The following is a 56,891-nucleotide window of genomic DNA, read 5'->3' on the forward strand; positions in this document are numbered from 1 at the left end:
GGATGACGCAAGCCGGCAAAGCCGACTTGCTGTGGTGAGACAAACTCTGCGAGTTTGCTCACTCGCGATAAACCCAAAGGGTTTACGCTGGTAACGCGGGGTGGAGCAGCCCGGTAGCTCGTCAGGCTCATAACCTGAAGGCCGCAGGTTCAAATCCTGCCCCCGCAACCAAACCTTTCCCCTCCAAGACCACTATCGCTGGCGCGAAGACTTCATCTTCGCTGGCAATGGTAGCGCGTCGTCCGGAGGACCAGAACCTCAAGGCCGCAGGTTCAAATCCTGCCCCCGCAACCAAACATTCCAAAAAAAACAAGCCACGATAAACAATAGCCCCCTCGTGGGGCTTTTGGCGTTTCGGGGTAGCCCTATTACACCGGGGAAATAAGGAATGCGTTAGAAAGCATTGCCGTAAACGTCTGCAAATTTTAAGGTGTAGACGAGGTAACGGAGTATCTGAATGAAGTATTAATTAAGATATATGAGCGCAGAGCAATTAAGATACTTTATTTTTACTGCTCATCAACAATATTGAAAACCAAAACATGCAGATTCCGTACTGATAATGACCAAATCTCCGAAATTTATGTTTGATGATTAATTAACATTGTTTGGTTACTTTTAGCATTGAGTATTGGCGGAGGATCCGGGCATGGCATTGATTCAGCATAAGATTATCGTTGCAAGTGTGGCGATTTTCGCTTTGGCCGGGGGCGCCACGGGCGTCGGGCTGTGGTCGGCGGCAACCTTGGCGCAGAACAATGCCGAAGTCGCCCGCTCGTCACAGGTGCTTCGCAACCACATGCAAGCGGACATGATGCACGACGCGCTTCGCGCAGACGTGCTGGCATCGCTGCTGGCGACCAATCCGGCGGCGGGAATAGGCGCCGATGCGGTGAAGGCGGATCTGGCGGAACATGAGACGTCATTCCGCGACATGATTGCCGCGAACAAAAAACTGGCAACCGATAAGACCACGCAGGATGTCCTGGCAAAGATCGAAGCGCCGCTTCTTACCTATATCGATAGCGCCACGAAGATGGTCGATCTCGCGGCGAAGGATCAGACGGCCGCGCTGAAGTCGCTGCCCGACTTCATGAGCCAGTTTTCCGCTCTTGAAACGGCGATGGAACAGGCTGGAGAGCAAATAGGATCGGTGTCGGAAGCAACCGCTAAACATAGTGCGGATACGCAAGCACTTGTCGATATGCTTATGAAGGCTCTTCTGGCCTTGGCCGCGCTATTTTCTTTCAGCCTCTATTGGCTTACGCGCAAGACCGTCACCAGGCCGATCCTTATGCTGTCCAATGACATGCAGGCACTGGCCGATGGCAACACCGATATCGCCTGTACGGCTATCGGTCGCTCGGATGAGATTGGCACCATGGGATCGGCCGTCGAAGTCTTCCGGCAGGCGGCAATCGCCAACAGGAAACTCGAGCAGGACGCAGAGGCAGCTAGAACGCAAGCCGAAGCCGACCGCATCGCCGCCAGAAGGCAGGCAGACGAAGAGGCAGCGGAGCGACTTCGCGCCGCGACGTCTGGTCTCGCAGCCGGGTTGAAGCGGCTTGCTGATGGCGACCTAGCATTCCAGCTCACAGAACCGTTCTCACCGGACTTTGAAGCGCTTCGGCAGGACTTTAATAGTTCGGTCAAGCAGCTTGGAGACGCGCTTGGTGCAATCTCGACCGGTATCGCGGCGATCGATGATGGCACGCGGGAGATTTCCTCAGCGGCCAACGATCTTTCCAAGCGCACCGAACAGCAGGCAGCTTCGCTTGAGGAAACAGCGGCGGCCCTTGACCAGATCACCGCCAATGTGTCGAACTCGAGCAGCCGCACCGAGGAAGCCCGCACTGCGGCGACGCAAGCCAATCGCAGCGCCGCAAAGTCCGCCGAAGTCGTATCGCATGCCGAGGAAGCGATGCGGCCTATCGAGGCGTCTTCGCAGCAGATTTCCAGCGTCATCGGGGTGATCGATGAGATTGCTTTCCAGACCAATCTTCTGGCGCTGAATGCCGGGGTCGAGGCCGCGCGTGCTGGGGAAGCAGGCAAGGGTTTCGCAGTGGTCGCTCAGGAAGTGCGTGAGCTGGCGCAGCGTTCGGCGCAGGCGGCCAAGGAGATCAAGGGGCTGATTAAGAAGTCATCTTCGGAAGTTGAAAGCGGCGTCAAGCTCGTGCTGGATACCGGCATGTCGCTGAAGACGATCGGCGAGCAGATCGCAGAGATCAACCAGCATATGAACGCGATCGCGACATCCGCAAAGGAACAGTCCACCGGGCTTGCCGAAGTCAATACGGCTGTCAATTCGATGGACCAAACGACGCAGCAGAACGCGGCCATGGTCGAACAATCGACCGCAGCGTCAGCGAGCCTCGCCATGGAAGCCGTCAAGCTTCGCGATCTGGTGTCCCAGTTCAAACTGCAGGCGATGGCCTCCGCACAATCCACAGCACTTCGGCAGACGGCACGGGCCATGGCTGCACCAGCCTGGCAGAGCAGCGGTATCTCCGCGCCTCGACCAAGGCGGGCTGCCGTGACAGGGAACGGCGCATCGGCCGTCGCCAATGCCCAAAACGAATGGGAAGAGTTTTGAGAATGACGGGCCAAAGTAGCAGACGATAATCCCAGCCTCCGCCGCCTCGCGAGCAAAGGAGACGTCGCCTTGTCATGAGGCTGCCGCCTAGGCCCTGATCGTCAGCCTGCTACCCGTCCTTGACTATCGTCCTTTGTATTCCGGCAATCCGGCGCACAAGTCTGAGCCGTCTATCGCTCCGGAGCCAGAACGCAGCATTGCTCCGGCATCGGTACGAGCATCGCCGTACTTCCCGCGGCCATAGGCTCCGACAAAGCCCCGTTGGCGACGATATCGCCGGCTGGCGTCGTGCACTGATATTGATAGGCGCGGCCGAGATAGGTTCTTGTTCCCAGAACCGCGGGAAGGCCCGCGCCATCGCGGCGAACCGCAAGGCCGTCGGCGCGGCAGGCGAGGATGAAGGTGTCAGGGATTGGACCGAAATCGTCCTGCGAGAGCGTGATCCTGGCGCCGCCCTTGGCTTCTGCGGTCACCGATGCGCCGCTGCGTTCGACCACCCGCATCGTCAGCAGGTTCTCAAAGCCGACGAAGCGGGCGACGAAAGCGTTGGCCGGCTTCTGATAGAGAACTTCCGGCGTGTCGAGCTGCATGATGCGGCCGGCATTCATGATGGCGACACGATCAGAGATCGAAAAGGCTTCTTCCTGGTCATGGGTGACGTAAAGCGATGTCGTGCCGTTGGCGCGCTGCAGCTGGCGGATCTCGACGCGCATGTCGATCCTGAGCTTGGCGTCGAGATTGGAGAGCGGTTCGTCGAACATCAACAGTGGCGGCTCGATGACAAGGGCGCGGGCAAGCGCCACGCGCTGCTTCTGGCCGCCGGAAAGGGCAGAGGGAAGGCGATCGCCAAAGCCGGAGAGCCCGACACGTTCCAGCATTTCCCCCGCTTTCTTCGAACGCGCCGCAGCGGCGATGCCTCGCTGCTTCAGGCCGAAGGCGACGTTGTCAAGCACGGTCAGATGCGGGAAGAGGGCGTAGTTCTGGAACACCAGGCCAATATTGCGGGCGTGGGCCGGAAGCCGCGTCAGGTCCTGATCGCCAAGGCGGATCGTGCCGCTCGTCGGCTGCAGGAAACCGGCGACCAGGCGTAGCGTCGTCGTCTTGCCGCAGCCGCTGGAGCCGAGCAGCGAGACGAGTTCGCCGGCGGCGATCGACAGTGACAGGTCCTGCAGCACGGCGGTGCTGCCGTAATGGGCGGTAATGGTTTCGATGGAAAGCGATACGGTCACGAGCGGCTACTTTGTCAGGAAGGTGAGGCCCAGCGTCGCTTCGACGATCGCCATGACGCCGACGGTGACGAGCATGAGAAGCACGGACACCGAGGCGATCGTTGGATCGAAGAACTGCTCCATATGGGCAAGGATCTGGATGGGAAGGGTTGATATGCCCGGTCCGGTCAGGAAGACCGAGACGGAGACATCGTTGATCGAGGTGATGAAGGCAAGGATGAAGGCGGCGATGACGCCAGCGCGGATATTCGGCAGCACGACCGTCATGAATGTCTTCACCGGCGGGCAGCCGAGGCTGATTGCCGCTTCCTCGATGGAGAAATCGAAGCTGGCGAGGCTGGCGCTTACCACCCGCACGGAATAGGGCAGGACGAGTAGCGCGTGGCCGATCAACAGGCTGGCGAAAATCGGCAGATCGAGACTGATGGTGATCGACTTCATCAGCGAGAAGCCGAAGACGATCTCGGGCACCAGGATCGGCAGGATGAACAGCGTCGAAAGCCAGCTCGGCAGCTCCAGCCGGTAGCGGCTGATGGCATAGGCGGCCGGAATGCCCATCAGCAGCGACAGACCCGTGCCCAGGAAAGCCAGTTCGAAGCTGGTGATCGCCGTCGTGCGGAATGCCTCGATCTCGAAGATGTTCCAGAACCAGCGCAGCGTCAGGCCCTGCGGCGGGAAGGTCAGGTAGCTGGTGTCGCTGAAGGCGGAGCCGATGATGATGACGAGCGGCGCCAGCAGAAAGAAGAAGACGCAGACGGTAAAGGTGATCAGCAGGGGGTGGACGCGCTGTATCATGGTCATACCGCTATCGGGTTGAGACGCCGGGCGATGCGGCTCATGATCAGGACGATACCGATGGTCACCACGACCATGATTGCGGCGATGGTGGAGGCACCCACCCAGTCGAAGGTTACCATGGCGCGCTGATAAAGGAATGTGCCCATCATCATCTGCTTTTCGCCGCCGAGAAGCTGCGGCGTGGCATAGGAGGTAAAGCTTCCGGTGAAGACCAGCACGGCGCCGACGATAAGGCCGGGGGTGGCGAGCGGCAGAATGACCTGGCGGAAGGTTGCCGCCGGCGTCGCGCCGAGCGACGTCGACGCCTGGATCAGGTCCTGCGGGATGCCTTCGAGCACGCCGACGAGGGTCAGGATCATCAGCGGCACGAAAAGATAGACCATGGCGACGATGACCGAACCTTCGCTATAGAGCATCGAAAGCGGTTCGCTGATGACGCCGACCGATAGCAGCATGGTGTTGAGGATGCCGTTCTTGCCAAGGATGATCAGCCAGGCGAAGGAGCGCACGACCACGCCGGTCAGGAGCGGAAAGACGGCGGCGATGATCATCACGCTCTTCGCCCGGCCCGGCATCTGGGCAATGACATAGGCGGCGATGAAACCGACGAACAGGGAAATCACCGTGGTAATGAGAGCGATCTCGATCGTCCGATAAAGCACGGTGCGGCGAAAGCCACTGTTGAAGAAAGCGATGTAGGGCGAGAAGACGCCCTTGGGCTCCATGAAGGTCGCGGCGATCGTGATGACCACCGGGACGACCAGGAAAAGCACGACGGCGACCATCGCCGGCGCCGCCAAACCCCATTTTGCAAGATGCTTCATTCGTCAAATTCCGCTGGGCAGGCCATCACATGCCGAAGATTTCATTCCAGCGATCGATCCAGTCCGCCTGCGCGGCGTTCAGCTTGGCATAGTCGATGCGGCCGAGCTTGGCGATCATGTCGGCCCCATAAGTCCAGAGCTTTGCCTGCTCTGGCGTCAGCACGACCTTGGTGGACACCGGCGCATCGACGCCCTGCTCGGCTTCCGCCTGCTGGACATCTTTCGACAGGATGAAGTTGATGAACTGATGGGCCAGTTCAACATTTTCCGAGCCCTTGGGAATGTTGACGGTGTTCAGCGTGGCCATATCGCCTTCCTTGAGGCTGGCCCAGGTCATGGTCGGAACGGCAGCCTGCATCGAGGCGAGCGTGAAGTCCTGCGCCAGCGCGACCTTGGCCTCGCCGGTGGAAATCAGGTTCACCAGTTCCGAGCCGGTATTGTAGTTCTTGACGACGTTCGGCTTCAGCGCGGTGATTGCCTCGAAGGCCTTGTCGGTATCCTCAAAGGCATCGGCGCCGACATGCTTGCCGGCTTCCAGAACAGTCAGCGGACCGGCAGTGGTGGTGATGCCCGGCAGCGTGACGGCCAATTTCAGATCGTCGCGCCAGAGATCGCTCCAGGAGGTGATCGGCGGATTGACCTTCGCCTTGTCGTAGACGATGCCGACGCGGCCGATCGTATAGGCCGGGCCGTAATTGCCCTGCGGCGCCTTGGCGAGATCGTAGAGATCGGCGATGTTCGGAAGCTTGGCGCGGTCGAGCTCCTGAAAGAGCCCCTGCTGGATACCGATCTGCGAATAGCTGTCGGTGAGGTAAATGACGTCGACACCCTTGCCGCCGCGAAGCTTCAGCTTGTTGAGACGGTCGGCATTGTTGCCGGTTTCGAAGACCACATCGCAGCCGCAGATCTTCTTGAAGGGCTCGATGATGTTGGCCTTCATCTTCTCGCCATTATAACCCCACCAGGAGATGGTCAGCGTCGTCGCCTGGGCGTAAGCCGGCAGTGCGGCGGTGGTCGCCGCGAGAATGGCAAGGCCCGCGACGCGGGACAAAGTGAGGCCTTTCATGATCGAAATCCTTATCGTCAGTGAAATCGGAGCTGGGCGTCTGAATGGTGGGATACTATTTTTCGAGCATAGGGTTTACAAGCCTAACAATTGAGCAAAGCGTCGCTTTTGATAAATCTTTGTCGCAAGCCGAGCGAACGGTAAGATCTCGTCTGCGCTCATTTGCAAATCGCTGAGATGATTTAGCTTTTGCGCAATTTTTGCCATGCGCTTTACACATTCTGTCGTCGGTTCTACGGTCGCGCCACCGAATTTCTCGCAGGCATTCTTCCGATGGCGCCCTTGTCCACAAATCTTCCCGACGATCTGCTCATCAATGCGGCCGACGAGGTGCTTATCCGTCAGGACCTGACGCTCACCGCGCTCGGTCGGCGGCCCGCAGACAGATTGTTGCGTGTCGGTCGGTTTCTGGATGTCCATAGCCGCACCTGGCTTGAAGACCAGGAGATCGTGATCAAGGGACGACGTGTCGCCTATGTTGGTCCCGCCGGCAGTTACACGGGAGAGGTCACCGAGCGTGTATGGGAGCCGCATCTTGCCGCCGTTCCGGGCTTCGGCGAGGCGCACAAGCATATTGAGAGCTCGCATCTGACGCCGGAATGGGAGGCAGCGCTGGTCATGCCGCATGGCGTCACCTGGACCTGCGAGGCAAGCCACGAGTTTTCCAACGTCAATGGGCCGCGTAATCTGGAGTTCTGGCTGGAGGCACGCAGGCGCGGATCGCCGATGAAGATCTTCCCTCTGCCCGGCTCCGCCGTGCCGCCGACCGCCTATGAATGGGGCGGCGGCCATTTCGGCTATGACGAGCAGAAGGCGTTTCTGTCCGAGAGCCTGATGGTTGCCGGGCTCGACGAGGTGATGGACTGGCCCTCGGTCAGCAATCCGGAGAATCCGGCTTACGATCGCCTTTGGGGCATGATCCGCGCCACGTTCGAGCAGCGTGGCGTTGTCGAGGGACATGGTGCCGGCTTGCGTGATCTGCCGTCGATAAATGCCTTTGCAGGCGCCGGCCTTGCATCGGATCATGAAGGCTGGTTCCTGGACGAAATCTGGGAGAAGCTGACCCACGGGCTTTTCATCGAGCTTCGGCCGCATTCGTTGCCGGAGGTGATCAAGGGGCTGATCGAGAAGGGCCTCTCCGACTGGTCGCAGATCGCCTTCGTGACGGATGATCGCAGCGCCTCGGACACGCTGAAGATCGGCGCGACGGATTATAATGTCCGGCTTGCCATTGAAAACGGGCTGGCACCGGAGATCGCCATTCAATGCGTGACGATCAATCCGGCGCGGCATATGCGGCTGACGCCCTGGGTCGGCTCGATCGCGCCCGGTCGCTTTGCCGATATCGTGCTTTTGGACAATGTCGAGACGCTGTCGATCGCCAAGGTCTGGGCGGATGGAAAGCCGGCTTCGGACGGCAAGAGTTTTGTCGGCGTCCTCCCCGAAATCGCCTGGCCGGAATGGGCGACGAAGACGGTGAAGATCGACAGGATCGTCACGTCTGAGGATTTCCGGATCGCGGCACCTTCGGATGCACCGATGGCAAAAGCGGCACTCCTGCGCCCCTTCCACTGGGCCGACGATTTCATCACCATGGACTTGCCGGTCGCGGACGGTGCGGTCCAGCGAGATCATGACCGCAACGTCACCAAGTTTGCGATCGTCGACCGCTTTTCCGGCGAGGCCAAGGTCGCGCGCATGTTCTGGCTCGGCACCGGGCCGCGCACCGCCGATACGGCGCTTGGCGCCACGCTCGGGCATGACAAGCATAATATCTGGGTCGTCGGTTCCTCCGACGAGGCGATGGCAATGGTCGCCAATGCGCTCGCCGAACAGCAGGGCGGCTGGGTGCTGGTCTCCGGCGGCAAGGTTGTCGCTCGTGTTCACTATGAGGTCGGCGGCCTGATGACGGCGCGTTCGGCTGAGGAGCTGGATGCGGAAATGCAGGCGCTTTATACGGCCGGCGCGGAGATCGACTGGATGTACGAACCGACCTTCTCGCCGCGCTGGTGGCCGGGTTTTCCGGAACGTCTCTCCTTCGCGACGCTCACATGCGCGCCTTGGCGCTGGGTTCTGGTGGCGCCGTCCGAAAGGGCGCCCGAGGGCTTCGTCAATGTCGCGACCGGAGAGACGCATCCGATCGTCTGGTGAGGGATATCCTATTTCTTGCAATGGAATATCCCTTCGACGCTTGGTCCGATGATGGCTGCTTTCGTTGTCATTGCCGCTGATGGGTTGACGCCCAGGGACTATCCCGCAATTATCCATTTGGTTACTAACGCCGCGCCCTGAGTCGGCATGTCTACAAGAACCGAAGCGCGCCGATCGACGCACGCATGGCCTTGTCCGTGTCGTAGCCCCTATCGAGAAACCAAGCGGAGGAGGCTTTGGTGACCCACGACGACACCAGAACCCAGAGGATGACGCTGGCATTTTCCACACTGGGATGCGCGGAGCTTGAACTGGATGTGGCCCTTGCCCTGGCGGCACGCCATGGCCTCGACGCGATCGAGATTCGCGCGCTTGGCGGCACGATCGATCTGCCGGCCTATTTCACCGAACGGTTCGGTACGCCGGCGAGTCTGGCCCAGGCACTCGATCGCTCTCCCGTCGCCGTTTGCGCTCTTAACACGTCGCTACGTCTTGTCGGTGCCACACCGGAGGCGAAGGAGGCGTTCCTGCGCTATCTTCCCTGGGCGGAAGCTGTGGGCATCACATCCCTGCGCGTTTTCGACGGCGGCGTCACCGGCGATGCTGGAGAACTTGCCGAGGCCCTGTCGACGCTGGACTGGTGGCGCGAAACAGCCCGCCGCGAGGGTTTTACGGCGGATATGGTGGTGGAGACGCACGATGTCCTGGTGCGCCCTGAGACTATCGGCCGTTTTCTGGAGGCGGCACCCGATTGCGCCCTGATTTGGGATACCCATCATACATGGCGCAAGGGCGGGCAGGATCCGGTCGAAACCTGGAAGCAGGTGCGCCACAACACGCGCCACCTTCACGTCAAGGATAGCATCTCGAAGCCGAGCGAGAAATTGCCCTACAGTTATGCCCTTCCGGGCACTGGCGAATTTCCGATGGCGGCGCTGCTCTCCGTGCTTGCCGCCGATCATTATGCTGGTGTCATGAGCCTCGAATGGGAACGCCTATGGCACGCCCAGCTTCCACCGCTGGATCTGGCGCTTCAGCAGGCACGGAAGACAGGTTGGTGGCCCTGGTTCGATCCAGACGACCGGATTTCAGGTGATTCCGTGCGGTAGATTCGCCGGCGTCGGCGTGCCCTTGCTTGTGCTGATACCTAGTTTGCCTTCTCTAAACGCATGGATAGAGCTGTAATAGCCCATTTTAATAGCAATTGAATCAATAATGAAGAAAACCCGCTATAATTGAATGTTTGCAAGAACTGCTTCATTAGTGTATTAGCATAAAGTAACTCTAAATATTAAAGACGTTATCCGTCTTGGGTTGATTATCGTTTTCAGTGCAATATTTCCGGCTCGGTGCAGGGGAGCCCCATAGGGGTTGGAGGGTGTCTGGGAAATGAAAAAGACGGATTTTGAGTGTCACGAATCCCATGCTCCGCACCCATTTGCGCCGTTTTCAGACGCGAGGCTTTCCCATCGAATTTCCGCTCGCCGCCGATCCTTCAATTATCGGAGGCTTGATGCCCGCTAGGAAAAAGCAGACGGAGAATGACCATAGCGCCCTGATTTTAGAGGCGATTGCTGGTGGTGGACTGAGCTTTGCCGTGCAGCAGATCCATAAGATCGAGAACATCGCGGATATTCTTTATGCGGAGAGCCTGGCACGCGTGACGGATGCCGATGGCGTCGTTCACACCGGGGGCAGCTTCGTGCCGCAGTTGGACGACTGGTTCGATCTCGACCTGAGGATCCTGGACATGGTCCTATCCGCTCTCGCGGCGGATGCAACGCTCACACTTGGCTGTAATCTGACCGCGGCCAATCTGTCGGCACCGGATCGATTCGCCGATATCTTCAGCCGAATCACCCGTCATCCCGATCTTGCCCGGCGGCTTGTGGTTGAAATCACCGAAACACATCCACTCATTGGCGCCGCCGTAGAGCGGTTGAAGATGATCCGCGCGCTCGGCTGCCGTATCGCGATCGACGATTTCGGCGTCGGCTTTGCGACACCGGCGAACCTGCTGCGGGTCTCGGCCGATATCGTCAAGATCGATGCGTCCTTCGTCCGCGACAACAGGCCCGGCCGCGATGGACGCGACAGCCTGTATCACATGGTCGGTTTTGCCTCCTGCATTGCGCCGGTGGTGGTCGTCGAGGGTATCGAGACAGAGGCGCAGTTCGAGGCGGCGCGCGCGGCGGGCGCGACGCATGCGCAGGGCTTCCTGCTGTCAAGGCCGGCCTGGTTGCCGCAGCTTCGGCAGGAAAGAGGCAAATTCGGCTTGAGGGGAGTTGAATGATGAAGCGCCTTTCCTTCGCGCGGGATTATGGTTTCTCCGCCGCCGTGACGGCGCGCGACGTCCAGGCGCAGGCGCGTCTCGACATGTTGTTCGAGGAGTTGCGGGACTTGTTTTCCGGTGTCGGCAACACCCTGCCGGTTGCGCTTGCGAGCGGGGACGATCCGCATATCATTATTCGCGCTGGATCGGGCAATATCTCCGCGCGGGTGACGATCGACGCCGAAAACGGCCTCTATGTCTTCTGCGAGCTTGACCGCGCCGCCGGCATCGTTCTGGCGACGGCGAGCGAAGAGCGGCTGATCGATGAGATTGTCGCGCATCTTTCGGCCGGCGACGACGACCTTGTGCCGCGCACGATCGACAGTGCTGTCGGCATTCTCGTCGGCCAGACCATGGAAGATGTCGAGCGCAAGCTCATCCTCCAGACGCTCCGTCACTGCAGCGGCAACCTCACCCACGCGGCCTTCATGCTTGGCATCTCTCTCACGGCGCTCTGCCACAAGCTGGCCATCTATTTTCCTGACACCGCAAAGGATCTTTCCAAAGGCGTAGCCGGTATGGCGCGCCAGACGGAAGGGAATCAGCGATGAGCGTGGGCATTCTCAATACGGCCGGCAATCCTGGCATGCAGACGAAAGATTGGTGATGACATGACGCAATCAAACGAGGCGAAGCACGCCGGACCAATTGAAATTCGGGAAACGATCATGGACGCTTTCAGTAACAAAAAAGACCCGGCGCAAACCCAGACGAATATTCTGTTCGATGGTTGCGTCAAGATTGTTTCGGCCTATGTCAGCCACAACACCGTCCCCATCGGCAATCTTCCCAAGTTGATTACAGATGTCCAAGAGGCGCTGCAGGCCCTGGATGGGACTACACCGTCGGTGGAGCGGACGAAGCCGGTTCCGGCCGTCGATCTCAAGAAGTCGGTGACGAACGATTACATCATCTGCCTTGAGGACGGCAAACGCTTCAAGACGCTGAAGCGTCATCTGCGCGTCCATTACGGCATGACACCCGAGGAATATCGCCAGAAATGGGGTCTTGCTCCGACCTATCCGATGGTGGCGCAGAATTATGCCAACCGTCGGTCGGAACTCGCCAAACTCTCTGGCCTTGGCGCCAATGGCAACAAGAAAGAAGGCGTCCGCTAGAGCATTCCCAGGAAAAGCGTGCCGCGTTTTTTCGTCCGGATGCGTATAAAAACAAAGAGATAGAGCGATTTCTCGCTTCCGTGAAGCGACAAGGATAGTGGCGCCCCTCCGCAGGGCGCCATTATTTTTTTGGTACTATTTCACGGCCCAAACCGCCACGATCGGGTGGCGGCCGATCAGAACACCTGGCGGAGCACGAGGAAGAGCGTGAAGGCAAGCGCGATCGAGGCGGGTAGCGTCAGGATCCAGGCCATCAGCATGTTGCGGACGGTTGACCATTGCAGTCCGGAACCGTTGGCGGCCATGGTGCCGGCGACGCCCGAGGACAGGACATGCGTGGTGGACACCGGCAGGCCAAGATGGTCGGCGGCACCGATCGTCAGCATGGCGACGACTTCGGCGGCGGCACCCTGGCCATAGGTCAGATGTGTCTTGCCGATCTTCTCGCCGACGGTGACGACGATGCGCTTCCAGCCGACCATCGTGCCGAGGCCGAGCGCCAGCGCCACGGCGACCTTCACCCAGAGCGGGATGAACTTCGTCGCGTTGTCGACTGCGGCGTGATATTGCGTCACTACCTTCAGGTCATCCGCACCCATCGGCAGCAGCTTGCGCTTGTCGATCAGCTTCAGTGCTTCGCCGATCAGGTAGATGTCGTTGCGGACGTTGCCGACGAGGCCGTTCGGTAGCTTTTCGACCGAAGGATAGGACGCGATTTCGATGCCGGTGGCGTGGATATAGGCCTGCAGCGCCGGCGTCGTGGTGTCGGTCCAGGTCTTGTTCTTCACCGCGTCGCTGACGGCAGCCTTCGGATCGGCGAGTGCTGCGACGCCTGGCTTCACATATTTGCCAAGCACGGCCTCGACCTGCGTGGAGGCGGCCTTGTAGGCTTCAAGATAATTGATGTCGGGCGTGCGGTTGAGTGCAAATGCCGTCGGCACCAGGCCGATGAGGATGAGCATGATCAGGCCCATGCCCTTCTGGCCGTCATTGGAGCCATGGGCGAAGCTGACACCGGTGCAGGTGAAGATCAGCAATGCGCGAATCCACGTTGGTGGCGGAGCGTTGCCCTTCGGTGCCTCATAGAGTGCCTTGTTGCGGATCAGCGCCTTGGAGACCAGAAGCAGCAAGGCCGCCAGACCGAATCCGATCAGCGGCGACAGCAGCAGCGACAGACCGACACTGCTCGCCTGCGACCAGTCGACGCCGCTGGTGGCGGAGCCGGCGGGGGCAAGGAACTGATTGGCAAGGCCGACGCCGATGATCGAGCCGACGAGCGTATGAGAACTCGATGCCGGTAGACCAAGATACCAGGTGCCGAGGTTCCAGACGATTGCGGCGATCAACAGCGCGAAGACCATGGCAAGACCGGAGCCGGAGCCGACCTGCAGAATCAATTCGACCGGCAACAGCGCCAGAATGCCGAAGGCGACGGCCCCGGAAGAGGTCAAGACTCCGAGAAAGTTGAAGAATCCCGACCAGATGACCGCAAATTCGGCCGGCATCGAGCGGGTATAGATGACGGTGGCGACGGCGTTGGCCGTATCGTGGAAACCGTTGACGAATTCAAAGCCGAGCGCGATCAGCAGCGCCAGGCCGAGCAGGATCCACGGGACAGTCGCGGCTTCCGCCAGATCGTTTCCAAGAGCATAGCCGACATAGCCAAGGCCGCCGAGCACCACAACGCCGAAGAGCGGCAGAAACCATTTGGCGGAGCCGCCCGCGCCGTGAATAGGGTGATTGGCATTGCCACCCTCCGCATTGCTTGAAGCGACATCAACCATCTCACGCACTCCCCTATGGCGAATAACATTTCCCCTTTAAGCGCGGTTGATGAAGCTCTCGTGACGCATGCCGCGCTCTTCGCGCGCTGGCCGGCCGCCCCGCCAGTCGTCGAATACGTGTTGCGCGCTAGGCGTTAATGTCTGCGGAGGACGCCGCAACTTCGCATGCATCATCCTGATTTCGCCGCGAAAATGCCTTGTTCGGTTCAGCCGGCGTTCAGCTGTCAGGGCTTTAAATTGGCGTGTAAGGGACTTGGATAGGGGTCTATCAAGATGAGATTATCTATATTTGCCATCGCTGCCGTACTCGGTGGACTGGCTGTATCTTCGGCAGAAGCAATGCCTGTTTCCGCCACTGGGTCCATCCCCGCCGTCGTCAGGACAGCGGGCGAGACGCCGGTCGTCAAGGTCGATTATGCCTGCGGCCGCGGCTGGCGCCTGACGCGTTGGGGTGAATGCCGGCCGAGACGCTGGGGCCCGCCGCGCGGCTACGGTTACTACAGGCCGGCGCCGCCACCGCCGTGGGGCTACTATGGTCACCGTCCCCATCGCGATCGATGGGAACGCGACGGCTGGCGCGAACGCCGCCGGGATTGGTAAAAAACCAGATACCCCGCCGTCAAGTGACGGCGGGGTATCGTCTATTCCGTTGTAAGCGGTTTTATCCGCAGACCACGCGCGATCCACCACATGCCGGCCGCCACTGCCAGCAGCGCCAGCAGGATCGTCGTCAGGCTTTTGGCATGCGAGACGATGTCCGAAAGTCTTGGCCGGATGAGATCGGCCGTGTTGAAGCTTTCGCCGCTGAACCTACAAAGAATGAGCGACAGGTTGTTCCGCACGAGAACAGCGTCGATTTCGGAGACGAGATCGCCGGCGGCGACCATTTCGTCCTTCATGGTCCGCATTTGCAGCAGCACCGCCTTGGCGGCGGCGAGATAGGCATGCGAACATTCGTTAAACGGACTTTCTTCGTCGCTGACGCTTCCGGGCATCGCGCCCCAGAGGCAATAGCTGCGCTGGATCTGCGCGAAGTTCAGGACACGGCGAAAGGTCTCGTCAGTATCCGTTGCCGCGGCGGCAAGCGTGACGATGCGCCCATAATAGGTGTCGATCACAGCCATTTCGCCATGGGTCAGGCTTGGTATCGGAATGCCGGCATGGCTCCCGGACGAGCCGCCGCCATGGGCCGCAACCGATATTGGCCAGCCTAGCGCCATCAACCAGATCAGCCAAAGCAGTGCACGGCCGCCCATCAGGCGTTTCCCGCGCACAAAACCATGCGCGGGATGCGTTGAGCGTGCCATCTCAGGCCCGGCGCAGAGCCGTGCGACCGTAGCGAACCTTCGGCAGATCGCGTTCGGCCCATGCCCCGAAGCCAAGGCCGAGTGTCGCCCAGAGGATCGCATGCATCCCGAGCGAGGTGATCCGGAACTGCCAGAGAACGATGGCAGAGAACTGCTCCGGCACCTCGTTGATCGGCGGCAGCAGATACTGGATCAGCCCGATGAAGACGAAATAGCCGATGCCGGCTAGGATCACGCCGTTCCATGAGCCGTAACGCGCGACAAGCCGGCGTCCGAACCCGACTGCGACGATCATGCCGACGATGGAAGCCACGATCATGATGAAGAACAGTTCAGTCCTGGCGCCGATCGTGTCCGGATTGCCGACCGCTGGCGGGTTTACCGGATATTTGAGGTCGGGAACCAGCGAAATCGTCACGAAAGCCGCGATTGCGAGCAATGCGGCCGTACCACGCGCGCCGAGCGAGCTGATGCGGCCATAGACAAAAGCAAACACCAGCGCGAACAATCCGCCCACCGCCGTTGCGTAGATCATGATGCCGGTGAAGAGACCGAGGCCCGCCTGTGTGGCGCGGCTGACGATTTCCGGCTCGGATGCTTCCCCGGCGGCAAGCGCCGCCTTTTCCTCAAAGCCGATCGCCCAATCGACGAGCGGTTCGCCGAAGATGCGGGCGAAGATAAAAATAAGAATACCGGCGAGCGCTCCGACCAGCATGCCGCGGAGCAAAAGACGTCCAACCATATTCCTGATCCCTTAGTGGCAGGGGAAACCGAGCAGATGACGGCCGTCATGCACGAATTCGTGCACATAGGAGCCGGAGATCAGCGACGTCGCGCCTTCCTCTGCGCCGACGAAGTAGATCGCCAGCAGCATCAGAAGACCGGCGAAGATCGCCCAGGGCAGGATTTGGCCGAGCGGGATCGGCGTCGGGATCGCGGATGGTGCGAATGCGGTATCAGACATTTCATTCCCTCTTCAGAAAAGCGCGTTCCATTTGCGGAAGGGTTTTTTACGGGAAGGGTCTGGCTCTCTGGGGGCGGTATCCGCCCGTCGATTACAGTGGCGCGACCGCGCCGGGATTTCACCGGCTTCCACACCCGTAAGTCTGAGTTTATATCTGGCTGTGAAGACGATTGTCAATCAACGCGCCCGCTGCCCGCCAGGGTGGTTGCGGCGCATCCGGCTCGGGGAAATCCGATATCATGAGAGCGCATCTGAGCTGGGTTTGCCACGGGCCGACCGAGGCCAACCGCAACAGCCGTTTTCCGGCCGACGAACCGCTGGAGGCCAAGGCCGCGCAGCAGGCCAGGATCCTTGCCGAGCAACTCGGAACGGTGGACCGGGCCTGGTCCAGCCCGGCTCTCAGGGCTCGCCAGACGGCTGCTGCCCTTGGGCTTGATGGCGTCGCCGAACCTGCCTTTCGGGAGTGTGACTACGGTCGCTGGCAGGGGAAGAGCATCGCCGACCTCAATAACAGCGATCCGGAAGCCCTGGCGCTCTGGATGCTGGATCTGGATGCGGCACCGCATGGCGGCGAGGCGCTGTCCGCAGTCTTTGCGCGTGTCGGCGACTGGATGAAGAACCATATCGGCGATGGCGGCCATGCGGTCGCGGTCACACACGCGACCGTCATCCGCGCAGCCATCCTGCATGCGCTGCAGGCACAGCCTTCGGCCTTCTGGTCGATCGACGTCGAGCCGCTCGGCATCGTGGAGATGACCAGCGACGGGCGTCGCTGGCAGCTCCGCTTCCCGAGCGTAGTGAGATAACGATCAGCGGCCTGCTTTGGCCCGCTGCCGTTCGAAACGGATGAGATAGCCGGCAAGGCCGAGCGTTATCAGGGCAAGTCCATACCAGGTGATGGCATAGACCAGGTGACTGTTGTGGAAGGCGATCTGCGTCAGGCCGCCGACCGGCAGGTCGCCAGGATTTTTCGTATCGTCGGCATCGATGAAATAGGGCGCGACGTTTTGCAGGCCGCGCGCGTCCGCGATTGCCGAGACGTCGCGCGAATACCAGCGCTCTCCCGCCGGCACGTTGGAGCGCAGCAGCGTGCCCTTCGGCTCATTGATCCGCAGCAGGCCGGTGACGGTGGTCTCTCCGGCGAGCTCGCCGGCTGGCCGGGTGTCCGGATTGCGCTTGGCGGTCGGAACGAAGCCCCTGTTGATGACGACGACGGTTCCGTCAGCCTCTCTCATCGGTGTCAGCACCCAGTAGCCGGGTCCGAGCGCGGTCGAGGCATAGACTTGCGTTTCCTTGTCGTTGAGAAAAGTGCCGGTCGCCCGGACGCGCTTGTATTCATAGCCGCTAGCATTGATGGCGGACCATTCCGCCGGGCCGGGTGCTGCGACGGGTGGCGCATGCACGCGGGCGTCGACGCGGGCGATCAGGTCCAGCTTCCAGGACAGCCGCTTCATCTGCCAGGTGCCGAGCCCGATGAGCAGGGCGGTCAGGAGCAGCAGCAGGATCACCCAGATGGCGAGCGTCAGCGTCGAGCGCGGTTTTTCGGGAGAGTCGGTCGGGATATCGGTCAAGGCGCTAAACTCCATCGGAGGCGCAAAAGAACCGGCGGAAACATCACGCCGGAGAGAAGCGGGCATCCTTTGGGGACGCCCGCCGCTTTGTCGTTACGGCATGTTGCGCATCATCTCGGGCGACATGACCATCATGTTGGCGTTGAGATGGTGCATGACCCAGAGCGAGCCGGAGAGCGCGATAATCACCAGAACGATGGTGAAGATCAGCGCCATCATGTTCCAGCCGCCTTCCGACTTGGTGTTCATGTGCAGGAAGTAAATCATGTGCACGACGATCTGGATGGCGCCGAAGACCATGATCAGCACCGCGGTGACGACCGGATCGGCAAAGACCTTGCCCATCACCAGCCAGAAGGGGATGGCGGTCAGGATGACGGAGAGGACGAACCCCGTCATGTAGCTCTTAAACGTGCCGTGGCTGGCCTCGTGGCCGCCATGTCCATGGTCGTGACCGTGGGCGTCAGTGGAATGATGCGAATGGTTGGCGTTCGAGCTCATCCGAGAACTCCCATGAGATAGACGAAGGAAAACACGCCGATCCAGACGACGTCGAGGAAGTGCCAGAACATCGACAGGCACATCAGGCGACGTTTGTTCTCGGGGATCAGGCCGTGCTTGGTGGTCTGTACCATCAGCGTGATCAGCCAGACGATGCCGACGGTGACGTGCAGGCCGTGGGTGCCGACCAGCGTGAAGAAGGCCGACAAGAACGCACTGCGCTGCGGGCCGGCGCCCTCGAGGATCAGGTGATAGAACTCGTAGAGCTCGAAATAGATGAAGGCCGCGCCGAACAGGCCGGTGATCGCCAGCCACATCAGCGTTCCCGACTTGTTGTTCTTCTCCATCGCCAGCATGGCGAAACCATAGGTAATGGAGGAGAAGAGCAGCATCGCCGTGTTGAGCGCGACGAGCGGCAGTTCGAACAGGTCGGCCGGCGACGGACCGGCCGCATAGTTGTGGCCGAGCACCGCATAGGTCGCGAAGAGGACTGCGAAGATCAGGCAGTCGCTCATGATGTAGATCCAGAAGCCCAGCATGGTGCTGCCTTCGGGATGATGCTCCTCCGTCATGTAGAATGCGGGGGTCTCGCCGTCCTTGAGAGCGGGTGAGGTATGGGTCGTCATGGGTCTTATACCTGTCCTGCGAGCAGCTTCGTACGCTCGGCCTCGGTCTTCACGACCTCGTCGGCGGGAATATGGAAGTCGCGCTTATAGTTGAAGGTATGGCCGATCGTCACCACGATCATGGCGGTGAAGGTGATGGCGGCGAGCCACCAGATGTACCAGATCATGCCGAATGCGAAGGCGATGGAGAGAACGCCGAGGATGATGCCCGTGCCGGTGCTCTTCGGCATGTGGATCGGGATGAAGCCCTCGGTCGGACGTTTGTAGCCGCGGTTCTTCATGTCCCACCACGCATCGTGGTCGTAAACGATCGGCGTCAGCGCGAAATTATATTCCGGCGGCGGCGACGAGGTCGACCATTCCAGCGTGCGGCCATTCCACGGGTCGCCGGTGACATCGCGAAGCTCTTCGCGCTTGATGAAGCTGACGACGAGCTGGATGAGGAAGGAGGCGATGCCGATGGCGATCATCACGGCGCCGAGTGCGGCGATGATGAAGTAGATCTGCAACGACGGATCGTCGAACTGCGAGACGCGGCGGGTAACGCCCATCAGGCCGAGCACGTAGAGCGGCATGAAGGCGAAGTAGAAGCCGACGACCCAGAACCAGAAGGACATCTTGCCCCAGAAAGGATCGAGCTTGAAGCCGAAAGCCTTCGGGAACCAGTAGGCGATGCCCGCGAACATCCCGAACAGCACGCCGCCGATGATGACGTTGTGGAAGTGGGCGATCAGGAACAGCGAGTTGTGCAGCACGAAGTCGGCCGGCGGAACCGCGAGCATGACGCCGGTCATGCCGCCGATGGTGAAGGTGACCATGAAGGCCACGGTCCACAGCATCGGCACTTCAAAGCGGATGCGGCCGCGATACATGGTGAAGAGCCAGTTGAACAGCTTGGCGCCCGTCGGGATCGAGATGATCATCGTCGTGATGCCGAAGAAGGAGTTGACGCTGGCGCCCGAACCCATGGTGAAGAAGTGATGCAGCCAGACGAGGTACGACAGGATGGTGATAACCACGGTGGCGTAAACCATCGAGGCGTAGCCGAACAGGCGCTTGCTGGCGAAGGTGGCGACGACTTCCGAGAACACGCCGAAGGCCGGCAGGATCAGGATGTAGACTTCCGGGTGGCCCCAGATCCAGATGAGGTTGACATACATCATCGGATTGCCGCCGAGGTCGTTCGTGAAGAAGTTCGTGCCGGCGTAGCGGTCGAGCGACAAAAGGGCGAGAACGGCGGTCAGGACCGGGAAGGCAGCGACGATCAGCACGTTGGTGCAGAGCGCGGTCCAGGTGAAGATCGGCATCTTCATCATGGTCATGCCCGGCGCGCGCATCTTGACGATGGTGGCCACCAGGTTGACGCCCGACAGAAGTGTGCCGATACCGGCGACCTGCAGGCCCCAGATGTAATAGTCGACGCCGACGCCGGGACTATAGGTCGCCCCCGACAGCGGCGGATAGGCGAGCCAGCCAGTGCGGGCGAATTCGCCGATGAACAGCGAGATCATGATAATGATAGCGCCGGCCGTCGTCATCCAGAAGGAGAAGTTGTTGAGGAAGGGGAAGGACACGTCGCGCGCGCCGATCTGCAGCGGCACGACGAAGTTCATCAGACCCGTCACCATCGGCATCGCCACGAAGAAGATCATGATCACGCCATGGGCGGTGAAGACCTGGTCGTAATGGTGTGGCGGCAGATAGCCTTCGGAACCGTTGAAGGCCAGCGCCTGTTGCGCACGCATCAATAGCGCGTCGGAAAAGCCGCGCAGCAGCATGATCAGCGCCAGGATGATGTACATGATACCGATCTTCTTGTGATCGATACTGGTGAACCATTCCTTCCAGAGATAACCCCAGAGGCGGAAATAGGTGAGTGCGCCCAGAAGGGCGATGCCGCCGATCGCGACGCCGATGAAGGTCACGACGAGGATCGGCTCGTGATAGGGAATAGCGTCGAGCGTCAGCCGACCGAAGATGAATTTATAGAGGTCCGGGTTGGAAAACATGGATTGCCTCTGTCCTTATAGATATCTTGTTACTGAGCGCACGGGGATCAATGACCCTGGTGCTGCGCCGGCTGCGAGGAACCGTTCGACGAATCCGAAGTGGAACCGTCGCCCATGTCCATGCCCGGCATGGAATTGTCGCCATGCTGCATCGTGTGAGCCGCGGGAGCGTCGGCCCGCACCGGGGTCACGTCCTCATGACCCGCGTCGCGGTTGTCATGGATCAGGCGCTCGCGGTTTTCCTGGCTGTCCTTGCCGGCGCCGCCCTTGGCGTCGATATGCATCATTTCGCTCATGCACATCTTGCTCGGATCGGCGCACATGTTGAGGATGGCCTCGTAGAGATCCTTGTCGACGGTATTATAGTATCGGACGGGTTCCCGTTCGCTCGGCTTGGCGAGTGCCAGATATTCCGACCGGCCGAGTGCCGTGCCCTGGCTCTTGGCCTTCTCGACCCACTGGTCGAAGTCCGCCTGGGAGAGACCATGGAACTTGAAGCGCATATGCGAGAAGCCGGCGCCGCTATAGTTGGCGGACAGGCCCTGATATTCGCCCGGATGGTTGATGACGGCGTGCAGCTTCGTCTCCATGCCTGGCATGGCGTAGATCTGGCCAGCAAGTGCTGGGACGAAGAAGGAGTTCATCACCGCGGACGCCGTGATCTTGAAGTTGATCGGCGTGTCGACCGGGGTGGCCAGTTCGTTGACCGTGGCAATGCCGAGATCCGGGTAGAAGAACAGCCATTTCCAGTCGAGCGCGACCACTTCGACGGTCAGCGGCTTGACGTTCTCGGCGACCGGCTTTCCGGCCGCGATGCGGTCGAGCGGCCGGTAGGGGTCCAGCTGATGGGTGCTGATCCAGGTCACCGCGCCGAGTGCGATGATGATGGCCAGCGGCGCCGACCAGATCACCAGTTCGAGGCGGGTCGAATGATGCCATTCGGGATCATAGGGCGCCGCCGTGTTCGACTGGCGATATTTCCAGGCGAAGAACAACGTGAGGAAGATCACCGGTATGATGATGATCAGCATCAGGACGACCGAGATGACGATGAGGTCGCGTTGCTGCACGGCGATGTCGCCGGAGGGAGCCATCACCACCAGGTTGCAGCCCGAAAGCAGCAAAAATAGCGGGAGGACAAATAAGCGGCTGAAAATCTTCGATACTCTTAGCACGTCTTAAAGCTCTTTTTGTTTCGACCGTACCGCGACTAAAGGACGGCGGTCATGAACGATATGAGGTGTTTCGTCGCACCGCAGCAAGTTCGGGTGCAATGCGGTATCAAGCGGGGTCTCCCCTAACGGGAAAATCCTGAGAAATCCAGAAGGTTTTCCAACTGCCGGCTGCTTTTGTTGCGGGCTAATATAGTCGGATCGGAGGAAATGGCTACCGATGACGGCGCGTCAACCCGGCATTGCGGCGGCGAAAGTCGAATTGGCCGGATTCAACGGCTAATTTACGAATTATTTCATGCCCGACACTTGATAAGTTCGCAAGTTTGATCAACATTTTAACCGTACGCGAATTCGTGGAGGAGTTCGCGTCTCGAGAGGGAGGCTCTCACTTATGGTCAGTGTTACGCATGAAGCAGTAAATGCAACATCTACAGGTTTTGAACGCGACGCCCGCAGCATGCACGCGGGCAGTGAGGTCGCACCCGGTAATATTGCCATCGGCGTGATCATCGGTCGCACGTCCGAGTTTTTCGATTTCTTCGTCTATGCCATCGCATCGGTCCTGGTTTTCCCGAAGCTGATCTTCCCCTTCGCGGATCCCCTGCATGGCACCATGCTTTCTTTCCTGATCTTTTCGCTTGCCTTCATCGCCCGCCCGATCGGTTCGTTCATCTTCATGGCGATCGACCGGGCCTATGGCCGCGGCGTCAAGCTGACGATCGCGCTGTTCCTGCTCGGTGGCTCGACGGCGTCGATGAGCTTCCTACCCGGTTATGCCGAGATCGGCGGCTACGCGATCCTTCTGCTCGCCATCTTCCGTATTGGCCAGGGTCTGGCGCTCGGCGGTGCCTGGGATGGCCTTGCCTCGCTGCTGGCGCTGAATGCGCCGGCCAATCGCCGCGGCTGGTTTGCGATGATCCCGCAGCTCGGCGCGCCGATTGGCTTCATGCTGGCAAGCGCACTCTTCGCTTACTTCGTCATGAGTCTCACGACCGCCGACTTCGTCGATTGGGGCTGGCGCTATCCGTTCTTCTGCGCCTTCATGGTCAACGTCGTCGCGCTCTTCGCCCGGCTTCGCCTGGTAGCTACGCCGGAATTCGGCGCGCTTCTGGAACGCCACGAACTGGAGCCGGTCAAGATGACGGAGCTTCTGCGCGTGCATGGCCGTGACGTGCTGATCGGCGCCTTCGTGCCGCTGGCAAGCTTCGCGACCTTCCATCTGGTCACGGTCTTCCCGCTGAGCTGGGTAACTCTCTATAGCGAGCAGTCCGCCGGTTCGTTCCTGTTGGTCGAATTCATCGGCGCGATCTGCGGTATCGTCGCGATCATCTGTTCCGGCCTGCTGGCCGATCGTATCGGCCGGCGCAACCAGTTGGCCGTCGGTGCCGTGCTGATCGCCTGCTTCGCCTTCGTCGCGCCCTGGCTGCTCGACGGCGGGACCACCGGCCGCCACATCTACGTGGTTCTCGGCTTCACGTTGCTCGGTCTTTCCTTCGGCCAGGCCGCCGGAGCCAGTGCATCCCGCTTCACCCAGAACTACCGCTATAGCGGCTCCGCTCTGACCTCGGATCTTTCCTGGTTAATCGGCGCCGGCTTTGCACCCTTCGTGGCGCTCAGCCTCTCCAGCCAGTTCGGCCTGGTCTATACCAGCCTTTACCTGCTCTCCGGCGTCGTCTGCACGCTTGTCGCGATCTTCTTCAGCAAGACGCTGGAAACGCGCGACACCTGATCGGAGCTTCGGGATATAAAAGGCCGCGATGCGCAAGCGTCGCGGCCTTTTGCGTATTTCGACACAGGCATCCACGCTGCCGAAAAATCCGGCGAAATCTTGACTCTCTTTTCAAGCTTTTGTGATAGAAACGGGCGTACGGAAACTTGAAAAGAATAGTCAGGAAAAATATAGGCTATCGCACCACCGTCAAAGACGGGGTTTTCAAGCGAGAGGACGCCTATGACTTTTTCCTTTACCCATCTCACCAGCGCGCTGGCGCTTGCCGCTGGCCTCGCGGTTGCTCCGCTGATGGCAAATGCCGCCGATTCCGAAGGCATCGTCGTCTACAATGCCCAGCATGAGACGCTGACCCAGGCCTGGGCGGATGGCTTCACCAAGGAAACCGGCATCAAGGTGACGATCCGCAACGGCAGCGACATGCAGTTCGCCAACCAGATCGTCGAGGAAGGCGCGGCATCTCCCGCCGACGTCTATCTGACGGAAAATTCTCCGGGCATGGCGCTGGTCGACGCCAACAAGCTCTTCGCCCCTGTCGACGCCGGCACGCTGGCGCAGGTGCCGGAAAACTTCAAGGCGGTCGATGGCAACTGGGTCGGCGTCGCCGCCCGTTCCACGGTTTTCGCCTATGACAAGACCAAGTTGAAGGAAGCCGATCTGCCGAAGTCGATGCTTGACCTCGCCGATCCCAAGTGGAAGGGCCGCTGGGGCGCTTCGCCGGCCGGCGCCGATTTCCAAGCGATCGTCAGCGCGCTTCTCGAGCTGAAGGGCGAAGACGCCACCAAGGCCTGGCTGAAGGCGATGAAGGAAAACGCCACCCCGTACAAGGGCAACAGCGTCGCCATGAAGGCCGTTAACGCCGGTGAAGTCGAGGGCGCGGTCATCTATCACTATTACTGGTTCGGCGATCAGGCAAAGACCGGCGAAAACAGCAAGAACGTCCTCCTGCATTACTTCAAAAACCAGGATCCAGGCGCGTTCGTCAGCATTTCCGGCGGCGGCGTTCTCGCCTCCAGCCAGCACCAGAAGGAAGCCCAGGCATTCCTGAAGTGGATCACCGGCAAGGGCGGCCAGGCCGTTCTGCGCGACGGCGATTCCTATGAATATGCCGTCGGCAACGGCGCCGAATCCAACTCGAAGCTGGTGCCGCTCAATGATCTGCAGGCCCCGAAGGTCGAGCCTTCCAAGCTGAACAGCAAGAAGGTTACCGATCTGATGACGGAAGCCGGACTGATCTAAGCTCTTGCATCACTGTCGCATGCCCTGCTAGGGGCATGCGGATGGTCTTTTGGCCAATCCGATCCCGGCAATCGCCTTAAACGGCGGTTGCCTTCCTGTTTCAGGGCGTGAAAGGCAGCTGAGACTTGCTGCAGAAGAACACATATGCCGCGCCGGCCGGTCGGGCCGCTGCCCTGCGAGTGCCTCCGCTGACGGCTGCGCCTCGCGGCCGTGTTCCGCACGCTTCCGTTATCGCCCTTGCATCCGTCGTCGCCCTTCTGAGCCTGGTGCCGCTCGGCTTCATCATCTGGATTACGGTCGATACCGGATGGGCCCAAGTCGTCGCGCTGATCTTCCGCAATCGCGTCGGCGAACTGCTGGTCAACACCGTTCTTCTCGAAGTCTGCACCATCCCGCTTTGCATCCTGCTTGCCGTGACGCTCGCCTGGCTGACCGAGCGCACCGATATCCCCGGCGCCCGGCTATGGTCCTGGCTGGCGGTCGCGCCGCTGGCCGTGCCGGCTTTCGTGCACAGCTACGCCTGGGTCAGCCTGGTGCCCGGCATGCGCGGGTTGTCGAGTGGCGTGCTCGTGTCGGTGCTTGCCTATTATCCCTTCCTCTATCTGCCGGTGGCCGCGGCACTCCGCCGCCTCGATCCGGCGATCGAGGATGCCGCCGCCTCGCTCGGCCTCAATCCCTGGCGTGTGTTCTTCCGGGCGATCCTGCCGCAGCTTCGCCTCGCCATCTGCGGCGGCTCGCTGCTGATCGGCCTGCATCTTCTGGCGGAATACGGTCTCTATGTGATGATCCGCTTCGATACGTTTTCGACCGCGATCGTCGATCAGTTCCAGTCCGCCTATAACAGCCCGGCGGCCAACATGCTCGGCGGCGTTCTCGTCTTCTGCTGTCTTCTGCTGCTCGGCATCGAGGTGCTGGTGCGCGGCAATGAGCGCTACGCCCGCGTCGGCTCCGGTGCCGCCCGCCCGGTGGACCGCCGTCGCCTCGGCTGGTTCGTCGTCCCGGCCGTCGCTCTTCCGGTGGTGGTGGCCGCGTTAACGCTCGGCGTGCCCTTCGTGACGCTGGCGCGCTGGCTCTACCTTGGCGGCACCGGCATCTGGCGAATGGAGACGGTTGGCAGTGCGCTGTTGCAAACCATCGGCCTGGCGATTGCCGGCGGATTGCTCGCCACCGTCGCCGCCATTCCGATGGCCTGGCTCTCGGTGCGCGCCCCCGGCCGGCTGCAGCGCATCCTCGAAGCCTGCCATTATTATGTCGGCTCGCTGCCGGGTGTCGTCGTCGCCCTGGCGCTGGTGTCGATCACGGTGCGGTTGATCCTGCCGCTCTACCAGACCTTCGCCACGCTGCTGCTTGCTTATGTCCTTCTGTTCCTGCCGCGCGCCATGGTCGGCCTGCGTGCCAGCATTGCCCAGGCCCCGGTCGAGCTCGAACGCGCCGCCATGGCGCTCGGCCGCACGCCGGCGCAGGCCGTGCGGCAGATCACCATGCGCCTTGCCGCTCCCGGCTTTGCCGCCAGCGTCGCGCTGGTCGCCCTGGGGATTACCAATGAACTGACGGCGACGCTGATGCTGTCACCAAACGGCACGGTGACGCTGGCGACAAAATTCTGGTCGCTGACCAGTGAGATCGATTATGTCTCCGCCGCGCCCTACGCCTTCATGATGGTGGTGCTCTCGCTGCCACTCACCCTTCTCCTTTACGTACAATCCAAGCGGACGGCCGGACAATGACCTTTCTGGCGATCAAGACCATCAGCAAGCATTATGGCCCGGTGCAGGCGCTTGCTAACATCGACCTCACGGTCGCCCCCGGCAGCCGCACAGCCATCGTCGGCCCGTCCGGCTCCGGCAAGACGACGCTGTTGCGCATCATTGCCGGCTTCGAGACCCCGGATGCCGGTCAGGTGATACTGGAGGGCGAAACGCTGGCGGATGGTCCGTCGGTCGTGCCCGCCCATCGCCGTGGCATCGGCATCGTGTCGCAGGACGGCGCCTTGTTTCCGCATCTGAGCGTGGCCGATAACATCAGCTTCGGCATGGAACGCGGACGGCCGGATCGCGCCCAGCAGATCAACGCGCTCATCGACATGGTGGAACTCGATCGCAACATGCTCGATCGCCGCCCGCATCAGCTCTCCGGCGGCCAGCAGCAGCGCGTGGCGCTTGCCCGCGCGCTTGGCCGCAAGCCGAGACTGATGCTACTCGACGAACCCTTTTCCGCACTCGATACGGGCCTGCGCGAAAACATGCGCAAGGCCGTCGCCCGCGTCCTGCAAATCGCCGGCATCACCACGATCCTGGTGACACATGATCAGGCGGAGGCGCTGTCCTTCGCCGATCAGGTCGCCGTTCTGCGCGACGGCAAGCTGGTGCAGGCAGGAACCCCGCAATCTCTCTACCTCCATCCTAGAGATCGTGAGACTGCGACCTTTCTCGGTGACGCCATCCTGCTGCCGGCAGACCTTGGCGACGGCTTTACCAATTGCGCATTGGGGCGCATTCCGACCGATACCAATGGTCGGCAGGGGCGTGCCGACATCATGCTGCGGCCCGAGCAGGTGCAGCTGAGCGTCCTCGATGATGCCGGCGCAAGCGCCGCATGCGTCGGCAAGGTTACCGATGTCGAATTCGGCGGTGCCGTCTGCACGGTGACTGTCGTGCTTTCCCAGGCCAATGGCGCCGAGACGCTGAACATCAAAAGCTCCGGTGTCGGCCTGCCCGAGATCGGCAGCATGGTCTCCGTGACCGTGCTTGGCAAAGCACACGTCTTCGACAAGCCTGTCGTCTGAGCTGCTTTTGGGTTGAAGCCAGCGGTGCTTTAGGGAAGATAGGGTGAGGCCGCCATCATGGCCGATGCCCAAAGGAACTCCCATGCCTCTTCCCGATGAGATTGCCCCGGATCTCCCCTTTCTGACATCCCTTCGCCATAACCTGCACGCACACCCGGAATTGGGTTTCGAGGAGGAGCGCACCAGCGGCATCGTCGCGACATTGCTGGAGGAGGCGGGTATCACCGTGCATCGCGGCCTCGGCAAGACCGGCGTCGTCGGCACGCTGCAGGTCGGCAACGGCACCCGCCGCATCGGCCTTCGGGCCGACATGGATGCCCTTGCCATGCCGGAAAAGGGCAAAAGACCCTATAAATCCACCATCCCCGGTAAGATGCACGCCTGCGGCCATGATGGTCACACGACAATGCTCTTGGGGGCTGCCCGGCAACTGGCGGCGACACGGGGCTTTTCCGGCACCGTGCATTTCATCTTCCAGCCAGCCGAGGAAGGGCGTGGTGGCGCAAAGCGCATGGTCGAGGAGGGGCTTTTCGACCTCTTCCCCTGCGATGCTGTCTATGGCCTGCACAATATGCCGGGTCTCGATGTCGACGAGATGGCCGTGGTCGAGGGGCCGCAGCTTGCCTCCTCGGATAGCTGGCGCATCACCTTTCGCGGTACCGGCACCCATGGCGCCAAACCGCATCTCGGCAAGGACCCGATCACGGCGGCAGCGACGTTCCTCTCCTCATTGCAGACCATCGTCGGCCGCGTCGTCGATCCCCTGCAGCCGGCCGTCGTCAGCGCCTGCTCGGTGCAGGCCGGCGATCCCAAGGCGCTGAACGTCATTCCCGACACGGTCGAGATCGGCGGCACGGCGCGCGCCTATACGCCGGAAGTCCGCGATCAGCTCGAACAGGAAATCGGCCGGTTGGCGCATGGCACGGCGGCGATGTACGGCATCGCGGTCGACTATCAATTCGAGCGCCGCATCCCGCCCGTCGTCAACGATCCCGAGGCAACCGCGCGGGCGCTGAAGGCGGCAAAAAGCGTCTTCGGCGAAAAGGTCCTCACCCGCTTCCCGCCTTCGACCGCCGGCGACGATTTCGCCTTCTTCGGCCAGAATGCTCCCGGCTGCTACGTCTGGCTCGGCAACGGCCCGGCTGTCGATGGCGCGCTGCATCACAACACGGCCTATGATTTCAATGATGATGCGATTGCGTCGGGCGTGGCGTTTTGGACGACTTTGGTGGAGCAGGAGTTGGCGGGGGATTGATCAGCTTCGCGTTCTTGGCTTGCCCCTCATCCGCCCTGTCGGGCACCTTCTCCCCGTTTTGACAGGGAGAAGGGGAAAGACGCACCATCTCCATCCTCCTCACCGGCGAAATAGGCGAGGGTACAGAGGTCGTCCCCTCTCCCCGCGTGCGGGGAGAGGGCTAGGGTGAGGGGCTGCCCCCGCCGTTCAATCGACTTAAACTTCCCCAAGCACCGCCGTCTCCAGCACCCGTCCCGTCACCACATCGGCAATGCCGCGATCCGTCTGGTGTGGGCCGATATTGCAGGCGAGTGTCGCCCCGAAGCAGGCCTTGAAGACGAGGTAGGGCGGCTGCCAGTCGACGATCTTGTCCATCACCTCGCGAAGAGCGCTGAAGGTCAGGGCTGTCTCCACAAGCGGCGCAGCGCTCACCAGGCCTGAAAGCGGCAGCGGCAGCACGATCTGGACTTTGCCGTCGCAAGCCACCGCCAGGCCACCGCCGGCCGCGATGACGGCGTTGGCGGCGAGCGTCATGTCTCTGATATTGCCGCCGAAGACCGTCAGATTGTGGCTGTCATGCGAGACGGTGGTGCAGAAGGCGCCGCGCCATTCGCCCCAGCCGATGAGGAAGCCGACGCGCGGGCGTCCATCCGCCTTGCCGTGGCGATGGGCGACGGCGAGCATGGTGGTACCAGTCGGCGGCACGACATATCCGTCCGCCACCTCGGCTTCGATTTCGCCCCATCGGGTGAAGCGCGGCTGGTCGATCGTTGCAAGCCGGACGCAGTTTCCGCTGGCTGGCACACGGAAATCATCTTCGCTGAGCGGCGCGAGTTTGACTGAGTTCTGTAGCGGCGCTGTATCGAGAGGCGCGACGGTGCCGGCGATCTTGCCAGCCTTAGCGACGATCTCACCGCTGGCGATCACTTCTCTCGCCCTGAAAGTCAGGAGGTCCTCGAACAGCACGATGTCGGCGCGGCGACCGGCGGCAATCAGGCCGAGATCGTTGCGGCCAAGCCGCATGGCGGCGTTGAGTGTCGCCGCCCGCAATGCCCATTCCGGCTTCAGCCCGTCGCGCACGAGGCGACGGACGACATCGTCGAGGCCTCCGTTGGCATGCAGCTCGTCGGGAAAAACGTCGTCGGTGCAGAGCGTCACCGTCTGCGGCAGGAAGCCAAGGTCGTTGATGACCTTGACGAATTCTTTCAGCAGATGGTCATGCGAGCCGCGCAGCTCGATGGTCAGGCCGGCGGAGAGCTTGGCGAGGAAATCGGCGCCGGAGGTAAGCTCGTGGTCGGAGGTGATGCCGGCCGCCATGAAGGCGCTGAGATCGCGACCTTCCAATCCACGGGCATGGCCGCAAACGAGCTTGCCGGATTGCAGCCCGGCATTGACGATGGCGCTGGCGCGCGGATCGCCGTCGATGACGCCGCGCATGGTCATGACCTCGGCGACGCCGCCGATCTCGGGCCAGGCGAGCATTTCGGCCATGGCGGAAGCATCGAAATCAGCGCCCGCCAGTTCCAGGCCGGGGGCGGAGGGAACGCAGGAAGGTGCCAGCGGGATCACCCGCAAGGGCAGCGGCCGGGTCGCTTCGACGGCCCAGCGCACGCCGTCAAGGCCATGCACATTGCCGAACTCATGCGGATCCCAGACGATGGTCGTGACCCCGCGCGGCAACACTGCCTCGGCATAGAGGGCCGGCGTCACCATCGAGCTTTCGATATGCATATGCGTATCGATCAGGCCGGGCGAGAGGAAGCAGCCCGAGGCATCGATGGTCTCGGCCGCATCGGTGCGGCTACCCGGCACATGCACGCTTGCGATCAGAGGCCCAACGATACCGATATCGGCGGCGCGAATCTGGCCGGTCACCATGTCGACCAGACGGCCACCCGCGATCAGCAGGTCGAAGGGCGCATCGCCGCGCGCAGCCGCAACCGCGCGGGCGCGCAGCTCGGGTGCGTTGAGGTCGCCGGGCTCATGGGAGTGCTGGATCATCGGCGTGCCTCGTTGATCATGGCGTCGAATATGATCGTGCGAGCCCTGTCGGCATCGATCTCGGCGGCGAAATGGGCATTGAACTCAGCATGCAACGCGCGCGTCTCGACGACGGTGCGCCCGCGTGTGTGCTGCCCCGATAGCTCGACGTCGATCCGGGCATGCTGAAGCCTGGCGATATCGGGGGCGACGAAGATGGCGGCGGCGGTCGGGTCGTAGACTGCCATGGCTGGCCGGCCGCGGCTGATGGCGATATTAACGTAGCCGCCGAGGAGATCGGCGAGAAGTTCGGCGTTCTTGCCACCGGCCCGGCGCACCCGCTCGACATCGTCGAGCCGCGCCAGCACCTTCCGGCAAATGTCGAGATCGATCATCCGCAACGGTAGGCCATGCGCCAGCACGACCGCAAGCGCCTCCGGATCGGCATAGGCGTTGAACTCGGCCGAGGCCGTGTGATTACCCGACGTCACGCCGCCGCCCATCCAGGTGAGCTCGTCGATATCAGCGGCAAGATCGGGACGGGCGAGCGCCAGAGCAGCGATATTGGTGAGCGGCCCGAGCGCTAGGATGCGCTTCGGCCCGTTGCCGTCCATAAGCCAGTCGCAGAGGGCGGTAAAGGCATCGCTGGACGAAAGCTCATCCGCCGGCGGCAGGCTCCTGCCCGTGGTCGGTATGCCGCTTGAGCCGAGAATGCGCTGCGCCGTTTCCAGCTTGCAGAGCACCGGCAGTTCGCGGCCGGTATGGATGGGGAATGTCCAACCAAATGCGGCTGCCGCACCGGCAGCATTGGCGCGCACCTGTGCCAGCGGCGCATTGCCGCTCACCAGCGAAACGCCGTCGATCACAAGGCTCGAATGCGCCACCACCAGAATGGCGGCGATATCGTCGAAGCCCATGTCGGTATCGATCCAGATCCCCATGGCCATGCCTGTCTGTCGAATTGAAAAAAAGGAGGAGGGGTGCCAACGAAGGGACGCGCGACCTTGATCGCGCGTCGCCGTCCGTTCGCTCAAGCGAGCGTGTCGAGGATGCGGATCCAGGAGCGGATGCCCTTGTGATAGGATCGCAGCTCATATTTCTCGTTTGGCGAATGGATGCGGTCGTCCGCGAGGCCGAAGCCGACCATCAGGGATTCCATGCCGAGCATCTTCTGGAAGTCGCCGACGATCGGGATCGAGCCGCCCATGCCGATGACGATAGCCGGCTTCGGCCATTCGTTGGACAGGGCATTCTTCGCCTTGGTCAGTACCGGCGAATCGTAGGACAGGTGGATGGCCGGCGAGCCGCCATGCTCGTGGAATTCCACCGAGCAGTCGGCCGGCACCTTCGAGCGCACATAGGCACGGAAGCTGTCGCGGATCGCTGCCGGGTTCTGCTGTCCGACGAGGCGGAAGGAAACCTTCGCCGAGGCCTTGGCGGCAATGACCGTCTTGAAGCCGGCGCCGGTATAGCCGCCCCAGATGCCGTTGACTTCAGCCGTCGGCCGCGCCCAGGTCAGCTCCAGCACCGAGCGGCCCTTTTCTCCCGCCGGGATCGACAGACCGATATCGCCGAGGAAATTCTCCGCCGAGCGGCCGAGCGTTTCCCATGAGGCTTTGATATTGGCGGGTGTCTCCTCCACGCCGTCGTAGAAGCCGGGAAGGGTGATGCGCCCGGTCTCGTCGTGCAGGCCGGCGAGGATATCGGAGAGGATATGGATCGGATTAGCGGCCGCGCCGCCGTAAAGGCCGGAATGCAGGTCGCGGTCGGCGGCATTGATGGTGATTTCCTCACCGACAAGGCCGCGCAGGGCGGCCGCGATTGCCGGGGTATCGCCGTCCCACATGCCGGTATCGCAAACCAGCGCGTAGTCCGCCTTCAGCTCGGCGGCATTGGCTTCGAGGAAGGGCTTCAACGACGGAGAACCGGACTCCTCTTCACCCTCAAACAGGATGGTGATGCGAACCGGTAGACCACCCTTGACTTCCTTGTAGGCGCGAACGGCCTCGACGAAGGTCATCAGCTGGCCCTTGTCGTCCGAAGTGCCGCGCCCGACCAGGATCTTGCGGCCGTCGCCCATGTCCTTGATGGCGGGCGCGAAGGGGTCGCTCTCCCAAAGCTCGATCGGATCGACCGGCTGCACGTCGTAATGGCCGTAGAACAGCACATGCGGCGCATCGGCGCTCGCTGCTTCGTGGTGGGCGACCACCATCGGATGGCCGGGTGTGTCGCGCACGGACGCCGTGAAGCCGAGCTTTGTTAGATACCCCGTGAGCCATTCCGCAGCCTTGCGGCACTCCGGCTTGAAGGCCGGATCGGTCGAGATGGATTGGATGCGCAGCAACTCAAACAAATTGTCGAGGCTCGAGGTGAGGTTCTGATCCGCGCGGTCGAGAACGGGCGATACATCGGTCATATCCGACTCCCTTAGATGGAAATTGCTGGGACGATAGACCAAAGCCGCTCCGGTTTCGAGGCGGGAAATCCGAAAATTTCGGGCGTTTCGTCGCTGCCCCGGAGGACCATCTAAATATGCTTGGCGTTTTCGAGGATACGCCTGACATATTCGAGCAGCAGCTCGCGCTCGAAGGTGCGGAAGCCTCGGAACATGTCCCTGTCCGCCGCGATCGCCGCCTCGACGGCCTCGCTCTGCATGGACGTGGCCTTGCCGGTCAGGAAGATCAGCTGCGCGCGCTTGTCGGATGGATGCGGCCGGCGTTCCACCAGCCCGTCGCGCTCCATGCGCGACAGCGTATTGGCCATCGTCGCCTGCTCGATGTCGACGCGCTCCAGCAATTGCTTCTGCGTCAGCCCGTCTTCGGTCCATAGTTCGAGCAGGATCGGGAACTGACCGGGGGAAAAGCCGAGCCGTGCCGCGCGCTGTTGTAACGAGCGGGAAAATCCCTTTGCCATTTGATTGGCAAGGTAGGCCGCGGAGTCCGTCCGGTTAAATCCCATGATTGCAAGTATGCCAGTATTCCGTGCCAAAACAATCAGCAATTCTCGTATGGCGCTCGCTATGAATCGGCTGGGTTGCAACGGGATTTAGAGCCGGTTTTGCGGTCGCCGCAGACAGGCCAAACAAAAAAGCCGCCATGGCCTGGAGGGGCGCCATGGCGGCTCTGGAAAGAGAGGACAAAGGCCCGGAGAGGGGGATAGGCCTTTGTCCAAGTCTGACATGGCGGGGGACAGGCCGGTTGCCAGACCCTCGGCGTAATCAATCGCCGGTGAGTATGAAATGAGGTTCCAAATATGGTTTTTCAAGGGAATATGCAGATTGGATTGATTAAAACTTGGTAACGTTTCAGTGAGAGATTTGGTCCGTTCGCGCATCGCCTGACCGAACTTTATATGGACGTTGGAAGTGCGCCACGCTATCCATGCTTCCATGAAAAAAGGTGATCATCTCTTCCTCGTCGACGGCTCCGGATTCATTTTCCGGGCCTTCCATGCCCTGCCGCCGCTGACGCGCAAGTCCGATGGAGTGCCGGTCGGTGCCGTCTCCGGTTTCTGCAACATGCTGTGGAAACTTTTGACCTCGGCGCGCGATACCTCGGTCGGTGTGACGCCGACGCATTTTGCCGTCATCTTCGACTATTCCTCGAAGACCTTCCGCAAGGAAATCTACGACGCCTACAAGGCAAACCGCTCGGCGCCGCCGGAAGAACTGATCCCGCAATTTGGGCTCATTCGCCAGGCGACCCGCGCCTTCAACCTGCCCTGCATCGAGACTGACGGCTTCGAGGCTGACGACATCATCGCCACCTATGCCCGCCAGGCCGAGGCGACCGGTGCCGATGTCACCATCATCTCCTCCGACAAGGACCTGATGCAGCTCGTCACCCCGATGGTCCACATGTATGACAGCATGAAAGACAAGCAGATAGGCATCCCCGACGTCATCGAGAAATGGGGCGTGCCGCCGGAAAAGATGATCGACCTGCAGGCCCTGACGGGCGATTCGGTCGACAACGTGCCCGGTATCCCCGGCATCGGCCCGAAGACGGCGGCGCAGCTTCTGGAGACGTTCGGCGATCTCGATACGCTGCTCGCCCGCGCCGGCGAGATCAAGCAGGACAAGCGCCGCGAGAACATCATCGCCAATGCCGATCTGGCCCGGATTTCCCGGCAGCTGGTGACGCTCCGGACCGATGTGCCGCTGGAGCTGCCGCTCGACGCGCTGGTGCTCGAGCCGCAGAACGGCCCGAAACTGGTCGGCTTCCTGAAGGCGATGGAATTCACCTCGCTGACGCGCCGTGTTGCCGACGCCTGCGATTGCGATCCGGCGGCGATCGAACCAGCTGACGTCAAGGTCGAGTGGGGCAACACCGCCCATGGTCCGGATCTCGATGTCGGAGACAATGTTGAGCTCGTCGCCGGCGGTGCTGTGGCGGCCGAGGGCGCTTCCGTTCCGGCACCGGCCGTCAAGCCGCGCCTCTCTGTTGAGGGGCTGACTGAACCGGCCGACCTCGCCAAGGCACGCGCGGCAAGCTTCGCCACCGCGCCGATCGACCATTCGAAATATGTCACCATCCGCGACGTCGCCACTCTTGACCAGTGGATCGCGGATGCGCGCGAAACCGGCATCGTCGCCTTCGATACCGAAACGACGTCGCTCGATGTCATGCAGGCCGAACTCGTCGGCTTTTCGCTGGCGATTGCCGATAACAAGAACGATCCCACGGGCGCTTCCATCCGCGCCGCCTATGTCCCGCTCAACCACAAGAATGGCGTCGGTGACCTGCTCGGCGGCGGGCTCGCTGACAATCAGATCCCGCTGCGCGATGCCCTGCCGCGGCTGAAGGCGCTGCTTGAGGACACCTCCGTCCTCAAGATCGCGCAGAACCTGAAATACGATTACCTGCTGATGAAGCGCTACGGCATCGAGACCAAGGGCTTCGACGACACGATGCTGCTGTCCTACGTGCTCGATGGCGGCGCCAACGCCACGCATGGCATGGACAGCCTGTCGGAGCGCTGGCTCGGCCATAAGCCGATTGCCTACAAGGACGTCGCCGGCAGCGGCAAGTCCAACATCACCTTCGATCTCGTCGATATCGACCGGGCCACGGCCTATGCCGCTGAGGATGCCGACGTGACGCTGCGCCTCTGGCAGGTGCTGAAGCCACGGCTGGCGGCCGAAAAGCTTGCGACCGTCTATGAGCGTCTGGAGCGGCCGCTGGTGCCGGTCCTCGCCCATATGGAAGAGCGAGGGATCACCATCGACAGGCAGATTCTGTCGCGCCTTTCTGGCGAGCTGGCGCAGGGCGCCGCGCGGCTGGAGGACGAGATTTACACGCTGGCCGGCGAGCGCTTCAATATCGGTTCGCCCAAGCAGCTCGGCGATATCCTCTTCGGCAAAATGGGCCTTGCCGGAGGGAGCAAGACCAAGACCGGGCAATGGTCGACCTCGGCGCAGGTGCTGGAAGACCTGGCGGCCGCCGGCTTGGAATTGCCGCGCAAGATCGTCGACTGGCGCCAGCTCACCAAACTGAAATCCACCTACACCGACGCGCTGCCGGGCTATGTCCACCCTCAGACCAAGCGCGTCCACACCTCCTACTCGCTGGCCTCGACCACGACCGGACGCCTGTCGTCTTCCGAGCCGAACCTGCAGAACATTCCGGTGCGCACGGCCGAAGGCCGCAAGATCCGCACGGCCTTCATTTCGACGCCCGGCCACAAGCTGATCTCGGCCGACTACAGCCAGATCGAACTGCGCGTGCTGGCGCATGTCGCCAATATTCCGCAGCTCGAGCAGGCCTTTGCCGATGGTGTCGACATTCACGCCATGACGGCGTCGGAGATGTTCGGCGTACCGATCGAGGGCATGCCGAGCGAGGTGCGCCGCCGCGCCAAGGCGATCAACTTCGGCATCATCTATGGCATTTCCGCCTTCGGCCTTGCCAACCAGCTGTCGATCGAGCGCTCGGAAGCCGGTGACTACATCAAGCGATATTTCGAGCGCTTCCCCGGCATCCGCGACTACATGGAAAGCACCAAGGCGACTGCCCGCGACAAAGGCTATGTCGAAACCATCTTCGGCCGCCGCGTCCATTTTCCGGAAATTAAGTCGTCCAATCCTTCCGTGCGCGCCTTCAACGAACGCGCTTCGATCAACGCGCCGATCCAGGGCTCGGCCGCCGACGTCATCCGCCGCGCCATGATCAAGATGGAACCGGCGCTGGCAGATGCCGGCCTCGGCGATCGCGTCCGCATGCTGCTGCAGGTGCACGACGAACTGATCTTTGAAGTCGAGGACGCCGATGTCGAGCGCTCAACGCCGGTCATCGTCTCGGTCATGGAAAATGCCGCCATGCCGGCGGTCAACATGTCCGTGCCGCTGAAGGTGGATGCGCGTGCGGCGAACAATTGGGATGAGGCGCACTGAGCGCCTTATCCCAAGCTGATTCCTATCGTCTTATAAGCGCTTCCAGCTCCGCCACGATCACGCGGCCTGCGTCTTCCAGTGTGCCGCTATTGTCGATGTCGGTGACGTCGCAGTTGCCCTGGACGGTGAGGGAACCACGGTCCAGCCGTTTCAGCACATCCTCGCGGCTTTCGCGGCCGCGCGCTATCAGCCGCTCCGCCAATACCTCGCGCCGCGCCGTCACGTTGATGACCTTCAGCTTTGGAAAGGCGGCCTGGAAACGGTCGAGCACCGAACGCGAACCGTTGGCGACGACGAGGTGGCCACGCGTGAGTTCATCCCCGACATCACCAGGAATGCCATATTTCAGGCCGTGCGCCTCCCAGGAGACGGCGAAGGCGCCGTCCCGTTCCATGGCGTCGAAATCGGCATCGGAGACGCTTTTGTGATCTTCGTTACCGGCATCGCCGTCGCGGGTGATGACGCGGCGGACGAAATGAATGTCGGACCGGCCGGCAAAATGCCGGGCGGCGAGATTCATCAGCGTATCCTTGCCGGCGCCGCTCGGGCCGACGACCACAATCATGATGCCGGCCGTGTCCGCCGCCAGGTCCTTAGTCGGCTCTGTCTTGGCGTCGAGCGTCATGCCACACGCCGTCCTTCCCGCCAGACCGAGCGCGTCACCGGCACGCCATGATCGCGACGGACGCGCACGATGTCGGCTCGGAGGCCCAGGGCGATACGGCCACGATCGTTAAGGCTGACGGTCTTGGCCGGGGTGGCGGTGACCATGGCGATGGCCTGCGACAGCGAGATGCCCTCAACCTCGTCGGCGAGGATGAAGGGCGCATGCAGCAGGCTAAGCGGCACATAGTCGGAGGAGAGCACGTCCAGCACGCCGAGTTCGGCGAGATCGCGGGCGGCGATGTTGCCGGAATGCGACTTGCCGCGCACGATGTTCGGCGCACCCATCAGCACGCTCATGCCGGCCCCATGCGAAGCCTTGGCAGCGTCGACGCTGGTCGGGAATTCCGCCAGCCGCACGCCGTAATTGATCGCTTCGTCGACATGGGCAAGCGTTGCGTCGTCATGGCTGGCGATGGTGATACCACGCTCATTGCAGACCTTCGAGATGGCATCGCGGTGCGGCTTGGCGTATTTGGCCGATTCGCCCTGGCGCTTGGCGACAAAAACGGCGAAGGCCTCGTCGCTCAGGCCGCGCTTCTTCTGATAGTAGAAGATGTACTGGTCCATGGTCTGGAACTGGCGCTGGCCCGGCGCGTGGTCCATCAGCGAGACCAGGCGGACATAGGGATCTTTCTCGAAGTCATGGAAATGCTCCAGAACGTTGTCGGAGGAGACCTCGCAGCGCAGGTGAATCAGATGGTCGGCGCGCAGCCGGTCTTCGCGTTGCGCAGCCTGGATGGCGTCGGCCATGTCGCGCATCTCGCCGTGTTCGAAGCCGCCATCCTCGTCGGAGCCCATGCGCAGGCAGTCGAATACGGTGGTGATGCCGGAGGTGACGATCTGGGCGTCATGCGCCTGGATGGCGGCCGTCTTGTTCCAGCGCACGCCGGGGCGCGGCGAATAATGGGATTCCAGATGGTCCGTATGCAGTTCGACCAGACCGGGGATCAGGTAATCGCCCTCGAAATTCTCGCCGACACTGGAAGCGCCTTCTGAAATATCAGCGATCCGCCCGTCGCGGATCAGTACCGAGCCTTCCAAGATCTTGTCTTCAAGGACGATGCGGGCATTGGAGAGGACGGTTTCTTTGGTCATGTCAGGTCTTTCATTTTTGGGCGTCGGCAAGCGGCAGCCAGGAGCGGACGGTAAAGGGTGCGCCGCGCTCTTCTTCGACGAAGACGGCGAGGCCGGAAATATCGAGCGGCTTGCCGATATGGTCGGCGAAACGATCGCGCAGCAGGTCATGGATGCCGGCCTGTTGCTCTGTCGCGACCTTCCCGGTCAGTGTCATATGGAAGCGGAACTCGTCGTTCACGTAAGGATAGCCCCAGCGCAGCAAGTTTGCACGCTCCGCCTCGCTCAATCCCTCCGGCTTGCGCCGCGCGATATCGGCCTCGGAAAGGGCGGCACGGAACGGCTCGAAGGTCTTGACCACCTGGGCGGCGAAATCCTGAAGCGGCTGGTAGACAGTGGCCGGAACGAGCGCGAAGAACTGGCCGAGTTGGCCGAGCACGAGCTCGGGAATGGCAAAGGCCGGCGTGCGCGCGGCGAAATCGGCGGCCACGTCGAGAAGGTCACGTTCGGTGACCGAGCTTGCCAGCTCGAAGGGCGCCTTCAGCGTGGCGTGAAAGCCGTAACGGCGCGGATCGGCGGTGACCTCGGCATGGTTCTCGGGCACGACGCCGATCGCCTTGTCGGAAAAGATTTCATTCGAAAAGGCATCGCGGCCAAGCCAGCGGGCGGCAAGCGCCGTCAAGGGATCGGCTTTCGGTGGCGTAAAATAGAGAGCGTAGCGCAAGGCTGTATTCCTTGGAAAAATCGGCTGCGCGAGACACTGTTGGGTGATTTGCGCCAAACCGCAAGAGAGGCGAGACGGTATCGAATCGAACCCGGCTAAACCCGGCACGCCCGATCTTATCCTGCCCGGGCCTCCGCTAAAGGATTCCCGTGACAAAATGATGATGCGATTCGGTTTTTTGTTATCTTTTTATCTGTTTTGCGTGCCCATCAGGCGTGTCCGCAGCGCACTGGAGGCGGCGTCGAACAGAAAGACGACCATCAGGATCAGCAGCACCATATAGGCGACGTTTTCCCAGTTCGCGTTGGTGCGCATGGCTTCCCATAGTTTCAGGCCGATGCCACCGGCGCCGACCGCGCCGATGATGGTGGCGCCGCGCACGTTGGATTCCCACTGGTAGAGCGTCTGGCTGACCATGACAGGAACGATCTGCGGGATGATGCCGTAGCGATGCACGAGAACCGGTGGTGCTCCCGTCGATTTCACGCCCTCGCGCGGCTTGTTGTCGATATTCTCGAGGCCCTCGGAGTAGAGCTTGCCGAGCGTGCCAGTCTCGGTGAGGAAGATCGCGCCACTGCCGGCGAGCGGGCCGGGGCCGAAGGCGCGGGTCAGGAACAGCGCCCAGATCAGCATGTCGACCGAGCGCAGGAAGTCGAAGAAGCGTTTCAGCACCTGATTGAGCAGCCGGTTCGGCGTGATGTTGCGCGCCGCCAGAAAGGCCAGGGGAAAGCCGACGACCGAACCGAGCAGCGTGCCGAGGAAGGCCATGACGATGGTCTGGAACAGCTTGGACCAGACATCGCCATGCTGCCAGGCGGCGTTGTTCCAGACATTGTCGAAGGCGAGCGACAGGTTGGATTGATCCGGCTCCAAACGCGGGCCGGAGACGATCAGGCTGATGACTTCGCCCGCCGGCTTGTCGAAGAAGGGGGAATGCGTGTCGAAGACGAAATTCGCCCAGCCGATGAAGCGCTTGCGGATTTTCACGCGGTCCGTGGAGATGCTGACATTGCCGGCAAAACCCATATCCACGAGGATATTGTCGTCATAGACCGTCATCCAGGCGGGAACCGGCTCTGCGCCGAGCACCTTCGGCACGTCGCCCGTGATGTCGACCGGAATGGTGACGCCATGCGCCGTCAGGATCGCCTGTGTCTTGGTGATCGTCACCGCGCGGCTGGTGCCGCTGATCGAGACCGTCAGGCTGCCGTCGGGGTTATTTGTCACCCAGTCCGGGTGCGGATTATCGCCCAGCGGCGAAAAGCGCGGATATTTGACGCTGATCGTATCGCCGGAAATACGGAATTCCGGCTGGACGTCATAGCTGACCCATTCGCTCAGATAGATGCCGACACGCTCCCAATGGGCCTCAGTGATGACTTTCGGCAGGTCGAAGAACCAGACGGCGTAGAAACCATAGAGGATTACGCCGATGAAGATCATCAGCGCGCCGAAGCGCTGGCGGAAGGATCGGTGCAGGATCTCCGGGTAGCGTGCTTCGATATCCTGCATGCGGCTGGCGTCGATAACGGACATGGGTGGCCTCAATGCTGCAGAAGGAAGGCATGTTCGCCGACGAGACGGCGGCGGAGCCATGCGGAAAATTGGTCGACGGCGATGATGGTGATGAAGAGCAGCAGCACGAGCGCCACCGTCTTGGCGCCGAAGCCGCGCGAGATCGAAAGCTTCAGCTCCTCGCCGATGCCGCCGCCGCCGACGGCGCCGATGATGGTCGAGGCGCGGACGTTGATTTCCAGGCGCAGCAGCGCATAGGACATGAAATTCGGCATCACCTGCGGCAGGGCACCGAAGCGGACGCGCTCCGTCCAGCTGGCGCCGACCGCCTTCATGCCCTCATCCGGCTTCATGTCGATGTTTTCGACGACTTCGTAGAAGAGCTTGCCGAGTGCCCCGATGGTGTGCAGGCCGACGGCGATGATGGCGGCGATCGGGCCAATCGACAGGATCGCCGAAAACAGGCCGGCGATGACGATCTCGGGGAAGGCGCGCAGGAATTCCATGATGCGCTTCGTCACCAGGCGCACCGGATTGGACGGCGACATGTTGCGGGCGGCAAAGAAGCTGAGGGGCAGGGCGACGACGAAGCCGATGATGGTCGACACCAGCGCCACGTTGATCGTGATGATCATCAGCTCAAAATATTCGGGAATATAGAAATCGCCCCAGACATAGACGCGGCCAAGCGGGAAATTGAACTCCTCGCCGCCGACGCCGTTTGCGCCGTTCGGGCTCGCAAGATCGAAGAGCGCGCGATAGACGTCGGCCCAATCCTTCGGGATCAGCCAGCTCAGGAAATCGAAGAGATGCGGCAGGCGGTCGAAGAAATGGCCGGCATTGCTCTCGTCAGCGAAGCGGACGGAGCTGACGAAGGCGATGATCAGGATCGCGAGGCCGAGCCCGGTATAAAGGCGGCGTCGGGCCACCATACGGCTCCAGGCGTCGCCGATCTCCTTGGCGGTCTGGGGCGCGGTCTGCATCTGTGGCTGGGTATCGGCAATCGTCATGAAAAATACCGCCTTGAAAAATAGCAAAGAGGCGGCCGTTGCCGGCCGCCCCACAGTCAGGACGAAGATCAGCCGCCGATGGCAGCTTTGCGAACTTCGATAACGGCGTTGTAGAAGTCCGGCTTGACCTTGACGTAGCCCTTGAAGTCGCCGCCTTCGACCGCGTTGAAGCACTTGGCGTCGGCGGTCGGAAGCTTCAGGAAGAAGTCGGTCAGCTTGGCCTGCCATTCGGCGCCGAGCGCGTTGCGAACGACGAGCGGGCCGTTGGGGATCAGCGGCGAACGCCAGACTTCGACAAGCTTGTTCGGATCGACGGCGCCCTTGTCGACTTCCTTGCGGAAGGTACCGGAGGTGTAGCCGTCCTTGAAATTGCCGAGACCCGAGGAATCGTCCACGGCAACATCGACCTTGCCGTCATAGGCGGCGAGCAGGTTGTTCTCGTGACCGCCGTTGAACTGGGTCGAGGCGAAGAACTTGTCGTTCGGCATGCCGGTGTCCTTCGGGATCTGCGTCAGCGGAACGAGATAGCCCGAGGTGGAGTCCGGATCGGCGTAGCCGAGCTTCTTGCCCTTGGCGTCCTTGATGGTCTTGATGCCGGAGGACTTGAGCGCGAGGCCGATCGAGTAATAACCGGTCGAACCATCGGTCTGTTGCGTGGTCAGGATCGGGGTGACGGCCTTCGGATCCTTGATGTAGGTCGCGGCATAGCCGGAAGCACCGAGCTCGGCGAAGTCGAGCGTACCGCCGAGCAGGCCCTGGATAACGCCGTCATAGTCGGCGGCCGGGAACAGCGATACCTTCTCGAAGCCGAATTCCTTTTTCAGGTGGTCGGAGAGGCAGGCATAGTTGCGCAGGCGGTCGGCTTCGTTTTCGCCACCCATAATACCGATACGGAATTCCTTGAGGTCCTGGGCTGCAGCGCCGCCAGCAAGCGCGAGAAGCGCCGTGGCTGCAAGAAGGGTCTTCTTCAACATGGGTTCGTCTCCTGGTTAACCGGTGTGTCCCCGGATGTCTTCGGTCTGAAAGAAATGCGCCCTTGACGCGGGCTCTCGATCACGGTCGGCTCCCTCTCAGGGACCGGCCAATGCCAGCGGTTGCAGGCCGGCGGATGCATGTGCCGCGGCTTGCGCGGCCGGTTCGGGAATGTTGATGGATGTCGACGTCATCGTCTCGTCGACGCCGGCGCCATCCTTGTCTGTGCCATAGATTTCCTTGACGGCGGCGGCCGTCAGATCGGACGGCTTGCCGTCGAAGACGACACGGCCGGCGGCCATGCCGACGATGCGTTCGCAATAGTTGCGGGCCGTATCCAGCGTGTGCAGATTGGTGATGACGGTGATGCCTTCACGCTCGTTGATGTCGCGCAAAGCGTCCATCACGATTTTAGCGTTGAGCGGATCGAGCGAGGCGATCGGCTCGTCGGCGAGCATCATCTTCGGTTGCTGCATCAGCGCGCGGCAGATGGCGACGCGCTGCTGCTGGCCGCCCGATAGCGTGCCGGCCATCTGCAAGGCGGTCTGTTCGATGCCGAGGCGCTCCAACGCTGCGATCGCTTCAATGCGCTCTTCGCGGGTGAAGACCGAGAGCAGGCTCATGGCGGTCGAGCGCTGGTTCAGACGACCGAGCATGACGTTGGTCAGGACGTCGAGGCGCGGGACCAGGTTGAACTGCTGGAAGATCATGGCGCAGTCGCGCTGCCAGTTGCGCAGTGCCCGGCCGCTCAGCTTGGAAACTTCAGTGCCGGCGAAATGGATCGAACCCGAGGTCGGGTCGGCGAGGCGGTTGATCATGCGCAGCAGCGTGGACTTGCCGGCGCCCGAGCGGCCGATGACGCCGACCATCTGTCCTTGCGGAATGTCCAGCGTCACGGAATCGACAGCGAGCTTGTTTCCGAACCGGCGCGAGACATTCTTGAGCTCGAACATGAAGCTTTCCCTTTCGCCGCTGCTATGGTCCGCAGCAAGCATTGACGTCGCGCTACTAACTATGAACAGGCGCAGGTGCCTTGCCTCGAAACCGAATTTCGAGCGGCTGTGCGCCAAGTATAGGCAACGCATTAGTCCCGCTTCATGAAGCTCCAATGTCAGATTTGTGTAAGTGTTGTTACAATCCCCCGCTATTGGTGCGGTGGGATGATCCAATCGAAACGTTTAGTTGCTTTCGGTGTCAAATAAACCCGTCGGCAGACCGTCCATGCTGTGGACGTTCTTTTCCCGCCGGTAGTCCTCGATACCATCAGGCCCTTTGGCCCTGGCCCACTGATCGAGGCTCGGCCTTTCACCTTCATAGGCAAAGAGCGGCACGCCGAAGCCGCAGGATGTCTGGACGAGATCGATATCCAGCCAGACGATCTGGCGGGCGCCGAGCGGTTCGTCGCCGGAATAGTGCGTTTGCAGCAGTTCGCCATATTCAGCCGATGTCCTGTGAATGACCCTGCCGCGCCCGTAGAGGCGCAGGATCATCGGCGGCCCGGCGACGGCGCAGAACATCATGGTCAGCCGCCCATCGGCCTTCATATGCGCCGAGGTCTCGTTGCCGCTGCCGGTTCGGTCGAGATAGATGACCGTGTTCGGGGAGACGACGCGCAGGCATAGCGTCTCGCGGGGCGAAACGTTGACGCGGGATTCCGCGGTCGCCGACGCCGTGAAGAAGATATGCTGCCGCGCAATGAAATCGCGCAGCCGGTCATCGATGCTTTCGAACTGCTTTGCCATGAAGGCGCCTCCCTCGAATATCTGGTCTCAAAGGGTCGCCAGACGCTAGATCCTTAATCGGCTGGCGCAAGCCCCGTATCGGCGAAAAACGTCCTCATGCGCCGTAGCGGATCAAAAAATCCTCGGCGGAAAGGGCGCGGAAGTCGGTCAGCGCCGTGCGCAGGGTGGCGTGATCCCAGTCCCACCAGGAAAGCTTGTCCATCCGCGCGCCGACCTCGGCGGTGAAGCGCTCGCGGATGAGTTTGGCGGGCACACCGCCGACGATCGCATAGGGGGCGACATCCTTGGAAACGACGGCGCCCGCGCCGATGACGGCACCATTGCCGACGGTAACGCCCGGCAGGATGGTGGCGCCGTGGCCGATCCAGACGTCATGACCGATCACGACGCGGTTCTCGCGCCGCCAGGTAAAGAAATCTGTCTCCATATCGGCATCCGGCCAATAATCGGCGGCGCGATAGGTGAAGTGATGCAGTGTCGCCCGCCATGTCGGATGATTGGTGGCATTGATGCGGACGCTGGCGGCGATGTTGACGAACTTGCCGATCGTCGCGCACCAGACGGCGCCATCCTGCATGATGTAGGAATAATCGCCGATCTCGACCTCGTCGATGCGGCAACGGTCGGAAACTTCGGTATAACGGCCGAATGTCGAGTTGTTAACCGTTGCAGTCGGGCTGATGAAGGGCGTTTCACCCAGCTGGCGGCTCATGCGGCGGACTTTCTGGGTGAGAAGCGGGAGACATCGAGAATCCGGCTACCGACCGCTTCGCGCACTTCCTCGTCGTGGAAGATGCCGAGCAGGGCAACGCCGGCTTTTTTCTTCTCCTCGATCATCGAGACCACGACCGCACGGTTTTTGGCGTCGAGAGAGGCGGTCGGCTCGTCGAGCAGCAGAATGGCGTGATCGGTGATGAAGCCACGGGCGATATTGACGCGTTGCTGCTCGCCGCCGGAGAAGGTGGCGGGCGGCAATTGCCAAAGCTCCTGCGGCAGATTGAGCTGGGCGAGCAGGGCGCCGGCCCTTTGCCGGGCATCTGCCAGCGCCACGCCGCGCGCTAGGAGCGGCTCGGCAACGACGTCGATGGCGGCCACGCGCGGCACTGTGCGCAGGAACTGGCTGACATAGCCGAGCGTATGACGGCGAACCTCGAGAACGGTGCGCGGATCGGTGGCGGCAAGATCGATGATCTTGTCCTTTTGCGTTACCAGGATCTGGCCGCTATCGACGGCATAGTTGCCGTAGATCATCTTCAAGAGCGAGCTCTTGCCGATGCCGGAGGGACCGCCGAGCACGACGCATTCGCCGGCTGCGACCGAGAAGGAGACATCGGCGACGACAGGCAGGCGAATGCCGTCGCGCAGATGCATGGTGAAGCTCTTGAAGACTTCGGAAACGACGAGGGGGGTTGCCATGGTTTTTCCTCAGACCTGCAGGATCGAAGAGACGAGCAGTTGTGTGTAGGGTTCGCGCGGATCGTCGAGCACGCGGTCGGTCAGACCATGCTCGATGACGTATCCGTCCTTCATCACCATCATGCGGTGCGACAGCAGCCGGGCAACGGCGAGATCATGCGTGACGATGATCGCCGACAGGCCGAGATCGTTGACGAGGCCGCGCACCAGATCGAGCAGGCGTGCCTGCACGGAGACGTCGAGGCCGCCGGTCGGCTCATCCATGAACACCAGGCGCGGGCCGGTCACCAGATTGCGGGCGATCTGCAGGCGCTGGCGCATGCCGCCGGAGAAGGCGCGCGGCTGGTCGTCGATGCGGTCGGCGTCGATTTCGACGCGTTCCAGCCAGTCGACGGCGGTGGCGCGGATATTGCCATAGTGACGGTTGCCGATCGCCATCAGCCGCTCGCCGACATTGGCGCCGGCCGAGACCGTCATGCGCAATCCGTCGGCGGGGTTCTGGTGCACGAAGCCCCAGTCGGTACGCATCAGGAAGCGTCGTTCCGCCTCGTTCATGCGGAAGAGATCACGATAGGTCTGGTCGCGCATGTGGTATTCGACGCTGCCGGTGGTCGGCAGCAGTCGGGTCGAGATGCAGTTGAGCAAGGTGGTCTTGCCCGAGCCGCTCTCGCCGACGATGGCCAGGACTTCGCCGGGCCAGAGATCGAAGGATACGTCGCGGCACCCGATGCGGCTGCCGTAGAATTTCGAGATATTCTTGACCTTGAGGAGTGGTGTGTCGCTCATTCGGCGGCCTCCTGATTGGGTGCCTGCGCATTTGGTGCCAGCCCATTTGGTGCCAGCATGATGCCGACATGGCCGTGGGCGCGGCGGTCTTCGCAGAAATCGGTGTCGGAGCAGACGAACATCCGTCCGCCCTTGTCGTCGAGGATCACTTCGTCGAGATAGACCTGCTCGGCCCCGCAGAGCGCGCAAGGCTTATCGAAGCGCTGCACTTCAAAGGGGTGATCCTCGAAATCAAGGCTGACCACGTCGGTATAGGGCGGCACCGCATAGATGCGCTTCTCGCGGCCGGCGCCGAAAAGCTGCAACGCATCCGACATATGCATTTTTGGATTGTCGAATTTCGGCGTCGGCGACGGGTCCATCACATAGCGACCGGCGACCTTGACCGGGTAGGCGTAGGTGGTGGCGATACGGCCGTTGCGGGCGATATCCTCGTAGAGCTTTACATGCATGAGGCCGTATTCCTCGAGCGCATGCATCTTGCGGGTCTCGGTCTCGCGCGGTTCCAGGAAACGCAGCGGCTCCGGGATCGGCACCTGATAGACAAGCACCTGGTTAGATCCAAGCTTCGTTTCCGGGATGCGGTGGCGCGTCTGGATGATCGTCGCTTCTTCCGTGCGGGTGGTGACCGCGACATTGGCCACCTTCTGGAAGAAGGCGCGGATGGAGACGGCGTTGGTCGTGTCGTCGGCGCCCTGGTCGATGACTTTCAGGACATCGTCCGGCCCGATGATCGCCGCGGTGAGCTGCACGCCGCCGGTGCCCCAGCCATAGGGCATCGGCATTTCGCGCGAGGCGAAGGGCACCTGATAGCCGGGAATGGCGATCGCCTTCAGGATGGCGCGGCGGATCATCCGCTTGGTCTGTTCGTCGAGATAGGCGAAGTTGTAGGTGGCGAGATCGGTCATTCGGCTGCCTCCGTCAGGGGATTCTTGCCGCCATCGCGGGCGGCCTCGAAGTCGCGGCGCATGCGGCGCACCAGGTCGAGCTCGGCCTGGAAGTCGACATAGTGCGGCAGCTTCAGATGTTCGACGAAGCCGGTCGACTGCACGTTGTCGGAATGGGAGATGACGAATTCCTCGTCCTGGGCGGGGGCGACGATATCCTCGCCGAGCTCGTCGGCGCGCAGCGCCCGGTCGACCAGCGACATGGCCATGGCCTTGCGCTCGCTCTGGCCGAACACCAGGCCGTAGCCGCGGGTAAACTGCGGCGGCGCCTTGGCCGAACCCTTGAACTGGTTGACCATCTGGCATTCGGTCACCTGGATGCTGCCGAGCGAAACGGCGAAACCGAGTTCCGGCACGTCGAGCTCGACCTCCACTTCGCCGATGCGGATTTCGCCGGTGAAGGGATGGTTGCGGCCATAGCCGCGCTGCGTCGAATAGCCGAGCGCCAACAGAAAGCCCTCGTCGCCACGGGCGAGTGCTTGCAGGCGCAGGTCGCGGGTCATCGGGAATTCCATCGGCTCACGCGTCAGGTCGCCGGTCTCATGGTCGATCGGCATGTCGCCGTCGCCCTCGATCAGTCCTTCCTCGGCGAGAATCTCGGAGACCCGCATCACACGGCCCTCTTCCGCCGACCGCTGCATCGGCTCGTCCACCGGTTCGTCGGTCAAGAGGCTCGGGTCGAGCAGGCGGTGGGTATAATCGAAGGTCGGGCCGAGAAGCTGGCCGCCGGGCAGGTCCTTGTAGGTGGCGGAGATGCGGCGTTCGATCTTCATCGCCGCCGTATCCAGCGGCTGGGAATAGCCGAAGCGCGGCAGCGTCGTGCGGTAGGCGCGCAGCAGGAAGATCGCCTCGATCATGTCGCCGCGCGACTGGCGCACGGCAAGTGCCGCCAGCGTGCGGTCATAAAGCGATGCCTCAGCCATGACGCGGTCGACGGCCAGCGCCAGTTGCGCGACGATCTGGTCGATGCCGAGGGCCGGCAGCGAACGGTCGCCACGGCGACGGTCGGCAAGCAGCCGGTGAGCATTGGCGATGGCGGCTTCGCCACCTTTTACGGCAACATACATGCGTCAGATCTCCGTCGCGATGATCTTGGTGGTGCGCGGCAGGCAAAGAAATTGCCGTTCCGCCGTCAGAACGAGGTCGACACCGCGCGGAAAGAGGGCGCGATTGTCGTTCCAGAAGCGCAGGAACGTGTCCGGCAGGCCGGTGGGCGCAATCATGTTGATGTCGGCAATGCCAGGTCCGGAGAGCGCCAGTTCCTTGCCGCCCTCGAGGCTTGCGATTTCCAGCACGAGCGTCGTCGAGCGGTCGGGATATTCCTGCGTGCCGACGTCGAACTGATTGAGCGAGGCGAGCAGAACTCCGGCCTCGACGAAGGCAAACCGGGCCTCGAGCTTTTCCGAGGTCACCGGCGCGCCGGTGTGGAAGCCGAGCCATTCCGGCATGGTCGAGCGTACGAGACCGCCCGACAGCCAGACCGGCGTATCGTGGTCGCAAAGGGTGAGCGCAATGGCGCCGGCGGCGATGCCGAGGGGCGCGGGCGGCGCGATGTCGGAGCCGACCGTCTGCAGGGTTCCCGGCCGCGCCATCGCGTCCATCATCATCTTGAAGACGCTTTGCGCGTCGAACACCGGGCTGGCGAAGCCGCCAGTCAGGGCATCGTTGTCGGGTATGGTGGAGGTGTTGGGGACGCTCATCAGTCTTCTCCGCGGACCATGGTGAAGAAATCGACGCGGGTGGCGGCGGTCTCCTCGGCTCGTTGGCGATCCCGTCCGGCGATCCGCTCGGTGATCGGCAGCAATATTGCCTTCTCGACGAAATCCTTGGTGGCCGGCTGATGCCAGAGCGCGTCGAAAATCGCCGCCAGCCGTACCTTCTCGCGGTCGGTGCCGAGCGCATGCGCGTGGCCGACCGTGCCGGAGGCGAGCCTGATGGTGGCGCGCGTCACCGTGACTTCGCCGAGATTGAAGGGCGAGCCGCCGCCGCCGATGCGCCCGCGCACCATGACCAGTCCGGTTTCCGGTCCGCGCACGGGCTGGATAGCCGGCTTCTCGGACAATGCTTCCCAGGCCGCGTCGAGCTCGTCGCGCTCGGCCCGCGCCAGAAGGTCCGCCGTGCGCTTGCGTTCCCGGCGCTCCTGCGCGGCTACTTCTTGCCTCTGTGCTGAATTCATCGCGCCTTCCTCAAAATGTCTATTGATATAGACAACCATACAAGGTATGTTTTATATCTATTGGGGCGACGTGACAAGCGTATGACAGGGCAGGCGGGAAATATGGCGGGGCAGAAGGTACAGAGGCAGACGGGCGTGGCGCTCTGGCGGCAGATTGCCGACCGGATTCGCGCGTCGATCAATCAGGGCGATTTCGACGAGACGGGCATGGTGCCGCCGGAAACGGCACTGGCGCTACAATTCGGCGTCAACCGGCATACCGTCCGCAGCGCGCTGGCCGCCCTAGGGCAGGAAGGCATCGTTCGCGCCGTGCAGGGGCGGGGCACCCTGATCGAGCGCAAGGAACGCCTGAATTTCCCGATCTCGAAGCGGACACGGTTTTCTCAAGGGATCGGCGATCAGGCGCGTGAGGCGCGCAGCGTGCTGGTGGCGGCCAGCCGTGAAATTGCCAGTGCTGAGGTAGCTCGCTGGCTGAAGCTGGCATCCGGCGCGGCTGTCGTCCGGTTGGAAACGATCGGCCGGGCCGATCATCGCCCGGTATCGCGCGGCACAAGCTGGTTTCCCGCCGAGCGCTTTGCCGACATCGCCGAGATCTATGGAGCCACCGGTTCTATCACCAAGGCTTTCCGCGAACTCGGCGTCGCCGATTATGTTCGCGTCATCACGGAAATCACCGCCACCCATGCCGAAGAAGGTGACCTCAGCGATCTCGAGCTCTCCCCCGGCGCCATCGTCATGACCACCCGGGCATTGAACGCCGATCTCGACGGCGTGCCGGTGCAATATTCGATCTCACGCTTTGCCGCGGATCGGGTGCGGTTCACGATCGAGAATTGAGGACAAGCGCATTTGGATTCGAGCTAGGAAACCGGGCGAACGTCGCTCGGCGGCCATTGCTGTGCGGCATGAAGAATACGGATTATCCGCACTGTCTCGTCTGCGAGATCGTAAACCAGCAAGTAGTTTCTGTGCACGACGAGTTCTCGGGTTCCGGATACGCGGCCAGGTCGGCCAGTCATCGGATGTGTAATAAGCTGCATCGACCGCTTGGCGAAGAGTTCGTCAAGCGCGAGCGCTGCGGCGGCATTATCCGCTTCGATGTAGGTATAGATTGCGCGTCGGTCAGCTCTTGCTTCGGGAGTCCACGCAAGTTTCACGAGGATTTTCCGGCTAGCTTGCGGCGTGTTTCTTCCCGCAAGGCAGCAAATTCGGCTTCGACATCATCGGCTGGGATGAGGTTGCCGGCATTGGCGGAAGCAATACCCACTTGAACCTGCTGGCGAAACCAGACGTCATATTCGGCTGCATCTTGTTGATGTTTCACATAATCGCGCATGAAAGCTCGAAGCAATTGCGCTCCGGTTTGATCATGCGCTTTCGCAGCCTCGCTAAAGGCGGACTTCAAGTCTTCTTCAACTCGAAACGTAAATGTAGCGTCCGTCATATCCGACCCATGTGTTACATATATAGTGCAGTGTAACACATTTTGCCGCATTTTCCACCCCTCAGCCATCAAGCGTATGAGGGGTGGTTTCTCTTTCAGTCGCTCAATGCGCGCCGGACATATCGCCGAGCACTTCCTTGGAAGCGACGGTGGAGTCGGCGTTGAGCTTGTAGACCATCGGCACGCCGGTCGCGAGGTTGAGGGCCAGGATCTGTTCCTTGGTCAGGCGGTCCAGCACCATGACCAGCGAGCGCAGCGAGTTGCCGTGGGCGGCGACGAGCACCTTCTGGCCGGCGAGCACGCGCGGCAGGATTTCGGTGAGGTAATAGGGCCAGACGCGGGCGCCGGTGTCGCGCAGGCTTTCGCCGCCGGGCGGGGGCACATCGTAGGAACGGCGCCAGATATGAACCTGTTCCTCGCCCCATTTGGCGCGGGCGTCGTCCTTGTTGAGGCCTGAGAGATCGCCATAGTCGCGCTCGTTCAGCGCCTGATCCTTGATGGTCTCAAGACCGGGCTGACCGACTTCATCGAGGATGATCTTCAGCGTGTGCTGGGCGCGCGTGAGCACCGAGGTGAAGGCGATGTCGTATTTGATGCCGTAATCGGCGAGCGCCTTGCCGCCGGTCTTGGCTTCTTCAACACCGAGCGCCGTCAGGTCGGGATCCTTCCAGCCGGTAAAGAGATTCTTCAAATTCCAGTCGCTCTGCCCGTGGCGAACGAGGACGAGAGTACCGCTCATGAAATATTCCTCCTTGATAGAGCAATTCCAGGAAAAGTGCGTAGCGGTTTTCCGTCCGGAATTGCGTAAGAACAAAAGGCTGGAGCGGTTCAGCAGTTCTGTGCTGAACCGCTCCAGTATCGTATCAACGTGTGGAAAGCCCGAGGACATCGAGCATGGAATAAAGGCCGGGCTTCTTGTCGCGTGCCCAGAGAGCCGCTTGAAGCGCGCCGCGGGCAAACAACGACCGGTCGCCCGCACTATGGGACAAGGTCAGGCGCTCGCCTTCGCCGGCAAAAATAACCGAGTGGTCGCCGATAACAGCGCCGCCGCGCAGCGTGGCAAAGCCGATCGAACCCGCCGGACGCGGACCGGTGTATCCGTCGCGCACCCGGACGGAATGATCGCCAAGATCGATGCCGCGCCCCTTGGCGGCGGCTTCACCGAGCAGCAGAGCGGTGCCCGAGGGCGCATCGACCTTGTGCTTGTGGTGCATTTCCAGGACTTCGATGTCCCAATCGGCCGGCGGAAGCGCCCGCGCGGCCTGCTCGACAAGGACGCTCAGGAGATTGATGCCGAGGCCCATATTGCCCGACTTGACGATGCGGGCGTGACGGGCAGCCGCCTTGAACCTGGTCTCGTCTTCGGCAGAGCAGCCGGTCGTACCGATGATGTGGACGACGCGCGCCTGGGCAGCAAGGTCCGCGAAGGTGACGCTGGTTGCCGGCGTGGTGAAGTCGATGACGCCGTCAGCATGCAGGAAAGCGGAAAGCGGATCGTCGGTGACGAGGATACCGATCGGCCCCAGCCCGGCGATCTCGCCGGCATCCTTGCCGATGAAGGCCGAGCCCGGACGCGCAACGGCGGCATGCAGGGTCAGGCCTTCGGTGGTGTGAATAAGGCGGATCAGAGCCTGCCCCATGCGGCCTGCCGCGCCCACCACCACCAGCTTCATCGCATCGTCGCTCATGTCGTCTCTATCGTCTTACTTGCGGGAATTGCCGGAAACGGCCGGCCGCTGAAGGTTGTTGAGGCGAGCGTAAAGGCCATTGTCGGCCTCCGCAAGCGTCTCGTGGTTGCCCTCTTCGATGACGCGTCCGTTCTGCATGACAATAATCTTCTCGGCCCGGACGACGGTCGACAGACGATGGGCGATGACGACGACCGTGCGGCCGCTCATGGCTTCGTCCAGCGCCTTCTGCACGGCTGCTTCCGACTCGGTATCGAGCGCGGATGTCGCTTCGTCGAGGAGCAGGATCGGCGCGTTGCGCACCAGCGCACGGGCGATCGACAGGCGCTGCCGCTGGCCGCCGGACAGCGTCACGCCGTTTTCGCCAACCGGGGTATCGTAGCCCTGTGGCTGCGCCAGTATGAAATCGTGGGCGTAGGCGTGCCGGGCTGCTTCTTCGATGTCGGCATCGGTCGCTTCCAGACGGCCATACCGGATATTGTCGCGGATCGTGCCTTCGAAAAGGTAGGGCTGCTGCGAGACATAGGCGAGATGCTCGCGCAGCGACTGCTTGGTGACGTGGCTGATGTCCTGCCCGTCGATTAGGATGCTGCCGGCTTTTGGGTCGTAGAAGCGCGGAATGAGGTTGATGACGGTGGATTTGCCGGCGCCGGAGGGGCCGACGAGCGCCGTCGTCTGTCCACCTTCGGCAATGAAGCTCACGCCCGATAGAACGGTGTCGTCGCCATAGGCAAACTGTACGTCGCGAAATTCGATACGGGCATCGGTGACGACCAGCGGCTTGGCGTCCGGCAGATCGCGCTGGCGCGGTTCCATGTCGAGCAGTTCGTAGATCATCCGTGCGTTGACGACCGCACGTTCAAGCTGCGTCTGCAATTTGGCAAGGCGGCGGGCCGGATCATACGCCAAAAGCAGCGACACGATGAAGGAAAACACGGCGCCTGGCGGCACATTTTCATAAATCGAACGGTAGGCGGCATAGGCAAAAACGCCGGCGACGGCAAAGCCGGCAACCGTTTCGATCAGCGGGCCGTTACGCTCGGAAATGCGAACAATACGGTTTTGTCGATTCTCCGCTGCCGTAATCAGCTTATTGATCTTGCGGTCGAGTTCGGGCTCCATCGTGAAGGCCTTGACGATGGAAATGCCTTGAATGGTTTCCTGCATCGCGCCAAGCACGCGGCTGTTGAGAACGACCGCCTCGCGTGTGACGGCGCGCAGGCGCTTGGAGATGTGGCGCAGGGCCAGAAATACAGGTGGCGCAATGACGAAAAAGATAAGGCTGAGCAATGGGTCCTGATAGACCATGTTGCCGAGCAGAAAGACGAATGACAGAAAGTCGCGCGCCGTAGACGTGATGACGAGGTTCATTACATCGCGGATGCCGGAAACGTTCTGGCTGACCCGCGCGGCAACCTGAGCAGAGCGAGCTTCACTGAAAAAACCGACTGACAGCGTCATCAGATGCGCATAGAGGCGCCGTTGATAACGGGCAATGATGTCATTGCCGATCTTGGACAGAATGACCGATTGAAAATAGCCGGCAAAACCACGCGCTATGAAAGCCGCAAATATAGCAAGACAAATCAGCCACATAACTTCGGCGCGGCGCTCGTAAAAAGCTCCGTCGACGATCGGCCTCATAACAAAGGCCATCATCGCCGTGGATGCTGCGACGACAATGAGGCAAAAGATTGCGATCGAATAGCCCCAGATGTGATCACGGCCGTTTTCAGCTATAACGCGCTTCAGGACAACGGTAATGGCTTCGCTGTCGATATCGGTCTTTTTCGTGTTGGGCGATTTCAAAAATCGGCTTCCTGTCTCAAACCAAGCGAGCCGCGTATGGCACACGCTTTCGCGGCTCTATTAAAGAGTTAGGACGGCTTTGGCTAGAGATGGCTTGCCGCGCTGGTTAAGAGGCAGGCCATGGAGCCAAGGTCAATACTATAAGGGAAGGGGCCACCTACAAAAAAGGGTGCCGTGCCGCCTCCCTTGTTTTGCGCCAAAAAGCCCGCCTGCCGCCCCGGCCGGGTCAACGCCGCCAGCGCCGTCCGTCCGTCGCCAGACCGAAGCTTGCCGGTATGCGGGCATAGGCCGTGAGACCCGAAAGTGCCGCGAGCGGATGGGTGACGACATGCGTCGGGATCGATTTCAGCAGGGCTGTATGCGGTGCCTTGTCCTCGAAGGCGGCACGGAATTCCGGCCTTTGCAGCGCCGGCAGGATCTTTTGCGAGATGCCGCCGGTGATATAGACGCCGCCGCGCGCCATGAAGACCAGCGCGATATCGCCGGCGACGCGACCGAGATAGGTGACGAACAGCGTCAGGGTCTCTTCGGCCTGAACGTTGGTTTCAGCGAGCGCATGCGCCGTGATATCGGCCGGTTCCTTGAGGCTGGGCTCGATGCCGTCGGTCTTGCAGATCGCATGATAGAGGTTCCGCAGGCCGCGGCCGCAGAGGACCTGTTCGGCGGAAATGCGACCCTCGATCGTTTCCAGATGCGGCCAGATTTGCAGATCGCGCTCGCTGCGCGGTCCGAGATCGATATGGCCGCCTTCGCCCGGCACCGGAATCCAGGTATGCTGGGAGTGAACGAGGCCGGCGACGCCGAGGCCTGTGCCCGGGCCGAGCACGGCGCGTGAAGCCACCATGCCTTCAGATGTCTCGCCGATGGTTGCGCGATGCTCTTCGGAAATACCGGCGATCGCCAGCGCTTGCGCCTCGAAATCATTGATGATCAGCACATCTTCCATGCCGAGATTGGCGATCATCGTCTTCGGGCGGATCACCCAGTCGCAATTGGTCAGCGGAATTTCGTCGCCCCTGACTGGACCGGCCATGGCGAGGATCGCCGAGCGCGGCCGCACCGCCGACTTGGCGAGAGCTTCCTCGATCGCATCGTCGATCGTCTTGAAATTGGCGGTTTGCACAATCGGAAAATGCACCGGCTCGGCATGGGCATCGACGACGATGGAGAAGCGGGCATTGGTTCCCCCGATATCGCCGATCAGGATCGGAAAGGGCAGGGGGGCATCGCTGTGATTGAGCTCGGGCATGGACAGGTCCGTGTCTGCCGCCTGAAGGCGGGTTAATGGTTCAGTGTTTTGATCAGGCGTTCTGCGGTGGCCTCGTTGAGGGCCATCGGAATGTCGTAGAGAACGGCAAGCCGAGTCAATGCCTTGACATCGACATCGTGCGGCATGGGGGTGAGCGGGTCGATGAAGAAGATGAGCATGTCGATATCGCCAGTAGCAATCATCGCGCCGATCTGCTGGTCGCCGCCGAGTGGGCCGCTCTTCAGGCGGGTGACCTTGAGATCGGGG

At 61.6% G+C, this 56,891-nt stretch carries 54 protein-coding genes and 1 tRNA gene (1 of these 55 running past the window's edge); 16 read left to right on the plus strand and 39 right to left on the minus strand.

Features of this window, described 5'->3' with window-relative positions:
- Nucleotides 1-94: 94 nt before the first annotated feature.
- Nucleotides 95-171: transfer RNA gene (locus EX00_RS17460), tRNA-Met, on the plus strand.
- 478 nt (nt 172-649) lie between these two features.
- Complete coding sequence (locus EX00_RS17465) at nt 650-2,593, plus strand: methyl-accepting chemotaxis protein (RefSeq protein WP_047460520.1); 1,944 nt, start codon at nt 650-652, stop codon at nt 2,591-2,593.
- Nucleotides 2,594-2,763: 170 nt separating this feature from the next.
- On the opposite strand, the gene EX00_RS17470 is transcribed toward EX00_RS17465, so the two are convergent.
- The 4 genes from EX00_RS17470 to EX00_RS17485 are packed head-to-tail and all read right to left on the minus strand — an operon-like array spanning nt 2,764 to nt 6,510.
- Complete coding sequence (locus EX00_RS17470) at nt 2,764-3,822, minus strand: ABC transporter ATP-binding protein (RefSeq protein WP_047460522.1); 1,059 nt, start codon at nt 3,820-3,822, stop codon at nt 2,764-2,766.
- 6 nt (nt 3,823-3,828) lie between these two features.
- The gene (locus EX00_RS17475) at nt 3,829-4,617 is read right to left on the minus strand and encodes an ABC transporter permease (RefSeq protein WP_047461796.1); all 789 of its coding nucleotides are present in this window, start codon (nt 4,615-4,617) and stop codon (nt 3,829-3,831) included.
- 2 nt (nt 4,618-4,619) lie between these two features.
- Nucleotides 4,620-5,444 (minus strand): ABC transporter permease, encoded by an 825-nt coding sequence (locus EX00_RS17480; RefSeq protein WP_047460524.1) that lies wholly within the window; start codon nt 5,442-5,444, stop codon nt 4,620-4,622.
- Nucleotides 5,445-5,469: 25 nt separating this feature from the next.
- Nucleotides 5,470-6,510: an ABC transporter substrate-binding protein gene (locus EX00_RS17485; RefSeq protein WP_047460526.1), complete on the minus strand. Its 1,041-nt coding sequence runs from the start codon at nt 6,508-6,510 to the stop codon at nt 5,470-5,472.
- A gap of 273 nt (nt 6,511-6,783) precedes the next feature.
- On the opposite strand from EX00_RS17485, the gene EX00_RS17490 reads away from it, so the two are divergent.
- The 5 genes from EX00_RS17490 to EX00_RS17510 all read left to right on the plus strand — a co-directional run bounded on the left by EX00_RS17490 (nt 6,784) and on the right by EX00_RS17510 (nt 12,111).
- A complete protein-coding gene (locus tag EX00_RS17490; protein WP_047461799.1) occupies nt 6,784-8,661 on the plus strand; it encodes an adenine deaminase in 1,878 nt (625 codons plus the stop codon).
- A gap of 239 nt (nt 8,662-8,900) precedes the next feature.
- Nucleotides 8,901-9,770 carry a sugar phosphate isomerase/epimerase family protein gene (locus EX00_RS17495; RefSeq protein ID WP_234709046.1) on the plus strand — a complete coding sequence of 290 codons (870 nt, stop codon included), beginning with the start codon at nt 8,901-8,903 and terminating at the stop codon, nt 9,768-9,770.
- A 404-nt stretch (nt 9,771-10,174) separates the two neighbouring features.
- Nucleotides 10,175-10,954, plus strand: coding sequence for an EAL domain-containing protein (locus EX00_RS17500; protein WP_047461804.1), 780 nt, complete (start codon nt 10,175-10,177; stop codon nt 10,952-10,954).
- Nucleotides 10,951-11,544 carry a helix-turn-helix domain-containing protein gene (locus EX00_RS32275; protein WP_404944022.1) on the plus strand — a complete coding sequence of 198 codons (594 nt, stop codon included), beginning with the start codon at nt 10,951-10,953 and terminating at the stop codon, nt 11,542-11,544. The genes EX00_RS17500 and EX00_RS32275 overlap by 4 nt, the downstream gene beginning before the upstream one ends.
- A gap of 117 nt (nt 11,545-11,661) precedes the next feature.
- Entirely contained in the window at nt 11,662-12,111 is a 450-nt protein-coding gene (locus EX00_RS17510) for a Ros/MucR family transcriptional regulator (RefSeq protein WP_202903731.1), read from the plus strand.
- A 176-nt stretch (nt 12,112-12,287) separates the two neighbouring features.
- Here the strand turns inward: EX00_RS17510 and EX00_RS17515 are convergent, their stop codons facing one another.
- The gene (locus EX00_RS17515) at nt 12,288-13,895 is read right to left on the minus strand and encodes an inorganic phosphate transporter (RefSeq protein WP_047460528.1); all 1,608 of its coding nucleotides are present in this window, start codon (nt 13,893-13,895) and stop codon (nt 12,288-12,290) included.
- A 273-nt stretch (nt 13,896-14,168) separates the two neighbouring features.
- On the opposite strand from EX00_RS17515, the gene EX00_RS17520 reads away from it, so the two are divergent.
- Nucleotides 14,169-14,495, plus strand: a complete 327-nt coding sequence (locus EX00_RS17520) for a GCG_CRPN prefix-to-repeats domain-containing protein (protein ID WP_047460530.1) — start codon at nt 14,169-14,171, stop codon at nt 14,493-14,495.
- Nucleotides 14,496-14,536: 41 nt separating this feature from the next.
- Here the strand turns inward: EX00_RS17520 and EX00_RS17525 are convergent, their stop codons facing one another.
- The 3 genes from EX00_RS17525 to EX00_RS17535 are packed head-to-tail and all read right to left on the minus strand — an operon-like array spanning nt 14,537 to nt 16,166.
- Nucleotides 14,537-15,151 carry a hypothetical protein gene (locus EX00_RS17525; protein ID WP_234709048.1) on the minus strand — a complete coding sequence of 205 codons (615 nt, stop codon included), beginning with the start codon at nt 15,149-15,151 and terminating at the stop codon, nt 14,537-14,539.
- A gap of 52 nt (nt 15,152-15,203) precedes the next feature.
- Nucleotides 15,204-15,944 (minus strand): CbtA family protein, encoded by a 741-nt coding sequence (locus EX00_RS17530; RefSeq protein ID WP_047460534.1) that lies wholly within the window; start codon nt 15,942-15,944, stop codon nt 15,204-15,206.
- Nucleotides 15,945-15,956: 12 nt separating this feature from the next.
- Nucleotides 15,957-16,166 carry a CbtB domain-containing protein gene (locus EX00_RS17535; protein WP_047460536.1) on the minus strand — a complete coding sequence of 70 codons (210 nt, stop codon included), beginning with the start codon at nt 16,164-16,166 and terminating at the stop codon, nt 15,957-15,959.
- A 239-nt stretch (nt 16,167-16,405) separates the two neighbouring features.
- Here EX00_RS17535 and EX00_RS17540 point away from each other — a divergent pair, with 239 nt between their 5' ends.
- Nucleotides 16,406-16,972: a histidine phosphatase family protein gene (locus EX00_RS17540; RefSeq protein ID WP_047460539.1), complete on the plus strand. Its 567-nt coding sequence runs from the start codon at nt 16,406-16,408 to the stop codon at nt 16,970-16,972.
- 3 nt (nt 16,973-16,975) lie between these two features.
- On the opposite strand, the gene EX00_RS17545 is transcribed toward EX00_RS17540, so the two are convergent.
- From EX00_RS17545 to cyoA, 5 genes are all read right to left on the minus strand, one after another.
- Nucleotides 16,976-17,737: an SURF1 family protein gene (locus EX00_RS17545; RefSeq protein ID WP_047460541.1), complete on the minus strand. Its 762-nt coding sequence runs from the start codon at nt 17,735-17,737 to the stop codon at nt 16,976-16,978.
- Nucleotides 17,738-17,830: 93 nt separating this feature from the next.
- On the minus strand, nt 17,831-18,238 hold the full coding sequence (gene cyoD / locus EX00_RS17550) for a cytochrome o ubiquinol oxidase subunit IV (protein WP_047460542.1): 408 nt from the start codon (nt 18,236-18,238) through the stop codon (nt 17,831-17,833).
- Complete coding sequence (gene cyoC / locus EX00_RS17555) at nt 18,235-18,864, minus strand: cytochrome o ubiquinol oxidase subunit III (protein WP_047460545.1); 630 nt, start codon at nt 18,862-18,864, stop codon at nt 18,235-18,237. Before cyoC ends, cyoD begins: the two co-directional genes overlap by 4 nt.
- Before the next feature lie 5 nt (nt 18,865-18,869).
- Complete coding sequence (cyoB, locus tag EX00_RS17560; RefSeq protein ID WP_047460547.1) at nt 18,870-20,873, minus strand: cytochrome o ubiquinol oxidase subunit I; 2,004 nt, start codon at nt 20,871-20,873, stop codon at nt 18,870-18,872.
- Nucleotides 20,874-20,920: 47 nt separating this feature from the next.
- Nucleotides 20,921-22,048 (minus strand): ubiquinol oxidase subunit II, encoded by a 1,128-nt coding sequence (gene cyoA, locus EX00_RS17565; RefSeq protein WP_047460549.1) that lies wholly within the window; start codon nt 22,046-22,048, stop codon nt 20,921-20,923.
- 391 nt (nt 22,049-22,439) lie between these two features.
- Between cyoA and EX00_RS17570 the strand changes: the two genes are divergently transcribed.
- From EX00_RS17570 to EX00_RS17590, 5 genes are all read left to right on the plus strand, one after another.
- On the plus strand, nt 22,440-23,777 hold the full coding sequence (locus EX00_RS17570; protein WP_047460551.1) for an MFS transporter: 1,338 nt from the start codon (nt 22,440-22,442) through the stop codon (nt 23,775-23,777).
- A gap of 222 nt (nt 23,778-23,999) precedes the next feature.
- A complete protein-coding gene (locus tag EX00_RS17575; RefSeq protein WP_047460554.1) occupies nt 24,000-25,016 on the plus strand; it encodes an iron ABC transporter substrate-binding protein in 1,017 nt (338 codons plus the stop codon).
- Nucleotides 25,017-25,141: 125 nt separating this feature from the next.
- Entirely contained in the window at nt 25,142-26,743 is a 1,602-nt protein-coding gene (locus EX00_RS17580; RefSeq protein ID WP_047460557.1) for an ABC transporter permease, read from the plus strand.
- Entirely contained in the window at nt 26,740-27,801 is a 1,062-nt protein-coding gene (locus EX00_RS17585; RefSeq protein WP_047460560.1) for an ABC transporter ATP-binding protein, read from the plus strand. The genes EX00_RS17580 and EX00_RS17585 overlap by 4 nt, the downstream gene beginning before the upstream one ends.
- A gap of 82 nt (nt 27,802-27,883) precedes the next feature.
- Nucleotides 27,884-29,056: a M20 aminoacylase family protein gene (locus EX00_RS17590; RefSeq protein WP_047460563.1), complete on the plus strand. Its 1,173-nt coding sequence runs from the start codon at nt 27,884-27,886 to the stop codon at nt 29,054-29,056.
- Nucleotides 29,057-29,251: 195 nt separating this feature from the next.
- Here the strand turns inward: EX00_RS17590 and EX00_RS17595 are convergent, their stop codons facing one another.
- The 4 genes from EX00_RS17595 to EX00_RS17610 form a co-directional block, all read right to left on the minus strand.
- Entirely contained in the window at nt 29,252-31,036 is a 1,785-nt protein-coding gene (locus tag EX00_RS17595; protein ID WP_047460568.1) for an adenine deaminase, read from the minus strand.
- Nucleotides 31,033-31,956, minus strand: coding sequence for a nucleoside hydrolase (locus EX00_RS17600; RefSeq protein WP_047460571.1), 924 nt, complete (start codon nt 31,954-31,956; stop codon nt 31,033-31,035). Before EX00_RS17600 ends, EX00_RS17595 begins: the two co-directional genes overlap by 4 nt.
- Before the next feature lie 89 nt (nt 31,957-32,045).
- Nucleotides 32,046-33,431: a dipeptidase gene (locus tag EX00_RS17605; protein ID WP_047460574.1), complete on the minus strand. Its 1,386-nt coding sequence runs from the start codon at nt 33,429-33,431 to the stop codon at nt 32,046-32,048.
- 110 nt (nt 33,432-33,541) lie between these two features.
- The gene (locus tag EX00_RS17610; RefSeq protein WP_047460577.1) at nt 33,542-33,973 is read right to left on the minus strand and encodes a MarR family winged helix-turn-helix transcriptional regulator; all 432 of its coding nucleotides are present in this window, start codon (nt 33,971-33,973) and stop codon (nt 33,542-33,544) included.
- 430 nt (nt 33,974-34,403) lie between these two features.
- Between EX00_RS17610 and polA the strand changes: the two genes are divergently transcribed.
- A complete protein-coding gene (gene polA, locus EX00_RS17615; RefSeq protein WP_047460579.1) occupies nt 34,404-37,406 on the plus strand; it encodes a DNA polymerase I in 3,003 nt (1,000 codons plus the stop codon).
- Between the two features lie 22 nt (nt 37,407-37,428).
- Here the strand turns inward: polA and phnN are convergent, their stop codons facing one another.
- The 15 genes from phnN to phnG form a co-directional block, all read right to left on the minus strand.
- A complete protein-coding gene (phnN, locus tag EX00_RS17620; RefSeq protein WP_052210790.1) occupies nt 37,429-38,031 on the minus strand; it encodes a phosphonate metabolism protein/1,5-bisphosphokinase (PRPP-forming) PhnN in 603 nt (200 codons plus the stop codon).
- Nucleotides 38,028-39,167, minus strand: coding sequence for an alpha-D-ribose 1-methylphosphonate 5-triphosphate diphosphatase (locus EX00_RS17625; protein ID WP_047460581.1), 1,140 nt, complete (start codon nt 39,165-39,167; stop codon nt 38,028-38,030). Before EX00_RS17625 ends, phnN begins: the two co-directional genes overlap by 4 nt.
- A 10-nt stretch (nt 39,168-39,177) precedes the next feature.
- The gene (locus EX00_RS17630) at nt 39,178-39,870 is read right to left on the minus strand and encodes a DUF1045 domain-containing protein (RefSeq protein ID WP_047460583.1); all 693 of its coding nucleotides are present in this window, start codon (nt 39,868-39,870) and stop codon (nt 39,178-39,180) included.
- 189 nt (nt 39,871-40,059) lie between these two features.
- A complete protein-coding gene (gene phnE / locus EX00_RS17635; protein ID WP_047460586.1) occupies nt 40,060-41,406 on the minus strand; it encodes a phosphonate ABC transporter, permease protein PhnE in 1,347 nt (448 codons plus the stop codon).
- An 8-nt stretch (nt 41,407-41,414) separates the two neighbouring features.
- The gene (gene phnE / locus EX00_RS17640; protein ID WP_047461814.1) at nt 41,415-42,395 is read right to left on the minus strand and encodes a phosphonate ABC transporter, permease protein PhnE; all 981 of its coding nucleotides are present in this window, start codon (nt 42,393-42,395) and stop codon (nt 41,415-41,417) included.
- 68 nt (nt 42,396-42,463) lie between these two features.
- Nucleotides 42,464-43,369, minus strand: coding sequence for a phosphonate ABC transporter substrate-binding protein (phnD, locus tag EX00_RS17645; protein WP_047460589.1), 906 nt, complete (start codon nt 43,367-43,369; stop codon nt 42,464-42,466).
- A gap of 96 nt (nt 43,370-43,465) precedes the next feature.
- A complete protein-coding gene (gene phnC, locus EX00_RS17650) occupies nt 43,466-44,320 on the minus strand; it encodes a phosphonate ABC transporter ATP-binding protein (RefSeq protein WP_047460591.1) in 855 nt (284 codons plus the stop codon).
- 225 nt (nt 44,321-44,545) lie between these two features.
- The gene (locus tag EX00_RS17655) at nt 44,546-45,109 is read right to left on the minus strand and encodes a pyridoxamine 5'-phosphate oxidase family protein (RefSeq protein WP_047460594.1); all 564 of its coding nucleotides are present in this window, start codon (nt 45,107-45,109) and stop codon (nt 44,546-44,548) included.
- A 94-nt stretch (nt 45,110-45,203) separates the two neighbouring features.
- Nucleotides 45,204-45,821 carry a DapH/DapD/GlmU-related protein gene (locus tag EX00_RS17660; RefSeq protein WP_047460596.1) on the minus strand — a complete coding sequence of 206 codons (618 nt, stop codon included), beginning with the start codon at nt 45,819-45,821 and terminating at the stop codon, nt 45,204-45,206.
- Nucleotides 45,818-46,525: a phosphonate C-P lyase system protein PhnL gene (gene phnL, locus EX00_RS17665; RefSeq protein ID WP_047460599.1), complete on the minus strand. Its 708-nt coding sequence runs from the start codon at nt 46,523-46,525 to the stop codon at nt 45,818-45,820. Before phnL ends, EX00_RS17660 begins: the two co-directional genes overlap by 4 nt.
- A gap of 9 nt (nt 46,526-46,534) precedes the next feature.
- Nucleotides 46,535-47,311: a phosphonate C-P lyase system protein PhnK gene (gene phnK / locus EX00_RS17670; protein ID WP_047460602.1), complete on the minus strand. Its 777-nt coding sequence runs from the start codon at nt 47,309-47,311 to the stop codon at nt 46,535-46,537.
- Nucleotides 47,308-48,219, minus strand: a complete 912-nt coding sequence (locus tag EX00_RS17675; protein WP_047460604.1) for an alpha-D-ribose 1-methylphosphonate 5-phosphate C-P-lyase PhnJ — start codon at nt 48,217-48,219, stop codon at nt 47,308-47,310. The genes phnK and EX00_RS17675 overlap by 4 nt, the downstream gene beginning before the upstream one ends.
- Entirely contained in the window at nt 48,216-49,325 is a 1,110-nt protein-coding gene (locus tag EX00_RS17680) for a carbon-phosphorus lyase complex subunit (protein WP_047460606.1), read from the minus strand. Before EX00_RS17680 ends, EX00_RS17675 begins: the two co-directional genes overlap by 4 nt.
- Before the next feature lie 3 nt (nt 49,326-49,328).
- Nucleotides 49,329-49,958: a phosphonate C-P lyase system protein PhnH gene (gene phnH / locus EX00_RS17685; protein WP_047460608.1), complete on the minus strand. Its 630-nt coding sequence runs from the start codon at nt 49,956-49,958 to the stop codon at nt 49,329-49,331.
- Complete coding sequence (phnG, locus tag EX00_RS17690; protein WP_047460610.1) at nt 49,958-50,434, minus strand: phosphonate C-P lyase system protein PhnG; 477 nt, start codon at nt 50,432-50,434, stop codon at nt 49,958-49,960. The genes phnH and phnG overlap by 1 nt, the downstream gene beginning before the upstream one ends.
- 102 nt (nt 50,435-50,536) lie before the next feature.
- On the opposite strand from phnG, the gene phnF reads away from it, so the two are divergent.
- Complete coding sequence (phnF, locus tag EX00_RS17695; RefSeq protein WP_047460613.1) at nt 50,537-51,271, plus strand: phosphonate metabolism transcriptional regulator PhnF; 735 nt, start codon at nt 50,537-50,539, stop codon at nt 51,269-51,271.
- A gap of 23 nt (nt 51,272-51,294) precedes the next feature.
- Here phnF and EX00_RS17700 read toward each other — a convergent pair whose 3' ends face one another.
- The 7 genes from EX00_RS17700 to EX00_RS17730 form a co-directional block, all read right to left on the minus strand.
- On the minus strand, nt 51,295-51,591 hold the full coding sequence (locus EX00_RS17700) for a type II toxin-antitoxin system RelE/ParE family toxin (protein WP_047460615.1): 297 nt from the start codon (nt 51,589-51,591) through the stop codon (nt 51,295-51,297).
- Complete coding sequence (locus EX00_RS17705; protein WP_047461817.1) at nt 51,588-51,878, minus strand: CopG family ribbon-helix-helix protein; 291 nt, start codon at nt 51,876-51,878, stop codon at nt 51,588-51,590. Before EX00_RS17705 ends, EX00_RS17700 begins: the two co-directional genes overlap by 4 nt.
- 103 nt (nt 51,879-51,981) lie before the next feature.
- A complete protein-coding gene (locus EX00_RS17710) occupies nt 51,982-52,617 on the minus strand; it encodes a 2,3-bisphosphoglycerate-dependent phosphoglycerate mutase (protein WP_007702987.1) in 636 nt (211 codons plus the stop codon).
- A gap of 124 nt (nt 52,618-52,741) precedes the next feature.
- A complete protein-coding gene (dapB, locus tag EX00_RS17715; protein WP_047460618.1) occupies nt 52,742-53,566 on the minus strand; it encodes a 4-hydroxy-tetrahydrodipicolinate reductase in 825 nt (274 codons plus the stop codon).
- A 15-nt stretch (nt 53,567-53,581) separates the two neighbouring features.
- Nucleotides 53,582-55,375, minus strand: a complete 1,794-nt coding sequence (locus EX00_RS17720; RefSeq protein WP_047460621.1) for an ABC transporter ATP-binding protein — start codon at nt 55,373-55,375, stop codon at nt 53,582-53,584.
- A 226-nt stretch (nt 55,376-55,601) separates the two neighbouring features.
- On the minus strand, nt 55,602-56,624 hold the full coding sequence (locus tag EX00_RS17725; RefSeq protein ID WP_047460624.1) for a glucokinase: 1,023 nt from the start codon (nt 56,622-56,624) through the stop codon (nt 55,602-55,604).
- 32 nt (nt 56,625-56,656) lie between these two features.
- Nucleotides 56,657-56,891, minus strand: the 3' portion of a protein-coding gene (locus tag EX00_RS17730) for a methylglyoxal synthase (RefSeq protein ID WP_047460627.1). 146 nt of this gene lie beyond the right edge of the window; 235 of the gene's 381 nt are visible here — the last part of the coding sequence; its start codon lies off the right edge, out of view — the gene reads right to left on this strand; its stop codon occupies nt 56,657-56,659.

This window comes from Martinezella rhizogenes (assembly GCF_000799715.1).
In the GTDB taxonomy this organism is placed as follows: domain Bacteria; phylum Pseudomonadota; class Alphaproteobacteria; order Rhizobiales; family Rhizobiaceae; genus Rhizobium; species Rhizobium rhizogenes_C.

Excerpts from the sequence above, each read along its gene's own strand:
- EX00_RS17465 (WP_047460520.1), top strand. The coding sequence starts at position 650 with ATGGCATTGATTCAGCATAAGATTATCGTTGCAAGTGTGGCGATTTTC.
- EX00_RS17475 (WP_047461796.1), bottom strand. The coding sequence starts at position 4,617 with ATGATACAGCGCGTCCACCCCCTGCTGATCACCTTTACCGTCTGCGTC.
- EX00_RS17480 (WP_047460524.1), bottom strand. The coding sequence starts at position 5,444 with ATGAAGCATCTTGCAAAATGGGGTTTGGCGGCGCCGGCGATGGTCGCC.
- EX00_RS17485 (WP_047460526.1), bottom strand. The coding sequence starts at position 6,510 with ATGAAAGGCCTCACTTTGTCCCGCGTCGCGGGCCTTGCCATTCTCGCG.
- EX00_RS17490 (WP_047461799.1), top strand. The coding sequence starts at position 6,784 with ATGGCGCCCTTGTCCACAAATCTTCCCGACGATCTGCTCATCAATGCG.
- EX00_RS17500 (WP_047461804.1), top strand. The coding sequence starts at position 10,175 with ATGCCCGCTAGGAAAAAGCAGACGGAGAATGACCATAGCGCCCTGATT.
- EX00_RS32275 (WP_404944022.1), top strand. The coding sequence starts at position 10,951 with ATGATGAAGCGCCTTTCCTTCGCGCGGGATTATGGTTTCTCCGCCGCC.
- EX00_RS17510 (WP_202903731.1), top strand. The coding sequence starts at position 11,662 with ATGGACGCTTTCAGTAACAAAAAAGACCCGGCGCAAACCCAGACGAAT.
- EX00_RS17515 (WP_047460528.1), bottom strand. The coding sequence starts at position 13,895 with ATGGTTGATGTCGCTTCAAGCAATGCGGAGGGTGGCAATGCCAATCAC.
- EX00_RS17520 (WP_047460530.1), top strand. The coding sequence starts at position 14,169 with ATGAGATTATCTATATTTGCCATCGCTGCCGTACTCGGTGGACTGGCT.
- EX00_RS17525 (WP_234709048.1), bottom strand. The coding sequence starts at position 15,151 with ATGGGCGGCCGTGCACTGCTTTGGCTGATCTGGTTGATGGCGCTAGGC.
- EX00_RS17530 (WP_047460534.1), bottom strand. The coding sequence starts at position 15,944 with ATGGTTGGACGTCTTTTGCTCCGCGGCATGCTGGTCGGAGCGCTCGCC.
- EX00_RS17535 (WP_047460536.1), bottom strand. The coding sequence starts at position 16,166 with ATGTCTGATACCGCATTCGCACCATCCGCGATCCCGACGCCGATCCCG.
- EX00_RS17540 (WP_047460539.1), top strand. The coding sequence starts at position 16,406 with ATGAGAGCGCATCTGAGCTGGGTTTGCCACGGGCCGACCGAGGCCAAC.
- cyoD (WP_047460542.1), bottom strand. The coding sequence starts at position 18,238 with ATGAGCTCGAACGCCAACCATTCGCATCATTCCACTGACGCCCACGGT.
- cyoC (WP_047460545.1), bottom strand. The coding sequence starts at position 18,864 with ATGACGACCCATACCTCACCCGCTCTCAAGGACGGCGAGACCCCCGCA.
- cyoB (WP_047460547.1), bottom strand. The coding sequence starts at position 20,873 with ATGTTTTCCAACCCGGACCTCTATAAATTCATCTTCGGTCGGCTGACG.
- EX00_RS17570 (WP_047460551.1), top strand. The coding sequence starts at position 22,440 with ATGGTCAGTGTTACGCATGAAGCAGTAAATGCAACATCTACAGGTTTT.
- EX00_RS17575 (WP_047460554.1), top strand. The coding sequence starts at position 24,000 with ATGACTTTTTCCTTTACCCATCTCACCAGCGCGCTGGCGCTTGCCGCT.
- EX00_RS17585 (WP_047460560.1), top strand. The coding sequence starts at position 26,740 with ATGACCTTTCTGGCGATCAAGACCATCAGCAAGCATTATGGCCCGGTG.
- EX00_RS17590 (WP_047460563.1), top strand. The coding sequence starts at position 27,884 with ATGCCTCTTCCCGATGAGATTGCCCCGGATCTCCCCTTTCTGACATCC.
- EX00_RS17595 (WP_047460568.1), bottom strand. The coding sequence starts at position 31,036 with ATGATCCAGCACTCCCATGAGCCCGGCGACCTCAACGCACCCGAGCTG.
- EX00_RS17600 (WP_047460571.1), bottom strand. The coding sequence starts at position 31,956 with ATGGGGATCTGGATCGATACCGACATGGGCTTCGACGATATCGCCGCC.
- EX00_RS17605 (WP_047460574.1), bottom strand. The coding sequence starts at position 33,431 with ATGACCGATGTATCGCCCGTTCTCGACCGCGCGGATCAGAACCTCACC.
- EX00_RS17610 (WP_047460577.1), bottom strand. The coding sequence starts at position 33,973 with ATGGGATTTAACCGGACGGACTCCGCGGCCTACCTTGCCAATCAAATG.
- polA (WP_047460579.1), top strand. The coding sequence starts at position 34,404 with ATGAAAAAAGGTGATCATCTCTTCCTCGTCGACGGCTCCGGATTCATT.
- phnN (WP_052210790.1), bottom strand. The coding sequence starts at position 38,031 with ATGACGCTCGACGCCAAGACAGAGCCGACTAAGGACCTGGCGGCGGAC.
- EX00_RS17625 (WP_047460581.1), bottom strand. The coding sequence starts at position 39,167 with ATGACCAAAGAAACCGTCCTCTCCAATGCCCGCATCGTCCTTGAAGAC.
- phnE (WP_047460586.1), bottom strand. The coding sequence starts at position 41,406 with ATGTCCGTTATCGACGCCAGCCGCATGCAGGATATCGAAGCACGCTAC.
- phnE (WP_047461814.1), bottom strand. The coding sequence starts at position 42,395 with ATGACGATTGCCGATACCCAGCCACAGATGCAGACCGCGCCCCAGACC.
- phnD (WP_047460589.1), bottom strand. The coding sequence starts at position 43,369 with ATGTTGAAGAAGACCCTTCTTGCAGCCACGGCGCTTCTCGCGCTTGCT.
- phnC (WP_047460591.1), bottom strand. The coding sequence starts at position 44,320 with ATGTTCGAGCTCAAGAATGTCTCGCGCCGGTTCGGAAACAAGCTCGCT.
- EX00_RS17655 (WP_047460594.1), bottom strand. The coding sequence starts at position 45,109 with ATGGCAAAGCAGTTCGAAAGCATCGATGACCGGCTGCGCGATTTCATT.
- EX00_RS17660 (WP_047460596.1), bottom strand. The coding sequence starts at position 45,821 with ATGAGCCGCCAGCTGGGTGAAACGCCCTTCATCAGCCCGACTGCAACG.
- phnL (WP_047460599.1), bottom strand. The coding sequence starts at position 46,525 with ATGGCAACCCCCCTCGTCGTTTCCGAAGTCTTCAAGAGCTTCACCATG.
- phnK (WP_047460602.1), bottom strand. The coding sequence starts at position 47,311 with ATGAGCGACACACCACTCCTCAAGGTCAAGAATATCTCGAAATTCTAC.
- EX00_RS17675 (WP_047460604.1), bottom strand. The coding sequence starts at position 48,219 with ATGACCGATCTCGCCACCTACAACTTCGCCTATCTCGACGAACAGACC.
- EX00_RS17680 (WP_047460606.1), bottom strand. The coding sequence starts at position 49,325 with ATGTATGTTGCCGTAAAAGGTGGCGAAGCCGCCATCGCCAATGCTCAC.
- phnH (WP_047460608.1), bottom strand. The coding sequence starts at position 49,958 with ATGAGCGTCCCCAACACCTCCACCATACCCGACAACGATGCCCTGACT.
- phnG (WP_047460610.1), bottom strand. The coding sequence starts at position 50,434 with ATGAATTCAGCACAGAGGCAAGAAGTAGCCGCGCAGGAGCGCCGGGAA.
- phnF (WP_047460613.1), top strand. The coding sequence starts at position 50,537 with ATGGCGGGGCAGAAGGTACAGAGGCAGACGGGCGTGGCGCTCTGGCGG.
- EX00_RS17705 (WP_047461817.1), bottom strand. The coding sequence starts at position 51,878 with ATGACGGACGCTACATTTACGTTTCGAGTTGAAGAAGACTTGAAGTCC.
- EX00_RS17710 (WP_007702987.1), bottom strand. The coding sequence starts at position 52,617 with ATGAGCGGTACTCTCGTCCTCGTTCGCCACGGGCAGAGCGACTGGAAT.
- dapB (WP_047460618.1), bottom strand. The coding sequence starts at position 53,566 with ATGAGCGACGATGCGATGAAGCTGGTGGTGGTGGGCGCGGCAGGCCGC.
- EX00_RS17725 (WP_047460624.1), bottom strand. The coding sequence starts at position 56,624 with ATGCCCGAGCTCAATCACAGCGATGCCCCCCTGCCCTTTCCGATCCTG.